The 54,176-nt window shown below is 71.1% G+C and carries 48 protein-coding genes; 29 read left to right on the top strand and 19 right to left on the bottom strand.

Translation table 11 applies throughout. The features are described from left to right. Positions 1-155: 155 nt before the first annotated feature. Positions 156-815 carry a response regulator transcription factor gene (locus NBZ85_RS00605; protein WP_261555675.1) on the bottom strand — a complete coding sequence of 220 codons (660 nt, stop codon included), beginning with the start codon at positions 813-815 and terminating at the stop codon, positions 156-158. Next, entirely contained in the window at positions 803-2,827 is a 2,025-nt protein-coding gene (locus NBZ85_RS00600; protein WP_261555674.1) for a sensor histidine kinase, read from the bottom strand. The genes NBZ85_RS00605 and NBZ85_RS00600 overlap by 13 nt, the downstream gene beginning before the upstream one ends. Positions 2,828-3,062: 235 nt before the next feature. Here NBZ85_RS00600 and NBZ85_RS00595 point away from each other — a divergent pair, with 235 nt between their 5' ends. The 6 genes from NBZ85_RS00595 to NBZ85_RS00570 all read left to right on the top strand — a co-directional run bounded on the left by NBZ85_RS00595 (position 3,063) and on the right by NBZ85_RS00570 (position 5,817). Then, positions 3,063-3,389, top strand: coding sequence for a hypothetical protein (locus NBZ85_RS00595; protein WP_261555672.1), 327 nt, complete (start codon positions 3,063-3,065; stop codon positions 3,387-3,389). Between the two features lie 238 nt (positions 3,390-3,627). Further along, positions 3,628-3,912 (top strand): hypothetical protein, encoded by a 285-nt coding sequence (locus NBZ85_RS00590; RefSeq protein WP_261555671.1) that lies wholly within the window; start codon positions 3,628-3,630, stop codon positions 3,910-3,912. Positions 3,913-3,960: 48 nt separating this feature from the next. Next, complete coding sequence (locus tag NBZ85_RS00585; protein WP_261555670.1) at positions 3,961-4,449, top strand: hypothetical protein; 489 nt, start codon at positions 3,961-3,963, stop codon at positions 4,447-4,449. 35 nt (positions 4,450-4,484) lie between these two features. Then, a complete protein-coding gene (locus NBZ85_RS00580) occupies positions 4,485-5,120 on the top strand; it encodes a RipA family octameric membrane protein (protein ID WP_261555669.1) in 636 nt (211 codons plus the stop codon). 52 nt (positions 5,121-5,172) lie between these two features. Continuing rightward, entirely contained in the window at positions 5,173-5,280 is a 108-nt protein-coding gene (locus tag NBZ85_RS00575; protein WP_261561350.1) for a WD40 repeat domain-containing protein, read from the top strand. Between the two features lie 309 nt (positions 5,281-5,589). Then, on the top strand, positions 5,590-5,817 hold the full coding sequence (locus NBZ85_RS00570) for a hypothetical protein (protein WP_261555667.1): 228 nt from the start codon (positions 5,590-5,592) through the stop codon (positions 5,815-5,817). A gap of 52 nt (positions 5,818-5,869) precedes the next feature. On the opposite strand, the gene NBZ85_RS32475 is transcribed toward NBZ85_RS00570, so the two are convergent. After that, positions 5,870-6,583 carry a response regulator transcription factor gene (locus NBZ85_RS32475; RefSeq protein ID WP_261561349.1) on the bottom strand — a complete coding sequence of 238 codons (714 nt, stop codon included), beginning with the start codon at positions 6,581-6,583 and terminating at the stop codon, positions 5,870-5,872. Positions 6,584-6,767: 184 nt separating this feature from the next. Here NBZ85_RS32475 and NBZ85_RS00560 point away from each other — a divergent pair, with 184 nt between their 5' ends. The 4 genes from NBZ85_RS00560 to NBZ85_RS00545 all read left to right on the top strand — a co-directional run bounded on the left by NBZ85_RS00560 (position 6,768) and on the right by NBZ85_RS00545 (position 11,656). Beyond that, positions 6,768-7,910 carry a sugar ABC transporter substrate-binding protein gene (locus tag NBZ85_RS00560; protein WP_261555665.1) on the top strand — a complete coding sequence of 381 codons (1,143 nt, stop codon included), beginning with the start codon at positions 6,768-6,770 and terminating at the stop codon, positions 7,908-7,910. Positions 7,911-8,048: 138 nt separating this feature from the next. Further along, positions 8,049-9,245 carry an acyl-CoA dehydrogenase family protein gene (locus NBZ85_RS00555; RefSeq protein WP_261555664.1) on the top strand — a complete coding sequence of 399 codons (1,197 nt, stop codon included), beginning with the start codon at positions 8,049-8,051 and terminating at the stop codon, positions 9,243-9,245. A gap of 56 nt (positions 9,246-9,301) precedes the next feature. Continuing rightward, a complete protein-coding gene (locus NBZ85_RS00550) occupies positions 9,302-10,432 on the top strand; it encodes an LLM class flavin-dependent oxidoreductase (RefSeq protein ID WP_261555663.1) in 1,131 nt (376 codons plus the stop codon). A 309-nt stretch (positions 10,433-10,741) separates the two neighbouring features. After that, positions 10,742-11,656 (top strand): LLM class flavin-dependent oxidoreductase, encoded by a 915-nt coding sequence (locus tag NBZ85_RS00545; RefSeq protein ID WP_261555662.1) that lies wholly within the window; start codon positions 10,742-10,744, stop codon positions 11,654-11,656. Between the two features lie 73 nt (positions 11,657-11,729). Here the strand turns inward: NBZ85_RS00545 and NBZ85_RS00540 are convergent, their stop codons facing one another. After that, positions 11,730-11,909, bottom strand: a complete 180-nt coding sequence (locus NBZ85_RS00540; protein WP_261555661.1) for an aldo/keto reductase — start codon at positions 11,907-11,909, stop codon at positions 11,730-11,732. Between the two features lie 456 nt (positions 11,910-12,365). On the opposite strand from NBZ85_RS00540, the gene NBZ85_RS00535 reads away from it, so the two are divergent. The 3 genes from NBZ85_RS00535 (at position 12,366) to NBZ85_RS00525 (ending at position 15,290) form a co-directional block, all read left to right on the top strand. Next, positions 12,366-12,848 carry a MarR family winged helix-turn-helix transcriptional regulator gene (locus NBZ85_RS00535; RefSeq protein ID WP_261555660.1) on the top strand — a complete coding sequence of 161 codons (483 nt, stop codon included), beginning with the start codon at positions 12,366-12,368 and terminating at the stop codon, positions 12,846-12,848. Between the two features lie 266 nt (positions 12,849-13,114). Beyond that, entirely contained in the window at positions 13,115-14,206 is a 1,092-nt protein-coding gene (locus NBZ85_RS00530) for an NAD(P)/FAD-dependent oxidoreductase (protein WP_261555659.1), read from the top strand. Positions 14,207-14,282: 76 nt separating this feature from the next. Then, positions 14,283-15,290: an amidohydrolase family protein gene (locus tag NBZ85_RS00525; RefSeq protein ID WP_261555658.1), complete on the top strand. Its 1,008-nt coding sequence runs from the start codon at positions 14,283-14,285 to the stop codon at positions 15,288-15,290. A 154-nt stretch (positions 15,291-15,444) separates the two neighbouring features. On the opposite strand, the gene NBZ85_RS00520 is transcribed toward NBZ85_RS00525, so the two are convergent. From NBZ85_RS00520 to NBZ85_RS00505, 4 genes are all read right to left on the bottom strand, one after another. After that, a complete protein-coding gene (locus NBZ85_RS00520) occupies positions 15,445-16,170 on the bottom strand; it encodes a class II aldolase/adducin family protein (RefSeq protein WP_261561348.1) in 726 nt (241 codons plus the stop codon). A 125-nt stretch (positions 16,171-16,295) separates the two neighbouring features. After that, positions 16,296-17,387 (bottom strand): ABC transporter permease, encoded by a 1,092-nt coding sequence (locus NBZ85_RS00515; protein WP_261561347.1) that lies wholly within the window; start codon positions 17,385-17,387, stop codon positions 16,296-16,298. Beyond that, entirely contained in the window at positions 17,384-18,916 is a 1,533-nt protein-coding gene (locus tag NBZ85_RS00510; protein WP_261555655.1) for a sugar ABC transporter ATP-binding protein, read from the bottom strand. Before NBZ85_RS00510 ends, NBZ85_RS00515 begins: the two co-directional genes overlap by 4 nt. A gap of 1 nt (position 18,917) precedes the next feature. Further along, the gene (locus tag NBZ85_RS00505; protein WP_261555654.1) at positions 18,918-19,043 is read right to left on the bottom strand and encodes a hypothetical protein; all 126 of its coding nucleotides are present in this window, start codon (positions 19,041-19,043) and stop codon (positions 18,918-18,920) included. Between the two features lie 831 nt (positions 19,044-19,874). Between NBZ85_RS00505 and NBZ85_RS00500 the strand changes: the two genes are divergently transcribed. Then, positions 19,875-20,501: a malonic semialdehyde reductase gene (locus NBZ85_RS00500; RefSeq protein WP_261555653.1), complete on the top strand. Its 627-nt coding sequence runs from the start codon at positions 19,875-19,877 to the stop codon at positions 20,499-20,501. Positions 20,502-20,673: 172 nt separating this feature from the next. Here the strand turns inward: NBZ85_RS00500 and NBZ85_RS00495 are convergent, their stop codons facing one another. Next, complete coding sequence (locus NBZ85_RS00495; protein WP_261555652.1) at positions 20,674-21,516, bottom strand: metal-dependent hydrolase; 843 nt, start codon at positions 21,514-21,516, stop codon at positions 20,674-20,676. Positions 21,517-21,743: 227 nt separating this feature from the next. Here NBZ85_RS00495 and NBZ85_RS00490 point away from each other — a divergent pair, with 227 nt between their 5' ends. Further along, on the top strand, positions 21,744-22,301 hold the full coding sequence (locus NBZ85_RS00490; RefSeq protein WP_261555651.1) for a hypothetical protein: 558 nt from the start codon (positions 21,744-21,746) through the stop codon (positions 22,299-22,301). Positions 22,302-22,326: 25 nt separating this feature from the next. On the opposite strand, the gene NBZ85_RS00485 is transcribed toward NBZ85_RS00490, so the two are convergent. Then, a complete protein-coding gene (locus NBZ85_RS00485) occupies positions 22,327-23,094 on the bottom strand; it encodes an MmyB family transcriptional regulator (RefSeq protein WP_261561352.1) in 768 nt (255 codons plus the stop codon). A gap of 88 nt (positions 23,095-23,182) precedes the next feature. Between NBZ85_RS00485 and NBZ85_RS00480 the strand changes: the two genes are divergently transcribed. After that, positions 23,183-24,247 (top strand): LLM class flavin-dependent oxidoreductase, encoded by a 1,065-nt coding sequence (locus tag NBZ85_RS00480; RefSeq protein ID WP_261560620.1) that lies wholly within the window; start codon positions 23,183-23,185, stop codon positions 24,245-24,247. Here NBZ85_RS00480 and NBZ85_RS00475 read toward each other — a convergent pair. Next, positions 24,152-24,907 (bottom strand): IclR family transcriptional regulator, encoded by a 756-nt coding sequence (locus NBZ85_RS00475; protein WP_261561346.1) that lies wholly within the window; start codon positions 24,905-24,907, stop codon positions 24,152-24,154. The two genes, NBZ85_RS00480 and NBZ85_RS00475, sit on opposite strands and share 96 nt — an antisense overlap. Positions 24,908-25,154: 247 nt before the next feature. On the opposite strand from NBZ85_RS00475, the gene NBZ85_RS00470 reads away from it, so the two are divergent. The 4 genes from NBZ85_RS00470 to NBZ85_RS00455 all read left to right on the top strand — a co-directional run bounded on the left by NBZ85_RS00470 (position 25,155) and on the right by NBZ85_RS00455 (position 30,857). Then, on the top strand, positions 25,155-26,531 hold the full coding sequence (locus NBZ85_RS00470; RefSeq protein WP_261561345.1) for an FAD-binding oxidoreductase: 1,377 nt from the start codon (positions 25,155-25,157) through the stop codon (positions 26,529-26,531). Positions 26,532-26,610: 79 nt separating this feature from the next. Continuing rightward, on the top strand, positions 26,611-28,788 hold the full coding sequence (locus NBZ85_RS00465) for a malate synthase G (RefSeq protein WP_261554778.1): 2,178 nt from the start codon (positions 26,611-26,613) through the stop codon (positions 28,786-28,788). 67 nt (positions 28,789-28,855) lie between these two features. Next, entirely contained in the window at positions 28,856-30,004 is a 1,149-nt protein-coding gene (locus NBZ85_RS00460; protein WP_261554779.1) for a thiolase family protein, read from the top strand. 64 nt (positions 30,005-30,068) lie between these two features. Next, a complete protein-coding gene (locus NBZ85_RS00455) occupies positions 30,069-30,857 on the top strand; it encodes an enoyl-CoA hydratase/isomerase family protein (RefSeq protein WP_261554780.1) in 789 nt (262 codons plus the stop codon). A gap of 411 nt (positions 30,858-31,268) precedes the next feature. Here the strand turns inward: NBZ85_RS00455 and NBZ85_RS00450 are convergent, their stop codons facing one another. Then, the gene (locus tag NBZ85_RS00450; protein ID WP_261554781.1) at positions 31,269-31,838 is read right to left on the bottom strand and encodes a TetR/AcrR family transcriptional regulator; all 570 of its coding nucleotides are present in this window, start codon (positions 31,836-31,838) and stop codon (positions 31,269-31,271) included. Positions 31,839-31,982: 144 nt separating this feature from the next. On the opposite strand from NBZ85_RS00450, the gene NBZ85_RS00445 reads away from it, so the two are divergent. From NBZ85_RS00445 to NBZ85_RS00425, 5 genes are all read left to right on the top strand, one after another. Beyond that, a complete protein-coding gene (locus NBZ85_RS00445; RefSeq protein ID WP_261554782.1) occupies positions 31,983-33,209 on the top strand; it encodes a cytochrome P450 in 1,227 nt (408 codons plus the stop codon). A gap of 183 nt (positions 33,210-33,392) precedes the next feature. Next, on the top strand, positions 33,393-33,836 hold the full coding sequence (locus NBZ85_RS00440) for a nuclear transport factor 2 family protein (protein ID WP_261554783.1): 444 nt from the start codon (positions 33,393-33,395) through the stop codon (positions 33,834-33,836). Beyond that, entirely contained in the window at positions 33,833-34,906 is a 1,074-nt protein-coding gene (locus NBZ85_RS00435; protein WP_261554784.1) for a ResA-like WAxxUGC motif-containing protein, read from the top strand. The genes NBZ85_RS00440 and NBZ85_RS00435 overlap by 4 nt, the downstream gene beginning before the upstream one ends. Next, entirely contained in the window at positions 34,903-36,246 is a 1,344-nt protein-coding gene (locus tag NBZ85_RS00430; protein WP_261554785.1) for a phosphotransferase family protein, read from the top strand. Before NBZ85_RS00435 ends, NBZ85_RS00430 begins: the two co-directional genes overlap by 4 nt. Before the next feature lie 23 nt (positions 36,247-36,269). Next, entirely contained in the window at positions 36,270-37,409 is a 1,140-nt protein-coding gene (locus tag NBZ85_RS00425; RefSeq protein ID WP_261561344.1) for a ResA-like WAxxUGC motif-containing protein, read from the top strand. Positions 37,410-37,640: 231 nt separating this feature from the next. Here the strand turns inward: NBZ85_RS00425 and NBZ85_RS00420 are convergent, their stop codons facing one another. The 3 genes from NBZ85_RS00420 to NBZ85_RS00410 form a co-directional block, all read right to left on the bottom strand. Then, entirely contained in the window at positions 37,641-40,211 is a 2,571-nt protein-coding gene (locus tag NBZ85_RS00420; protein ID WP_261561343.1) for an MFS transporter, read from the bottom strand. A 34-nt stretch (positions 40,212-40,245) separates the two neighbouring features. Then, positions 40,246-41,835 carry a N,N-dimethylformamidase beta subunit family domain-containing protein gene (locus NBZ85_RS00415; RefSeq protein WP_261554788.1) on the bottom strand — a complete coding sequence of 530 codons (1,590 nt, stop codon included), beginning with the start codon at positions 41,833-41,835 and terminating at the stop codon, positions 40,246-40,248. Between the two features lie 92 nt (positions 41,836-41,927). Further along, on the bottom strand, positions 41,928-44,252 hold the full coding sequence (locus NBZ85_RS00410) for a serine/threonine-protein kinase (protein WP_261561342.1): 2,325 nt from the start codon (positions 44,250-44,252) through the stop codon (positions 41,928-41,930). 492 nt (positions 44,253-44,744) lie between these two features. Between NBZ85_RS00410 and NBZ85_RS00405 the strand changes: the two genes are divergently transcribed. Then, positions 44,745-45,176 carry an NUDIX hydrolase gene (locus tag NBZ85_RS00405; protein ID WP_261554790.1) on the top strand — a complete coding sequence of 144 codons (432 nt, stop codon included), beginning with the start codon at positions 44,745-44,747 and terminating at the stop codon, positions 45,174-45,176. A gap of 272 nt (positions 45,177-45,448) precedes the next feature. On the opposite strand, the gene NBZ85_RS00400 is transcribed toward NBZ85_RS00405, so the two are convergent. Both NBZ85_RS00400 and NBZ85_RS00395 read right to left on the bottom strand, forming a co-directional pair. Next, positions 45,449-46,102, bottom strand: a complete 654-nt coding sequence (locus NBZ85_RS00400) for a response regulator (RefSeq protein WP_261554791.1) — start codon at positions 46,100-46,102, stop codon at positions 45,449-45,451. Beyond that, positions 46,099-48,192 carry a sensor histidine kinase gene (locus NBZ85_RS00395; RefSeq protein ID WP_261561341.1) on the bottom strand — a complete coding sequence of 698 codons (2,094 nt, stop codon included), beginning with the start codon at positions 48,190-48,192 and terminating at the stop codon, positions 46,099-46,101. The genes NBZ85_RS00400 and NBZ85_RS00395 overlap by 4 nt, the downstream gene beginning before the upstream one ends. 152 nt (positions 48,193-48,344) lie before the next feature. On the opposite strand from NBZ85_RS00395, the gene NBZ85_RS00390 reads away from it, so the two are divergent. From NBZ85_RS00390 to NBZ85_RS00380, 3 genes are all read left to right on the top strand, one after another. After that, entirely contained in the window at positions 48,345-48,920 is a 576-nt protein-coding gene (locus NBZ85_RS00390) for a hypothetical protein (protein WP_261554793.1), read from the top strand. A gap of 455 nt (positions 48,921-49,375) precedes the next feature. Then, entirely contained in the window at positions 49,376-50,719 is a 1,344-nt protein-coding gene (locus NBZ85_RS00385) for an ATP-binding protein (protein WP_261554794.1), read from the top strand. A gap of 161 nt (positions 50,720-50,880) precedes the next feature. Next, the gene (locus NBZ85_RS00380; protein WP_261554795.1) at positions 50,881-51,435 is read left to right on the top strand and encodes a flavoprotein; all 555 of its coding nucleotides are present in this window, start codon (positions 50,881-50,883) and stop codon (positions 51,433-51,435) included. Between the two features lie 74 nt (positions 51,436-51,509). On the opposite strand, the gene NBZ85_RS00375 is transcribed toward NBZ85_RS00380, so the two are convergent. Both NBZ85_RS00375 and NBZ85_RS00370 read right to left on the bottom strand, forming a co-directional pair. Beyond that, a complete protein-coding gene (locus NBZ85_RS00375) occupies positions 51,510-52,607 on the bottom strand; it encodes an ABC transporter permease (protein ID WP_261554796.1) in 1,098 nt (365 codons plus the stop codon). Between the two features lie 189 nt (positions 52,608-52,796). Continuing rightward, on the bottom strand, positions 52,797-54,176 hold a 1,380-nt coding region (locus tag NBZ85_RS00370), incomplete at its 5' end, for a sensor histidine kinase (RefSeq protein ID WP_438803055.1).

Here is a 54,176-nt window from a genome sequence, read left to right as displayed (position 1 = left end):
CGATCGACATCGGCGCCGGGATCGTGGTCACCGCGGTCTACATCGGCATCACGTCGATGCTGCTACGCCGGCTGGACCCGAAGACGGGCAGAAAACGAAGGCCGGCCCCCACCCAGTAGCCAGGCGCGGCTCGAGACGTAGGTGGCGATCCGGGACTATCCGCTGGGGGCGGCGTCGCGGCTGGCGAGGTAGGCGACGACGGCGAGGACACGGCGGTGGGTGTTTCCGGTGTCGGTGATCCGTAGCTTCTGGAAGATGGCGCGCATGTGGGTCTCGACGGTGCGTTCCGCGAGCACGAGCCGTTTGGCGACGTTGGCGTTCGACCAGCCCTGGGCGACCAGCTCAAGCACCGCCCGCTCTCGTTCGCTCAGCATGTGGACAGGGTCGTCGCGCCGGGTCGGGGTGAGCAGCGCGGCGACGATCGCGGGGTCGAGGGCCGATCCGCCGGCGGCGATCCGTTCGATCGCGTCGAGGAAGTCCGCGACCCGCAGTACCCGGTCCTTGAGGAGGTAGCCGAAGCCTTCGGCGGTGACGAGCCCGACGGAGTGCCGGGTCTCGATGTGCTGGGACAGCAGCAGTATCGGCAGTCCGGGGTAGGCGGCCCGTAGGCGGACCGCGGCGCGCGCGCCGTCGTCGGTCAGCGTCGGTGGCATCCGCACGTCGATGATCGCGAAGTCTGGCCGGTGCTGGTTGATCGCGTCGATGAGCGCGTCGGCGTTGTCGACCGCGGCTACGACGTCGTGCCCGGCCTCGACGAGAAGGCGGCACATGCCCTCACGGAACAGCGCGGAATCCTCGGCGATCACGATTCGCATGCGAGCTCCGGTTCGTGGTGGGCGTCAGGGGTCACAGCGGTCGGGGGCGGGTTCCGCGCCGGTATCTCCGCGCTGATCGTGGTGCCTTCCCCGACCGGGCTGTGTATCCGCAGGGTGCCACCGGCGGCGGACACCCGGTCCCGTAGCGAGGTCAGCCCGAACCCGGAGCAGGCTCCCCCGGTGCCGTCATCGGACACCTCGACCCGGACAGAACCGTCCTCGTGTGCCAGTTCGACGCGGATGTGACCGGCTCCGGCGTGTTTCAGGGCGTTGGCCAGCGCCTCGGCGGCGACGTAGTACGCGGTGGTGGCGGCGAGTTCCGGCGGCTCGACGTCAGCGACCACCAGGTCCACCGGGACCGGGCTGGCCGCGACGAGCGCGCGCAGAGCGGGCCCGAGGCCGTCGGTGAGCCGGGCCGGGCGGATTCCGTGCGCGAGTCGACGTAGGTCGGCGACGGTACCTTCGAGCGCCTCGACCGCGGCGTCGAGTTCGTGGTGGGAACGATGCGACGGCGGGAGCTGGCGCTGGATCGAGCGCAGGCGCATCCCTACGGCCACGATCTGCTGCTGGGCTCCATCGTGCAGGTCCCGTTCCAGCCGGCGGCGTTCCTCGGTGGAAGCCAGCATCAGGCGCGAGCGGCTGGCTCGTACCTCCTCCAGCGCCCCGCGTAGTTCCAGCCGGAGCCGGGTCACCTCGATCGGTAGGCGGGCCTGGGCCACGGCTTCCCGGGCGCGTCGCATCCGGCGGGCCGACGGAGCGCCGAAGACGATCATCCCAGTGTCGGATGCTCCGCTGCGCAGCACGAGGGTGGCTTCCCGATCACCATGCCGCGCCAGCGAGAGCGGGTCGACCGGGCCACCATCGAGATCGACGTAGCTGCCGGCCAGGCCGCCCGGCAGGTGGAACAGCAGCCGCAGGCCGGGATCGCGCAGGACCGTGCGCAGCACCGCTTCGGTCCGTTCCGGTTCAGCCTCGCCGTCGCGCACCTGGCCGACGAACTCGCCGACCTGAGCCCGCACGACGGTGCGGTCCCGGTCGATCAGACGACCGACCGTGTCGGTGAGCCGGCGGTGCAGCGGCAGGAGGCACAGCGCGGTCACGAACGCCGCCACTGTCGTCCTGAGCGCAGACGTGGTGACGGTCGCCGTCACGGCGTACCCGACGCCATACACGGCGAGCGCGAAGATCGCCGCCGAGGTCAGAACGGTGAGGAGCCAGCTGACCGATGCGCTCAGCAGCCGGTCGATGTCGAACAGATCGTAGCGCAACACCGCCACGGCCACCGTGGTCGGTACCACGGCCAGCAGCGCGATCATGAACGAGCCGAACGCGGAGCCGTCGGAGCCGCCCAACGCCTCGGCCGCCCAGCCGATCGCGAGCAGCACCGGCACGGTGCCCGCGCCCAGCAGCAACCAGCGCATCTGCAGTCTCGTGAGCTCGTCACCCCGGCGGTAGCGCGACCACGGGACGGCGACGACCGCCGCGAGCGCGCCGAGAAAACAGGCGAAGGCAACCACGAGCTCCACCGTTCGCGCCCCGGCCGGCAGATGCAGCACGAGATCATTGACCAGCACGGTTCCGTCGACGGCGCGGGCATGGGGGTCAAGCGATACCGCGGCGTTCAGGACGACCGCCGCGCAGAGCGCCGTCAACGCGACCGCCCGGGAGTGGCCAGCGAGCCGGCCGCCCGGGAAGAACAGACACAGCGCGCCGAAACCGGCGGCGTTCCATACCCAGACCCCGAGCTGGGCGACGAACATCAACCGGGCGGCGGGCCACGGATGCCCAGTCCGTAATGTCGCTCCCCAGTCCTCCACGGCCGAAACCGCGGCCGGAGCCGTGCCCACCCAGGCCAGCGCGATCCCCACCGGGTTCTCCGGTCGCCGCCGGCTCACCAACCAGCCCAACGCGATCGACGGGGCGAACAGGACGAGGCTCGCCGCCCAGCCGACGGGCGATCCGACCCTGGCCGGACCGAACGCCAGCATCGCGCGCAGCACACCGGTCAGCACGAAAACCGCCGGAGCAACGAAGACAGGCCAACGTGCACGGGCACCCACTGTCGGCTGGCTCACCTGACCATGATGCTCGAGCCGGATTTCGGACCGGTATCCGTGCCAGCACGCAGCCGCTGGCACGCAGCCGAATCCAGCGCTGGCCTGGATACCGGCCGCCCGCGACCTACTGCATCCTGAACGTGGTCGATCGCGCATGGGACGCGGCCGCCGTTACCGGAAGGAACCCTCCGTGGAACTCATCACCATGGTGCTGGCGGCCTTTCCGATCGGATTTTTCATCCGATCGCGACTCGCCTCCTACCTCACCTACATCGCCGTACATTCCTTCGTCTTCTCGTTCCAGAGTATGGAGCTGACCCGGGAATGGACCGGCGGAGACGACTCTGCCTTCCCCAAGAACCCACACACGGTGGCGTGGTCCTACGGTGCCGCGAACCTACTCATCTATGCCGTCGGCCTCGGCCTCGTCACCCTCGGATTCTGGTTGCGCAACCGGCGCCGGACCGACCGCCCAGCCACCACGCCTTCGGCCCGCACAGTGAACCTCGACGCCTGACAAGATCCACTGGGACGCCCCCGGAACACGACCCGTTGATCGAGCCCGCCGGCTCCCGGTCACCGACGGGCTGACCAGGCTGCACACCCGGCGCTTCCTGGAGACGCAGCTCCCCCACGAGGCGGCGCGGGCGCTGCGCGGCAACGGCGGCGTCGGCCTGTGCGTGGCCTTCAAGCGCCGCGACTGGCTCTGAGCCGACCCGTAGGGTCGGAATGCGACAACCCGCAGGTGGGCGGGGATGAGCGAGGAGGCTCGTCACCGATTCGAAGCGGTCTACAACGAGACGTACCACCAGCTCCTGGGCTATGCGCTGCGCCGAACCGCCACCCCGGCCGACGCGACGGAGCTGCTGCCGAACACGCTGATACTGGTGGCGGGCGCGGCACTCCGGCAAGCTGACCCCACGAGCCCCGGGGTACATCGGAAACGCCCTGGGCAGCGTCGCAGCCAGCTCACCTGTTATAAGGACTCGGGCACGGTTCGCCGTCCCGGGCCGGTTCCTCCACGCGGGAGCCGCCGATGAGACCCGTTGGCCCACGAGTGTCATCACACCGAGCTGGAAGGGAGAGCCGTGACGAGTCTCGCCGTGACCGGGCACATGGATCTGACGGAGGACAGTGCCTCCCTCATCCGTGAGGCCCTTGTCGAACTACTCAGGCCGTACGCGGATACTGACCTGATCGGCGTCTCCTGTATCGCCCAGGGCGCGGACTCTCTTTTTGCTGAGCGCATCCTCGCTGCCGGGGGCAGGCTGGTTGTCGTGGTCCCCTCCCAGGACTACCGGCAGACGACGGTCCCGGACGACCATGCTGAGACTTTCGACCGGCTGCTTGCAACCGCCGACGAGGTGTGCGTGATGCCTTCCCCGACCGCTGACCGCCAAGCCTATGAGGCCGCCAATACGATGCTCCTGCGCCGCGCCGAACGTCTCGTTGCTATCTGGGACGGCCAACCTCCCAGCGGGAAAGGTGGCGGCACCGCCGACCTGGTACTGCAGGCCCAGCGAGAGGGAATTCCCGTAGACATCATCTGGCCGGCGGGGGCGGCCCGCCGGAACTAGTCGGACGAAACACTTCGGCGGCCGTAGTCCCGGCAGTGACAAGCAGCGTCACCTTCGGCGCGACAGTCGCCGTCGTCCGGGGAAAGGCCGATGATCGAGAGGACGCCATGGCCATCCAACATCTGCGCGGCTGGTTCCGGACCGACACGCCCGACATCAATAACGTGCGCCCGACCCTGTGGAACCCCGCCGTCGGCGGCACCGGTGCCGTCTCGTCGGAGGCAGCCCAGAACATGCTCCTCGAGCAATACAAGATCTACGTCGAGATGGCCGACCGGATCAGCGCCCGCCGTGCCCTGTCCAACGCCTTCTTCCTTACCCTGAACACCGGCCTGCTGACCGGGATCGGCGTGGTCTGGCGCCAGGTGGAGCCAAAATCCCTACTGATCTTCGTTCTGTTAATCGCCGGGGTCATCCAGGCAAGCACGTGGTTCTGGATGATCAGGTCCTATCGACAGCTCAACACGGCCAAGTACGTTGTCATCGGAGTGATGGAGGAGCGACTGCCCGCGTCGCCATATTGGCTGGCTGAGTGGCAGGCCCTGGGCGAGGGGAAGAACAGGGCCCTGTATTGGCCGTTGACCCAGGTAGAGCAGGTGCTCCCGGCAATCTTCGTGGTGCTGTACGTGGTGGGCTGCGCACTGGCCATCGCAGGTGTCCCAGCCTCCTGAATGCTGAACCAGCGGCGGCTACGATCCCGCGCGTCCGGCCCGGCTCGCCACGTTGACCGGCCGCACCGAGGCGGTGCACGGGGTGGCGATCGCCCCCGACGGCAGAACCGTGGCCACCGCCGGATACGGCCGGGCGACGCGGCTGTGGAAACTCGGCTGACCGAACGGGAGCCCGGCCCGGCGGAGGTCCGGTGGCCGCGCCGCCGCGATGTGTGCGACCTCCACCTTCGCGTCAGGAACGTACAAGACGTCCGCCGTCGGCCCAGGGAGAATCGTGGGCATGGATCCGAAGCCGGTCGATCTGACCGCGGCACCGGCTTCTTCGGCCAGAGCCTACGCGGTGCGGGTTTTGGACAGGAAAGCGACGCCGGCGCGAGTTTACCGCGCCCCGCAGTCATAATCGGTGGAATGCGGGTCGCGTCGCATCCCGATCGTCGGCTTCGCCAAGGGGCAGCGGAAAGACGACGTGATGCACGAACACCTCAAGGAGTTCACCGGGGTGGAGGAGAGGGTGCTCATCGGCCGGGCGCAGGAGAAGACCCCGCTGTTCCTGACCCGCGTCCACAACCGGCTCTTACGCACCGGCATGGCCGAACTCACCGACACCCGCCCCGATCCACCGCTGCTGCGTAAAGCCTCCAACGACTACAAAACCGCGATCGATCAGCTCATTCAACACGCCGGGCTCGCGGCATGACCACCAATCTCAACCTTGACTCGATCATGATGGCTTCACCCGTCCAAGCCCTCTAGGAGCTCGATGCGGCCTCGCCGAAACGCGTGCCCTGGCCGACGAGCAGGGCACGCGCGGGAGCGCGCTCGGCCATGACCCGGGCGAGCTCGGTTCGGTTCCGGACGCCCAGCTTGCGGTAAATGCTGGCAGCATGCTTCTTGATGCTCGCGCGGCTGAGATACATCTGCGCAGCGATCTCCAGGTTCGTGGCTCCCATCGTGAGGAAGGCCATGACCTGAAGCTCGCGGTCGGTGAGCCCGAGCTCCTTGCCGTGGCGGTGACCGTTGACGGTCATCCGCTCGTCGAACGCCGCAGCACGGACGATCTTCGCCACCTCGGCAGCGCCCATGTCCGGGTTGAGGGCACCGACGGCGCCGAGTCGGCGGACGGCGATCTCGGTGGACAGCCCGCAGTGCGAGCTGAGCACGACCCGGATGCCCGGGGCGACCTGGCGTAGCGCGTCGACGTGCGGCGCGACGAACGTGGACAGCTCGAGCACGACGACCGCCGGCCGGCTCGCCCGCACGTGCGCCAAGGCCTGCTGGAGGTCGCTGGCGGTGAGGCACCGCTCGACCCACGGCTCCCGCGAGAGCACGAGTGCCAGGCCGAGCCGTGGAGCGGTCTCCTCGCAGAAGATAAGTAGCCTGATCTGCTCCGGAGCATCCGAGCCCGCTTCTGAAACATCAGGCGGGAGCACGACAGTCGCCGCGGACGCGGACGCGGAGGTCACGACCTCGGTAGCCACCTGGCTATAGTAGCCAGAGATCTGGGGACGATGCCGGGTTCCGTGCCGTTGAGTAGTGCACATGCTGCCGTCGAATTCGAGCTGGCCAGGCCCGCGCCGCTCCGGTGCTCCGTACTCCATCCAGCCCGACTCGGCTGTGTCGCTCAGCGCCAATTGCATCGTGAGTCGGGTGCTGAGAGTCCGACACATCTCCATGACGCTGGTCGCGCTCACGGCCGCGGCGGTGACATTCACCGCTTGCTCCGACGCCAGCAGTGGCGGCACGCCGAAGGCGGCGAACAGCAGCGCGCAGTCAGGCGCCGCGCTCGCCAGGACGGAGAAGTTCGTCGCCCCGTACGTCAAGGCGCCCGTGTGGCGTGGCCCAGCCACCTCGCCCCCGGTCGCGCAGGCCAAGCACATCGTCTACGTCAACCAGTTGCCCACCCAGCCGCTGTTTCGGGCCATCGGAACGGCGGCGAAGGAGGCCGGGCAGACGCTCGGCTGGAACGTCACCGAGCTCGATGCCACGACGCTGAACGACCTCCCCGAGGTGTTCAACCGAGCGATCGCACAGAAGCCGGACGGCATCGTCTTCTCCAGCCTCAGCGCCAACGAGTTTCCGACGATCACCGCCGCCCTCGTCAAGTCGAAGATCCCGACCGTGGTCATCGGCGTGCTCCCCAACAAGGTCAACAGCAGTTACACCCACATCGTCGACCTGCACTACCCGCTGCAGGGCCAGCTGATCGGCGCGGCCGCCGTACTGGACCGCAGGGCTGGTGCGAAGCTCGGAGTGCTGGGCTTCGCCCCCGGCTTCGACCCGTCGGGTGAGGCACTGATCGCGGGCATCAAGAGTTTCCTGACCACCAGCGGCGGAGGTTCGGTGGTCGCGACCAAGACCATCGACGTCGCCACCATCACCGATCCCGCGGCGGTGGGGCAGTCATCGGTCGCGTTCGTGCAGTCCAACCCGGCGCTCAACGCGTTCTACGCCGGTTATGACGGCACGTCCAGCACGGTCGTACCGGCGCTGCGACAGGCGGGGCTGCTCAACCGGGTGGGCGTGTTGGCCTACCAGGGCGATGCCCAACAGCTCGGCTGGGTCCGCGACGGCGGCGGTCAGGTCGCCGACGTCGCGTGGTCGAAGGCCTGGGCGGCATGGGCCGCTTTCGATGATTTCAACCGGATCTTCAACAACGCGGCCCCGCCGGCCGACGACGGTGTGCCGGTACGCCTGTTCACGAAGAAATATCCGCTGACGGCCGGGAACACGACGTGGTCGGGAGACTTTGCCTTCAGGGACAAGTATAAGGCGCTGTGGAATGTGAGCTGAGATGGCGAGTAGAAACATCCTTCCGGTCAATGCCATCATCCGGAGCTCCGGCCCGGCCAGGGGCTCCTGTCGATGTCTCGTGCACGTTCCCGAAACGGACCGTGACATGACCAGCTCGACTGACGGATGGGAAAAAAGATGAGCATCACCACGATCGCCGGCCTGGACCACGCTGAGATCGACCGTGTCATCGCATCGCTGCGCGCCAGCGCGGTGGAGCGTGAGCAGGAACGCATCCTGCCCGCCGACGAGCTGCGCGCCCTGATCGCGGCCGGACTCGGCACGATCCGGGTACCCAAGGAGTTCGGCGGGGCGGGGGCGTCCATCCCGGAACTCGCCGCGGTGCTTATCGAGCTTGCCGCCGCCGATTCGAACATCACCATGATTCTGCGCGGCCATTTCGGCTTCATCGAGGATCTCCGCCTTCGGCCCCGCAGCGCGGCGGTCGAGGAGCTGCTCACCGCGGCCGGCCGGAGGGAGTTCTTCGGCCCGGCGGGGTCGGAGCTCGGCGGGGCGAACCTGTTCACGCTGAACACCCACCTGGAGGAGGAGGACGGCCGCCTCTTCCTCCAGGGCGAGAAGTTCTACACGACGGGCAGCCTGTTTGCCGACTGGGTGTGGGTGCTGGTGCCGCATGAGGGCGGGTTCTCGGGGGTCTACGTGCCCCGCGACACCCCGGGCATCAAAATCATCGATGACTGGGCCGGCTTCGGCCAGCGCCTCACCGCCAGTGGGACGGCGACTTTCGAGCACGTCGAAGTCCGACCCGAGCTCATCTTTCCGTTCTCCGACCAGGCGTTGGCGGAGTACATTCCGGCGTTCACGCAGTTCGTGCACTCGTCGACCCAGGCCGGCATCGCGCAGCGTCTGGCCGAGGACATCGCCGACATCGTCACCGCTCGGTCGCGGGCCTACCCGCTCGCCCCGGACGACGCCCGACCGCAGGAGGATCCACAGGTACTTCAGGTGGTCGGCGAAATCGCGAGCGGCGCATACAGCGCCAGGGCAAACGTGCTCGCCAACGCGGACGCCCTGGACGCCTTCGCAGACCCCGCGCGACGGGCGCAGACACCCGACGCGCTCGATGCGGCGATCGTCGCCTCGTCGGCGACCCAGGTCGTCAACACCCGACTGCTCGGCGAGCTCAGCTGGCATTTCTTCGACGCCGCCAGCGCCAGCACGACGCTCAGCGCGCTGGCGCTGGACCGCCACTGGCGCAACGCCCGCACCATCTCCTCCCACAATCCCGCCATCTACAAGGCGCGAGTCATCGGGCACTACCGGGTGCACGGCTCGTTCCCGGGGAAGGTGGCGTTCGGCAGTGATGAGGGGTGACGCCCCCCCACCAAGGACACAGCCGGACACCCCGGACACCAGGAGCACGCCCCGCCATGACCGCATCCGTTGCCAGCGCGTCCGCTTCGACCACGCGAAACCCCTTCAAGCTCGGCTTCATGACGCACGTCAACGGGCCGGGCAAGGACGCCCGGACCGTCTACCGTGAACTGCTCGACCTCTTCCAGGCGGCCGACGAGCTGGGCTACGACGGGGGCTGGGTGGCGCAGCACCACCTGCGCCGCGACTACGGTCGGCTGCCGTCGCCGTGGGTCTTCCTGGCCGCCGCCGCGCAGCATGCGCCACACCTGCGTCTGGGCACCGCGGTCACGACCCTGACTCTCGAGAACCCGCTGCGGCTGGCCGAGGATGTGTCGGTCCTGGATGCGATCTCCGGTGGCCGGGCCGAGCTCGGGGTCGGCAGCGCCGGGGGCAGCTACGACTCGTTCCGCGCGTTCGGACGCGTGCCCGCGGGCCGCCGCGAGGTCTATGATGATCATCTGGTCAAACTGCGTGCGGCCCTCACCGGCCAGCCGCTGATCGACACGCCGGACGCACCCACGCTGCAGCCGCCGGCGCCCGGACTGGCCGACCGGCTGTGGCAGGCCGTCAGCGACGACGGGCGGGCCGCCGAGGCCGGTCGGCTCGGCGACGGACTGCTGATCGGCACGCACCTGCTCGCTCCGGAGACAGAGAAGCCGCTCATCGAGGCGCATCTGGCCGGCTGGCGGCAGACCCACGACTCTGACGGGCCCGAGCACCCGCGGGCCGCCATCGTGCGCTGGGTCTTTCCCGCCGAGGACCGGGCGGCGGCACGCGACGACCTGGGGCCGGCACTCGTGGTCCAGCGCGAGATGCACCGCGACGTCTATGCCGAGCTCGGGGCCACCACGCTGCTGGAGCTGACCGCCGAGCAGTTGCTCGACCACCTCCATGTCCACTGCGGTTCGGTCGAGGAGGTCCGCGGCTCGCTGCTGGCTGACCCGGTGCTGTCCAGCTACGCCGACTGGTTCGTGCCGATCATCAGTCACGAACTGTCCGACGTCGACGCCGACATCCGCCGGCTCGAACTGGTCGCGAGCGAGATCGCGCCGGCGCTCGGCTGGAGCCCGGCACGGGAGACCCGCCGCGTGACCGAGTCACCCATCGTCAGCGTCGGAGCCGTCGGCGCCGGTCTCCATCCCTGAGCCGTCGATGATGACGTGGCTGTAGCCCGTCACATTCTGTGACCGCTACCGGGATCGTCGAACCGGCTCGCTGCCGCGCTGGGGGCCGGGCTTGCAGTTCGTTGAACGCACAGTTATAGTTCGTGCCACGAACTCGACATCGCCGGCGTCTTACCGAACGGTGCGGCCCCACCGCCAGCAGCACCATCCCGCAACAGAAAAACCACGTGAACTCGTCGCGCCAAATACCATCTCTCCACCTTTCGCCCTTCGCCCTTCGCCCTTCGCCTGGCAAGCTCACCCGCGAGCCCCTGAAAGAAAGGCACGGCATTGTCTGCACAAAAGGTCGTCTTCGGCTTCGGTGCGCACACCGGCATCGACGATGGGCCGGAACTGCTGCGCACCGCTCAGCAGGCCGACCGTGACGGGCTCGACATCTTCTCGCTGTCGGACCATCCGTATGCCGGCGGGCGTCTGGACGCCTACGCCTCCATCGGCTTCATCCTCGGTGGCACGCGGCAGATCGCGGGCTTCGCCAACGTGACCAACCTGCCGACCCGGCCCGCTCCGGTCCTGTCGCGGACGGTGACGTCGCTGTCGGTTCTCTCCGGCGGCCGCGTCGTGCTCGGCCTGGGAGCGGGCGGCCAGTGGGATCGGATCTCCGACCTGGGAGTGCCGCGGCTGTCCGCCGGCGATGCCGTGGCCGCCTTCGAGGAAGCGATCATCCTGATCAAGAAGCTGTCCGGCGGCGGCCCGCCGGTCACCCACCAGGGCCGGTTCTACCAGGTGAACCAGATTGAACCGGCATCGGTGCCCGCGCCGCCCGTGTGGACGGGATCGGTCGGCCCCAAGTCGCTGGCCGCCACCGGCCGCGTGGCCGACGGCTGGCTCCCCGGCCACGCGGCCGACTGGCTCAGCGAGCGATACCGGCAGTCACGGCCGATCATCGACGCGGCGGCGGCCGCCGTGAACCGCGATCCGCGCGAGATCCGCACCGTCTACAACCTGACCGGGCGCATCACCGACCGGCCGCTGGCCGCCATCCGTGACGATGCCGGCCGCTGGATCGGCGGTTCCGTGGACCAGTGGATCGAGGAACTGACCGGGGCCGTGCTGCAGCACGACGCCTCCGGCTTCATCCTCTTCTCCTCCAGCGGCGGCGCGCAGGACATCGTCAGCGTCGGCCGCTGGGCCAGCGAGATCGTCCCGGCCGTACGTGAAGCGATCGCCAAGGAGACCGCCTGAGGGCCGGCCCGGCAAACGGACGCACGGGGGTCGACGCCGGCCCGCTGCCGGCCGGCGTCACGCCACCCCGTCGTCAGAATCCGGTCGGCTGGCGCAGCATGTAGGGCTCGGTGAGAATGCGGATCTCGTCGTCGGTGAGACGCACGCCCAGCACCGCGGTGGTGTCGGCCACGTGGCGGTGGTTGGTAATGCCCACTATCGGGGCGGCGACCACGGGATTCGCCAGCACCCACGCGAGCGCGACCTGTGCCATAGGGATGGCATAGTCAATGAGTTCCTCTGTTCGTGCGTGGCCGCGGTCAGCTGCGGCGACCACATACTGGGCCGAGATGCCCCCGCGAGCCCAGCACTCGACTATTCGGGTCGGGACAGAACGCGACGGTCACAAAGTTCGTCATGCGAACTATAACGTGGTGTACTCCCGGCCGCAAGCCCGGCCCCTCGGAACGCGGCAGCACGGTCTCGGCGCCCCGCAGGTGCACGGGGCTCGCCCATCGGCCAGATCCGGAAGCATCGACCCGACCCTCGGGGTCGGCGGCCCCCGGGGCGGACCGGCAGGGCGGCCCACGGGCGCCGACGACCGTCGTCACCGCGCTCCACCGACGCCGTCCCCGCGCAAGCGATGCTCACGCTCTCCGGGTGATATTCCAAGCACAACCGCGGATATTTCCGCCGACGAACTGTATTGCCCAAGTGTTATTATCAGGGAATGGGCGAGCGGAGCGACGGCCAGATCGGCGTGGTGGCCGCCCTGGTGCGGTCCTCGTTCCTGGTGAACGCCGTGTACGCCGAGGCGGGTCGTGAGCACGGACTCACTCCCCAGCAAGGGCAACTGCTTTGCGTATTGATGGCGCAACCGTACGGCATGGGTGAACTGAGCGCGATGCTCGGGCTGGCCAAATCGAGCCTCACCGGCCTGGTGGACCGCACCGAGCGCAACGGCCTGGTCCGGCGCGTGCCGGACCGCTCTGACTCACGGGCGGTCCAGGTCGCGCTCACCCCACGGGGCAGCCGGGTCGCAGAGGCCTTCTACGCCGAGACCTGCCAGCGGCTCGAGAAGCTGCCGGCGGGGCTGGGCGCGGCCGATCGTGACACGCTCGCCACCCTGCTCGGCCGCGTCGTGCTGGACAACAAGGTGCCCGTGGTCTTCCTGGAGCCGGATCAGAGCGTCCCCCCCGCCGCCTTCAGCTAGAAGGGGGCGCTACGGGGCGCCGCCACCCGCCGCCCGGGCGGGTCTCCCGCGCCGCGCCCCGCGTGGCGGTTCCGCCGGTCCGACCGCACGAACCAAGCGAAATGTGTCGAGCCACGACACGACGCCGGGCTCGACCGCGCCCCGACATAGCAGTTCGCGACACGAACTGATATCGTTCGTGTTACGAGCCTCGGCGGGTTCGGATTGCACGTGCCGATCAAGTTCGTAGCGCGAACTTGGCTGTTTTTCTACGGGAGTGTGAGTCTATGAGTCGTACGGTCGCAGTCATCGGTGGCGGATACGGGGGTGCCTCGGTTGCGAAGGCGCTGGACGCCGAGGCGGACGTCGTCCTCATCGATCCTCGTGAGGCATTCGTCAACTCGGCGGCGTCACTGCGTGGCCTGGTGAAGCCCGATTGGGCACCCAACCTGTTTTTCCCGTTCGCGACATGGCTCACCCGGGGCACGGCTATCCGCGACCGCGCGGCCTCGGTCGACCCCGGCGGCGTCACCCTGGCCTCGGGCCGCCGCGTCGAGGCGGACTACGTGGTACTGGCCACCGGTTCCGACTACCCGTACCCGGCGAAGCCCGACGCCGACGCCACCAGCACGGCGTTGGACGATCTTCGCCGGACACACAAGGAGGTGGCCGCCTCCACCCGGATCCTGATCGTCGGTGCCGGCCCGGTCGGCCTGGAGCTGGCGGGCGAGATCAAGGAGGTCTGGCCCGAGAAGCAGATAACCATCGTCGACCCGGTCGCCGAGCTGCTGACCGGTTTTCAGCCCGAGGTACGGGAGGACCTTTACCGGCAGCTCGACGAGCTCGGCATTCAGCTGCGCCTCAACACGAGCCTGACGGCGCCCCCGTCGACCAAGCCCGGCACGGCGGAGCCCTTCACCGTCACCACCACCGGCGGCGACGAGATCGCCGCCGACATCTGGTTCCAGGCCTACGGCGTCAAGATCGCCAACGACTATCTCACCGACGGCCGGCTCACGACGCTCACGCCGCAGGGGCAGGTCCCCGTCACCGAGACGCTCAACGTGCGTGGCCACCGGAACGTCTACGCCGTCGGCGACATCACGGATATCGCCGAGGCCAAGATGGCCGGGTACGCCATGCAGCACGCCGAGGTCGTGGCGCAGAACATCCTCGCCCAGCTGCGTGGCGAGCAGCCCACCGCCACGTATCAGCCGTTGCCGTTCCCGATGATCCTGCTCCCGCTCGGCCCGCGCGGCGGTGTGGGTCAGCTGCCCTCGCCCGACGGCCCGGTCCTCGCCCCGGCCGCGACGGTCGCCGAGTACAAGGGCGCCGACATCTTCACCGGCCGCTTCACGGCCCAGTTCAGCCCCTCCTGATCCGGCTTTCCCGGCCCGGCCTGCCGCCTCATCTTCGTCGGGATTTTCCGCATAGCCAATAGCAATTGTTTCATCGGTGAAGGAGGAACTCGATGACCACCATCCTTACCGGCCTCACGGCGGGCGCGAGACGATGACCTCGCTGGACGAGGCCACGGTTGTCGACATCCACGCGCACTGGCAACCGGTCGGCTGGCAGGGCGGGGTCAGCGCGAGCACGCTGGGTCTCGGCGAGCCCGATCCCCGCGAGGACCTCGCCAGCCTCGCCGCCGAGAGCGAGGGCGCCGGGGTCGATCTGCGTGCGCTCAGCGCACCGGCAGAATCGTTGTTCGGTCCCAGCGGGGACATCGACCCGGCGCGGGTGAACGCGGTGAACGAGGACCTCGCCGGGCAGCTGCGCTTGCATGATCGGTTCCTCGGGCTGGCCACCGTCGACGCCTACTCCGGCGAGGGCGGCGCCGAACAGGCGCGGTACGCGATCGAGGAGCTGGGGCTGCACGGCCTGGTGCTGGACTCCTCCCGCCACTCGAAGTTCCTCGGCTCGCCCGAGGCGTTCCCGACCCTGGAGCTCGCCGCACGGCTGGGGGTGCCCGTGTTCGTGCACCCCGTGCAGCCCCAGCAGGCCGAGGTGCTGCGGGAGGTCGCGGGTCGTCCCGGCAGCTCGGCCGGGCGCGGTCTGCAGAACGCGGTGGCCTTCCTCTCGGCGCTGCACGCGGACCTGCCCACCCGGTTGCCGCACCTGCAGCTGGTCTTCACCGCTCTCGGGCACGGCGGGTTGCTGTATGCCGCCGACGAACTCGCCGAGCACCGTAGCCGGCTCGGTGACGGCAGCGCCGGGGCGAACATCTACTTCGACACGATGCAGTTCAGCGCCCCGCTGCTGCGCTACTTCGGCGAGGTGCTCGGCGCCGAGCGAATCATCGTCGGAAGCGACTGGCCGATTCACCGCGACGCGGCGCGGCCCCACATCGACAACACGTTGGCCGCGGCCGGCTTCGACGCGCCTGCGCGGGAACTGATCCGGATCGGCAACGTCCGGCGATTGTTCCAGCTCCGCGGCGCCTCGCTCGGCCTGACCACGTAACCCACGGACCCGGGGTCGCCCGACCGCCGGTCGGGCGACGCACGGCCGGGCCGGTGGCATCAGGATCGCTGCGGTCCGCCTCGACGGCGAGCGTGCTGCGAGGAGCTCGTACGAGCACTCCGGCGGCCGACGCGCCTGGAGATCGCAGCTTTCCTCACACGGTGCCAGCCGAGATCGGGAACGGCCTCGAGCCGCCGAGGGCGGACGCGCCGATGATGATGGTGGCGGCCTCCTCAACGGTGATCAGGAACTCGGCGGTCGGAATCGGGCCCGCGCCCCACACCAGCACGCCGTGATTGGCGAGCAGGATCGCCTTCGTGTCCGGATGCTCGGCGAGTTTCGCGGCGACCTCGTCGGAGACCTTGCTGCCCCTGGTCCGGTCCCCGTACTTGGTGACCGGGATGTCCCCGCGCTGCCCCAGGAACACCAACGGCTCGTAATGCAGCGGCAGCGGCCTGTTCGCCACCGCGAAACCCGTGGCCGCCGGCGAGTGCGCGTGCAGCACCGTGTCGACCTCGGGACGGGCGCGGTAGACCTCGAGGTGGAACCCCAGAGCATGGACCACGTCCGGGCCGAGGGTTCCCCGGATGATCCGCCCCTCGACATCGACGACTCCGAACTCGTCGACGCCGATGTCGGCCTTGAGCCCGTATGACGACACCAGAATTCCGTCGCCGCTGGGCAGCCGGGCGCTGCCGTTCGAGTTCACGCTGAAGGGCAGCACCTGCGCCCGGTGCAGTTTCTGTACGGCCAGGATGAAATCGGCTCGGATCGCCTCATCGGCCGCGGCGAGGTCAAGCGGCCCGAGCGGCTCGGCGGGCCTGTTCAACTCGGTGGGCTCGTTCCACTCAGTGGGCTTGGACTCTGTGCTGGTCGCCATCGGTGACCCTTCGTCTGGTTGGTCCTGTCGGAAAATGCGGGTGACGCGGGCGATGAACCACCCGCCCGCGTGGCCGGGAGCAGCGATGTCCTTTCCGCTCCGCGGGCATGGAGAGCTCCTCCCGGCTACTTGAGGTTCCCGAGGCCGGCGGGAACGCCGCCGCTACCCGCCCGCGAGATGAGCAGCGCAGCGAGCAGCGCACTGCCGTTGAACACGTTCGGCACCCAGGCCGGCGCGCCCACCATCGTCAGTCCTGTGAGGCCGACGCGGAGCATCACGACGGCCAGCAGGGTCCCCCACACGTTCAGCTGGCCCCGTCGCGAGACCAGGGCGCCCAGGAATACGGCCGCGACCCCGTTGAGCAGGAAGTCCGTGCCGATCGACGGGTTGGCCGACTGGAGCTCGGCGGTCTGCGCCACGCCGGCCAGCGCGGCCAGGGTCGCCCCGAGAACCAGCGAGATCGTGATGTACCGCGACGTGCGCACGCCGATCAACGCCGCCGCCTCACGTCCCGTGCCGGTTGCTCGCAGGCGCCGGCCGAACGGTGTTCGCGAGATGAGATAACCGAGCACGACCGCCAGGGCGAGCGTGTAGAAGATCACGAGTGGGAGGTTGAGAATCCGTTTGCTCACCAGGTGGTTGAAGCTCGCCGGTATCCCCTCGTAGAGGGTCTTGCCATCGCCGATGAGGTAGGCCACGCCCCCGAGAGCGGTGATCATGCCGAGCGTGGTGATGAATGAGTTCAGGCGCGCCACCACTATCAGGACGGCGTTGACCAGACCGATGGCGGCGCCGACGGCGAGCGCTCCGGCGACGGCGGCGACCGTGGGCCAGCCGTGGCCGAAGGCCCACGCCGTGAACATGGCGGCGACGCCCATCACGGCTCCCACGGAGATGTCGACCTCGCCCGCGGTGAAGGACACCGTCATGGCAAGCCCGATGATCGCCGAGACCGACGACGCATACAGGATCGCGCTGAAGTTGTCCCAGGTCGCGAACTGTGCCGGCTTGAGGATCGAGAAGACGATCAGGAAGGAGACCAGCAGAACCAACGGCGACAGGCGGGTGAGCAGGTCGAACGCGATCGCGGCGAACGGCACCGGCGACCTGCGTTCCTCCCGGCGGGCCACGTGTACCGCGCTCGCTGCGTCGGCTTCGGCGGCTTCGGCTTCGGCTTCGGCTGCGTCGGCTGCGTCGGCTTCGGCCACGTCGCTCATGCCGAACGTCCCTCGACGCCGGCGGTCGCGTGCGTGAGCCGGCTGCGCGTCAGTTCCCCGGGCCCGAACACCCGCCGTGTTCGGCCACGGTCGAGGATCAGGGCGCGATCGGCGAGATCGAGCAGTTCGTCGCCGTCCGACGTGCCGAGCACGATCGCCATCCCGTCCGCCTTCAGCCGCCGGATGATGCCCGCCACCTCTCGGCGCGCGCCGACGTCGATGCCCTGGGTGGGTTCGTCGAGGACGAGGACGCGGGGACGCAGCCGCACCGCCCGCGCGATCGCCACCTTCTGCTGGTTGCCCCCGCTGAGCAGACGCACGGGAAACTCCAGTTCGCGCGGACGGATGTCGAACTGTTCGATGAGCGTCCGCGCCTCGGCCTTCTCGCGAGCGCGGTCGATCATCGACCAGCGCGTGAGCGAGCGCAGGTCGCCGAGCGTCAGGTTCTCCCGCACGGTCAGCTCGCCCAGGACGCCGTCGCGACGGCGGTTCTGCGGCACGGTCACGATGCCGTCGGCGACGGCGGCATGCGGCGCCGCGTACGACCGGGGGCGACCGCCGACCTCGAGCGTCCCGCGCCGCGGCCGCTGGGCGCCGCCCAGTATCCGGGTCAGCTCGCTGCGCCCCGAACCCACGAGGCCGCCGACGCCCAGCACCTCGCCGGGGTAGATCTCGATGTCGACCCCCGCCAGGCGCCGCCCATGCAGGCCGCGCCCGATGACGATGGGCTGGTGCAACTCGTCCACGGCCGTCGGCGCGCTCTCGTACTCGGTCAGATCCTTGCCGATCATCATCTCGACCAGATCCCCGGCGGCGAGACCGGCGACGGGCCGCTGCCGGACGAGGCGCCCGTCACGCAGGACGGCGACTCGGTCGGCGATCTGCAGGACCTCCTCGAGGCGGTGGGAGACGAGGATCACCGCCGCCCCCGCGTCCCGGGCGCGACGGATGGCACCGAAGACACGGTCGACCTCGTCGTCGGGCAACGCGGCGGTCGGCTCGTCCAGCACGAGGATGCGCGAGGCGTCACCGTCCGCGTCCTCGAAGGCCCGAGCGATCGCGACCATGGTCTGGTCCGACAGCGACAGGTCGCAGACGTAGTCGTCCGGGGAGGCGCGGACCTCGAAGCGTTCCAGCAGCAGCGCCGCACGGCGACGCTCCTGGCCTGAGCGCAACGGCGTGAGGGCCCTCGACAGGTACCCGGAGTACAGGCCGATGTTGTCCGCCACGGTCGCCTCCCCCATCAGCCCGAGGTCCTGGTGCAGGAAGCGCAGGCCGAGCGCGTGGGCCCGGGCCGGAGACAGGGGCAGCGCCACCTCCGCCTCGCGGACCCGCAACGCGGCCCGGCCGGGATCGGGTGCGAGCACGCCGGCGAGGATCTTGATCAGCGTCGACTTGCCCGATCCGTTCTCCCCCAGCAGCGCCGTCACGGAACCGCCGGGGAACGTGAGCGAGACGTCGTCGAGTGCCCGGGTCGCGCCGAAGCTCCTGGAGACCCCGCTGATCGACAGCATGGTTCCGGCCGCCACGTCAGCGGACCTTCGACAGGTTGGCGCCCGGCGCGACGGCCAGCACACCGAGCTTCGCGTCGGCCTTGCGGTCCAGCACCGCCGCCGCCGCGATCACCTTGCCCTGCAGCGAGTGGTCGATGTCCACGACATGCGTCCACGCGTCGACGTTGGCCTTGTCATGCTGAGATCACCTCTCGGCGGTGGTGGAGTCCTGCGCGGGGTTGACGGAGTGGTCACCGAGCCCCCGATGGGCACGCACGGCCAGGGTCCGCCGGACCATCTCGGCGAGGGCCGTGTTGTTCCTTTCCGCATGCGGGCATACGAAAATCCTCTTCAATATTTACGGCATCGAGGCGGGCGGTCCGCGGAGCAGCAGAAACACCTCGCCCCTGACCTTTGGAAATTTGGCAAACCCTTTTTTCGGGGACTTGGCGGCGGCCGGAACTCCGCACCGGCGCCCACCGAAAACTTGTTTCCGGACACGAAACGCAAGTGTAGGGTCGCATCGCTGGTCAGGCAAGCATCTCCGCACATAGCACGGAATAGGCCTCGGTCAACCTCACACCCGCATAAATAGCCAGATGGCTACCAGGAAGTCGGCGACCGGCGACTTTGCGGCAAGATCGTAATATCGTCTCGGCAATAGCCGGACCGGCTACTTAACGTCATTAACCATTCGGACTGCGCAATCGCACCCAACCTTCGGCGCGGGCGGTTGTGGCTGAGCGATGAGCAGGCCGGGGGTGCGTCGGGCGACGAGCCGCAGTCGGCCTGACTCCCAAGCAGTCGACTACGGAGCGTGGTGACACCACCCGGCCCCCCCGCGGTCCGCAGCCGAAGGCCAGTGCAGGTCAACGGGGCTCAGCGGGCGTCCGCGACTGCGTGTGGCGCCGCTGACAGTCAGCGGGACGCGCGGGATCGGCTGACTAGAGTTGCGGGCGTAGTACGGCGACCACACATACTCAGGAGCTCACGCATGACCTCTACGGTGGAGAGCATCGCCGCGCCGGGGATTCCCGGCCTCGACGAGGCGGGGCGTGCCCTGCTGTTCACGCAGGCACGGACGGCCAACGCCTTCGCCGACACCCCGGTCGGCGACGAGCAGCTCGCCGCGATCTGGGAGCTCACCCGGTGGGCGCCGACCAGCGCCAATCTTCAGCCGCTACGGGTGGCCTTCGTCCGCACTGCGGAGGGTCGGGAGCGGCTGCTGCCACTGATGAACGAGGGCAACCGGGCCAAGACCGCCTCGGCGCCCGCCACCGCCATCCTCGCGGTCGACTCGCGCTTCCACGAGTACGCCCCGACGCTGCTGCCGATCCGGCCACAGATGAAAGACGCGCTCGAGGCCAACGAGCCCATGCGGACCACCATGAGCAGCTTCAACGGACCGCTGCAGGCGGGATACTTCATCCTCGCCATCCGGGCCTGCGGCCTCGTCGCCGGGCCGATGGCCGGCTTCGACGCCGCGGGGATCGACGCCGAGTTCTTCCCGGACGGCCGCTGGAAGTCCGTGCTCGTTGTCAACATCGGCCATCCCGGGGAGAACCCCTGGTTCGAGCGGCTCCCCCGGCTCGACCCCGCCGACGTCATCCGCTGGGCCTGAGCACCGCCCCCGTCCCGGATCCGGCCGCCGGGCCCAACCCCGCCGCCGGCCGGGCCAGGGGCCACTCGTCGCGGTGTTCAGGACCGAGCGCCCGGCGCATGTCGTCGAGGAGCTGCCGCATCTCCCGGACCGACCAAGCATGGCCGGCGGTGCCCGCGCGGCGGCTACGAGATCACGTGCCCTTCGACTGCCCGGCGGCCGTGGGGTAGCGGGCCAGGGCCGCCTGCAGACCCACCGGCGGGGGCGTCGTCGCCGGGTCGTAGAACGGCGAGAACGCGCGCGCGAGCCGGCGCAGGTTCGCCCGGCCGAGTTTCCTCGCCGTGGCCGTCTCCCGTTCCACGGACTGTCGGCGCTCCTCGTCCGTCATCCCGCGCCGGTCCACGCCCAGCAGGTATGCCCGCAACGGCGAGGTGCGCCGGTTCAGGTGCCGGGTGGCGGAGACGATCCCCTTGGCCCGGTATAACCACGCGATCAGCCGGGGCCGGCCGTACAGGCGGTGGTAGACGCGGTTCACGACCGTCCGATGTTCGTACTCCTCGGCCAGATGCCATTTCCACAGCTCGACCGCCGGGGACGGTGCGGCGCCGAGTTCGGTCTCCATCAGACCGTCGACCCACAGCTCGGCGCCGGTCGAACCGATGGTCTCGAAACCCTCGCAGTAGGCGAGCAGCCAGCGCAGCGACCTGGTCCGCAGGAAGTGCTCGTAGTCCCGTTCGAAGACGACCTCGTAGTCCGCCATATCCGGGTAGCCGCCGTCGCGGACCATCGCGTTGAACGCCCGGTGCAGCCGGTAGTGCTGGCCTTCCTGCCGGTTGAACAGGTCGATGTCGCGCAGCAGCTCGGCGTCGATCAGCGGATCCAGCTCCTCGGCCGCACGGCGCATCACCTTGATGAGGAACGGCTCGATGTAGGCCGGGATCATGCCCTGGGCGTTGACGAGATGGACGGCCTCCAGGTTCGAACCCCAGCGAGGCGAGACATCGGTGAAGTCGAATTCCGGCGAACGGACACGCATACCTGCACCAGACCCTTCCGAGCGCGGACGGTACGACGAGCGACCCAGCTCTCGACGGCCGCTCCGCCGACAATGATCCGACACGGGAAGGCCACAGGGACGGAACTCGGCGCGCGGATCGCTACTTTCCCGGTCCAGGAGGGCACGCCGACGGACCTCGCCCCCGCCACGCGGGCGGACCGGCGGACCGGCGGACCGGCGGTGCGTGGGAAGGGTCGCGGTGCGGAGTGCACGATCCGCGGACGTCGGACACCTGCAACTACCTGCCGGAGTCGATCGGTCCCGGTGGCAGGGCCCGCACCAGATACCTCACCGAGGGCCTGGCCAAGCTCGAGAAGGACCCGACCACCGGATTCTTCTACAGCGTGTGCAACGACTTCGCGTGGGCGGTGAACGCGGCGCTTGTCACCACGGCGTTCAAACGACCGGCCCTGAAGGTGTATGCACCGTTGTTGCCCGAGGGGACCAGGGTCGAGCTCTACGGCATCGTGGGGATGCACTCGGACAAGCATCTGTTCACCGTCGTGAATCGTCCGGTCGACAGCTCCCCCGCAAACTTTCGGGCTTGGGGCCGCGGCTGCTTCGTGGTCGACCAGCGGTATGGCCGGCAGGCCATGACACCGGCGGTGAAGTCGTTTGACCCGCAGGACGACCTGCCCGGCACGGGCTTCTACGACCCCGCGTTCATCAGCTGGTGGGACGAGCTCCTCGCCAAGGTGCTGCCGGCGTCGGGCGGCGGCAACAAACTCGCCCTCCAGGCCGAGTTCACCGCCGGCCAGAAGTAGCGCCCTACGCCGGTCCACCGGTCCGCTACCGAGGTGCCGAACGGCGCAGGAGGGCGGCGGTGGGCTGGTCGGCGGGGAGAAAGGCTTCGAGCTTCAGTTCGGCGACGGTGACGTCGACGGCGGTGGCGAACGTGGTGATCGTGGTGATAAGCCGTAGCTCCCCGTTGGCCGAGCGCAGGCGCAGGGGAACCGCGAAGCCGAGATGATCCGGTCCTGGTGGTTCGTCTGGTACGTATTGGCCGAGTTCGGTGTGGAGATCCGCGAGGCGGTCGTCGGGATTGCGCAGGATCTCGGCGTGAATGCCGTCGAGAATGTGCCGGGACCATTCGGCGAGATTCACGATGCGCGGCGCCAGGCCGGCGGGATGCAGCGCGAGGCGGTAGACGTTGGCGCCTGGCCCGAGCAGTTCCGGCGCCGCGCCGTCGGCGAGGAGGGCGAACGCGTCGTTGGCGGCGACCAGGTCGCCGTAGCGGTCGACGACGATCGCAGGGTAGGGCAGGTGCCCGGTCAGGATGTGCGTCAGCGCGGCGCGCACCGGGGCCAGCGGCGGGTCGTCCAGGGAGGTCCGCGGGTAGGCGGGGGCGTAGCCCGCGGCGAGCAGCAGCCTGTTTCGCTCCCGTAGCTGCAGGTCCAGGGATTCCGCCAGTCGAACGACCATGGCCCGGCCAGGTTCCGACCGGCCGTTCTCCAGAAAGCTGACGTGCCGCTGGGTGGTCCCCGCCCGCTCGGCCAGTTCGAGCTGGCTGAGCCGCCGGCGGAGCCGGCGTTCGCGCAGTGCCTGCGGGAAGTCCACGAGCATCGTTGTACCGCCCCGGATCGATCGCCGGCCATTCCTCCAAGGGAATTGCCACCCTTCACCGGCCGCCGGCACGATGCGGCGCATGAACGATGACCTCCGCCTCGGCGTGCTCGTCCCGATCGGAAAAGCCCAGTGGGGCGCGGGAACCGACCCACGTGAGCTCGTCGATTTCGCGGTCCAGGCAGAGAACCTCGGCTACGACTCGTTGTGGGTCAACGACTCGCTGCTCGGCCCGCGCATCGAAGCGCTGACCATGCTCGCCGCCTTGGCACCGGTCACCGACCGCGTCACCCTCGGCACGGCGACGCTCCTACCGGTACTTCGCCGGCCCGTGCAGGCGGCGCAGGCCCTCGCCTCCCTCGACCTGCTGTCCGGCGGGCGACTGACCGTGGCCGTGGGCGCGGCCTTTCCCGGCCGTTTCGGCCGGCCTCTGCACGACCTGTCCCAGGTTCCCTGGGCCGACCGGTTCACCCGGCTCGACGAGACCATCGCCCTGTGGCGCCGGCTGTGGACCGCCGATGGCCCGACCTCCTTCCACGGCGACCTTCTGCACTTCGACGGGATCCCGCCGGCCACGGCGCCCAGCCAGGCCGGTGGCCCACCGATCTGGCTCGGCGGCGCCACCCCCGCCGCGCTCACCCGCACCGGTCGCCGCTACGACGGGTGGCTGCCCTACCCGCCCAACGCGGCGGACTACCGGACCGGTCTGGCCCAGGTACGGCGGGCAGCAGCCGACGCGGGCCGCGCCCCGGACACGATCACGCCTGCCCTGTTCGTGTCGGTGCTGATCGCCGACACCCTGGAGAGCGGACGCGACGCCCTGGCGGACTACAGCCGGGCGAACTACGGACTCGCGCTGCGGGACCTCGAAGCCATCCAGGCCGTGACCACCGGGCCGCCGGCGCAGGTGGCTGCGCACCTGGCGGGCTACATCGCCGCCGGAGCACGCCACCTCGTCTGCCGGATCGGCACCGTCGACCTCGGATCCGCACGGGAGCAGCTCGAACGTCTCGCCGAAATCCTCCCGAGCCTGCGCGGGCCTGCCGGTGGTTCAGGTGAGGGCCGTGGCGAGGGAGGCGCAGGCGCGGATCAGCGCCGGCGCCGCGCGGCCGGTGAGGTCGTCACTCATGCGCACGGCGGGGCCTGACACGGACAGCGCCATCGGCGCCATGCCGGGCACGGACATCGGCATGGCGACGCAGCGCACCCCGACCTCCATCTCGCCCTCGTCGAGGGCGTAGCCGCGGGCGCGGATGGCGGCCAGCTCGTCAAGCAGTGCGTCGAGCTCGACGATGGTCGTGGCGGTGTGAATGGACAGCGTCGAGCGCCTGAGGATCGCGCGGGCCTCGTCGTCGCCGAGCGTGGACAGCAGCGCCTTGCCGACGCCGGTGCAGTACAGGGGGACCCGCCGGCCCACCTCGGTGAAAGTCCGCATCGAGTACACCCCGGGAGCCTGGGCGACGTACTCGGCCCGCTCGCCGGCCAGGACCGCGAGGTTGGCCGACTCGCCGAGCCCGTCGGCGAGTTCGCGCAGGACCGGGGCGGCCCGCTCGCCGAGCAGCGCGTTCGCACCGGCGCCCAGCGGAACCAGCCGGGAACCGAGGCAGTACCGGCGGTCGGGAAGCTGGCGTAGGTAGCCGCGAGCGGTGAGGGTCTGGACCAGCCGGTGGATGGTCGGCAGCGGCAGACCGGTCGCCGCGGCCATCGCGCTGATCGAACAGCCGCCGCCCGCTGCCTCGACGACCTCGAGGATGTCCAGGGCACGCTGGACCGACTGCACCCCCGCCGCACGCTGCTCGACCGGCATTCCCGCGCACCTCCCTCTCCCCTCGGGCCGGGCATCGGCCCTGAGCACGGGGCGCGTCTCGGCCGGCTCCCCCGCCGGCTCCCCCGCGTTCGCCTTGACCGAGGGCGCCGCCGCGCCCTACGTTCGTATCACGATACAGATTTCTTTTTCCGCATGGTGGAAGTTGGCAGAGCGGAAGCCGGCAGAGTAGAAGTCGGCGTCCTGGAAGCGATGTCGTGCGGACCCTCCCCTGGAAAGGCTGGCCGCTGTGACCGTGGAGGACGTCACCATCGCCGAGCTGGTTGACGCGCTGCCCGCCGGGGTGGTCGTCACCGATCCCGACCTGCTGGAGAAGTACCGCCGTGACCGCGCGGCGGACCCGCTCGCGGGGCAGCCCCTCGCGGCGGTGCGCGCCGAGTCGACCGAGCACGTTCAGATCGCCGTCCGGTGGGCGGCGCGCCACCGCGTCGCAGTGGTGCCGCGGGGGGCGGGCACCGGGCTGTCCGGCGGCTCCACCGCCGTCACCGGGGGCATCGTGCTGTCGACGGAGCGGATGCGCTCGATCCGCGTCGACCCGCTCACCCGGATGGCCGTCGTGCAGCCGGGTCTGCTCAACGCCGAGGTCAAGGCGGCGGCCGCGGCCCATGGGCTGTGGTATCCGCCGGACCCGTCGTCGTTCGAGATCTGTTCCATCGGGGGCAACGTCGCGACGAACGCGGGCGGCCTGTGCTGCGTGAAGTACGGCGTCACGACCGACTACGTGCTCGGGCTGGAGGTCGTGCTCGCCGACGGGCGCGCCGTGCGCCTCGGCGGCCCGCGGCTCAAGGACGTCGCCGGGCTGTCGCTGACCAAGCTGTTCGTCGGCAGCGAGGGGACGCTCGGCATCGTCACCGAGGCCACCCTGCGGCTCATCCCGGCCCAGCCGCCGTCGAGTACGCTGGTCGCCACCTTCCCCACCACCGAGGCGGCCACCGCGGCCATCCTGGCGATCACGTCGGCCATCCGGCCCTCGATGCTGGAGTTCATGGACCAGGCGTCGATCAACGCCGTCGAGGACGTCCTGCACATGGGGCTCGACCGCGACGCGGCCGCGCTGCTCGTGGCCCGTTCCGACAGCCAGCACCTCGCCGCCGAGCTCGAAATGAAGATCATGCTCGACGCCTGCGTGGCCAGCGGCGCCACCGAGACGCTGGTCACCGACGACCCGGACGAGGGCGAGGCGTTCGTCGCGGCGCGCCGCGCGGCCATCCCCGCGGTGGAACGGCGCGGCGCGCTGCTGCTCGAGGATGTCGGCGTGCCGCTACCGCGGCTGCCGGAACTGGTCCAGGGCATCGAGACGATCGCGGCCGACCGCGCCCTGACGATCGCCCTGATCGCGCACGCCGGCGACGGCAACACCCATCCACTCATCGTCTTCGACCCGGCCGACGCGGACATGGCCCAGCGGGCCGAGCTCGCCTTCGGCGAGGTGATGGACCTCGCCATCAAGCTCGACGGCACGATCACCGGCGAGCACGGCGTCGGCCGGCTCAAGAAGGTCTGGTTACCCGACCAGCTCGGTCCGGAGGTGATGGAGCTGTCCCTGCGCATCAAGCAGGCGCTCGACCCCCTGGGCATCCTCAACCCCGGGGCGATCTTCCCCTGACGGCGGATTCCCCGGACGGCAGGCCCCGCACGTTTCGACCGCGCCGCTCGGCAACGCGACCACACGACAAGGACTGACGATGACCGAACGGATCCAGCTCGGTGCCCTTCAGGTGGCGGCGAGCCTGCACGAGTTCGTGCAGACCGCCGCCCTGCCCGGCTCGGGAGTTGAGCCCGCGGCCTTCTGGAGCGGCGTCGAGGAGATCGTCACCGCGCTCACGCCCGTCAACCGGGCCCTGCTCGCCGAGCGCGACGAGCTGCAGCGGCAGATCGACGAATGGCACCGTGCCCGCGCCGGCTCCCCGCACGACGCGGACGCCTACCACGACTTCCTCGTCGAGATCGGCTACCTGCGGCCGGAGCCGGAGCCGTTCCAGCTCTCGACCGAGAACGTCGACGACGAGATCGCGCTGACCGCCGGCCCGCAGCTCGTCGTGCCGGTCCTCAACGCCCGGTACGCCCTCAACGCGGCGAATGCCCGCTGGGGCTCGCTGTACGACGCCCTCTACGGCACCGACGCCATCGCCGAGGACGACGGCGCGCACCGCGACGGGCCCTACAACCCGGTCCGCGGCGCGAAGGTCATCGCCTACGCGCGGGCGTTCCTCGACCAGATCGCGCCGCTGCGCGAGGGCGGTCACGGCGACGCGGCGCACTACGCCGTCGCCGACGGCGGCCTGGTCGTCACGCTGGCCGACGGCACGAAGACCGGCCTGGCCGCCCCCTCGGCGCTGCGCGGGTACACCGGCGAGGCGGCGTCGCCCAGCGGGATCCTGCTGGCCCACCACGGCCTGCACGCGGAGATCCTCGTCGATCGCGCGGGAGCCATCGGCGCCGGCGACCCCGCCGGGGTGCAGGACGTCGTCCTCGAGTCCGCACTCACCACGATCGTCGACTTCGAGGACTCCATCACCGCCGTCGACGCCGAGGACAAGGTGGCGGCCTACGCCAACTGGCTGGCGTTGAACCAGGGCACCCTGACCGCGACGGTGGCCAAGGGCGGGTCGTCGTTCGAGCGGGCGCTGGCCGCGGACCGGACGTTCACCGCGCCCGACGGCGGGCAGGTCGTGCTGCCGGGCCGGGCGCTGCTGCTGGTCCGCAACGTCGGGCACCTGATGACCACCGACGCGATCCTCGGCCCCGACGGCGAGGAGGTGTTCGAGGGCATCCTCGACGCGATCATCACGTCCCTGGCGGCGCTGCCGGGCCTGCGCGCGGACGCGGCCAGGCGCAACAGCCGCACCGGCTCGATCTACATCGTCAAGCCGAAGATGCACGGCCCGGCCGAGGCGGCCCTCACCGTCGACCTGTTCGCCCGGGTCGAGGCGCTGCTCGGCCTGCCGGCCGACACCCTCAAGATCGGGATCATGGACGAGGAGCGCCGCACCACGGTGAACCTCGCCGCGTCGATCGAGGCGGCCCGCCGGCGGGTGGTGTTCATCAACACCGGCTTCCTGGACCGGTCCGGCGACGAGATCCACACCTCCTTCGAGGCCGGGCCGATGGTGCGCAAGGCCGACATGAAGACGCAGACCTGGATCACCACCTACGAGAACAACAACGTCGACCAGGGGCTGGCGGCCGGCCTGTCGGGCCGCGCCCAGATCGGCAAGGGTATGTGGGCGATGCCCGACCTGATGGCCGACATGCTGACCCAGAAGATCGGCCAGCTCCAGGCCGGCGCGACGACGGCCTGGGTGCCCTCACCCACCGCGGCGACCCTGCACGCGCTGCACTACCACCAGATCGACGTCTTCGCCCGCCAGCACGAGCTCGCCGACCGGCCCCGCGCGAACCTGCGTGACATCCTGCGGATCCCGCTCGGCGACCCGGCCGCGTGGAGCGCCGAGGACCGCCAGCAGGAGATCGACAACAACGCGCAGTCGATCCTCGGCTACGTCGTGCGCTGGATCGACCAGGGCATCGGCTGCTCGAAGGTGCCCGACATCCACGACGTCGCGCTGATGGAGGACCGCGCCACCCTGCGGATCTCCAGCCAGCTCATGGCGAACTGGCTGCGCCACGGTGTCGTCACCTCGGAGCAGGTGCACGCCAGCCTGCAGCGGATGGCCGCCATCGTCGACAAGCAGAACGCCGACGATCCGGCCTACCGGCCGATGGCCCCGGGCTTCGACGGCGTCGCCTTCCGCTGCGCCACCAGCCTCATCTTCGACGGCGCCCGCCAGCCCAACGGCTACACCGAGCCGATCCTGCACGCCCATCGCCGGGAGGCGAAGGCGCTGGCCGCCGGACTGTGACATAAGTCGATCGGTGACATAAGTCGGTAACGAGAACAACGATGACTCTGGGCAAGGTGGTGTGGTCATGCGTGACGCAGTGATCGTTGAAGCGGTACGGACGCCGGTGGGCAAGCGGAACGGCGCGCTGGCCGGGGTCCATCCCGGCGACCTGTCGGCGCACGTCCTGACGGAGCTCGCCGCCCGCAGCGGGATCGACCCCGGCCTGGTCGACGACGTCGTCTGGGGCGTCGTCTCCCAGGTCGGCGAGCAGGCCCTCGACATGGCCCGCACCGCGGTGATCACCGCCGGCTGGCCGGAGCACGTCCCCGGGACGACCGTCGACCGGCAGTGCGGCTCGTCGCAGCAGGCGGTCCACTTCGCCGCCGCCGGGGTCATCGCCGGGCAGTACGACCTGGTCGTGGCGGGCGGCGTCGAGTCGATGACCCGGGTGCCGATGGGTTCCGCGGTCGGCGACGCCAAGCCGCATCCGGCCAGGTTCATCGAGTACTGCGGCGGGGTGCGCCCCAACCAGGGGGTCGGCGCCGAGATGATCGCCGAGAAGTGGGGTTTCTCGCGGGCCCACTGCGACGAGTTCTCCCTCGCCAGCCATGAGCGGGCGGCAGCGGCCGCGGATGCCGGCCGGTTCGAGGCGCAGATCGCCCCGATCGACCTGCCGGGCGGCGGCGTGTTCGGCGCCGACGAAGGCATCCGCCGCGGCGGCACCCTCGAGTCCCTCGGCAAGCTGAAGACCGTGTTCCGCCCGGACGGCGGCGTCGTCACCGCCGGCAACGCCTCGCAGATCTCCGACGGTTCCGCCGCGCTGCTCCTGACGACGAGCGAGCGGGCGGCCGAGCTCGGTCTCGCCCCGATCGCCCGCGTGCACACCGCGGTCGTCGTCGGCTCCGACCCCGTCATGATGCTCACCGGTCCCATCCCGGCCACCCACAAGGCGCTGGCGCGCAGCGGCCTGTCCCTCGGCGACATCGGCGCGTTCGAGGTCAACGAGGCATTCGCGCCGGTCCCGCTGGCGTGGCTGGCCGAGTTCGGCGCCGACCCCACGACGGTCAACCCCAACGGCGGCGCGATCGCGCTCGGCCACCCCCTGGGCGGCTCGGGCGCGCGGATCATGACCACGCTCGTCCACCACATGCGGGACAACGGCATCCGGTACGGCCTGCAGACCATGTGCGAGGGCGGCGGCCAGGCCAACGCCACCATCCTCGAGCTGCTCTGACCCTGCGGGTGCCGCAACCAGTCCGGCTCGTTCCTTCCCATCCTCACGAAGTGGAACATTCTCAGTGGTAGACGACGCCCACGACCTGCTGCGCTACGAGTCTGTCGGCCCCGTTCGGGTCATCACGCTGAACGACCCCGACAAGCTCAACCCGATGACCGACGCGCTGCACGAGGCGCTCACCGACGTGTGGGTGAAGGTCATGCGTGACCGCGAGGTCCGCGCCGTCGTGCTCACCGGCGCCGGGCGCGCCTTCTCCGCCGGCGGCGACATCCCGGGCTTCCTGGCCTGCGTCGAGGACCTCGACCACCGCCGGTCCAACATGCGCACCGCCCGCCTGCTCGTCGACCACATCCTCGGCTGCCACGTGCCGGTGATCGCCGCGGTGAACGGCCCGGCGGTCGGCCTCGGCTGCAGCATCGCGGTGTCCTGCGACATCGTGCTGATGTCGGAGAAGGCCTACCTGGCCGACACCCATGTCAACGTCGGGCTCGTCGCCGGTGACGGCGGCGTGGTGACCTGGCCGTTCATGATGAGTCTGCTCAAGGCCAAGGAGTACCTGTTCACCGGCGAGCGGATCCCGGCCGCCACCGCCGTCGAGCTGGGCCTGGCCAACCGGGTCGTGGCGCACGAGAAGCTGCTGGACGAGGCGATGGCCCTGGCGGAGAAGCTGGCCGGGCAGCCGGCCCAGGCGCTGCAGGAGACCAAGCGCTCCCTCAACCTGCACCTGCAGCACGCCGCCCTGAAGGTGCTGCCCTACGCTCTGTCGACCGAGAGCGAGTCGTTCTCCTCGCCCGAGGTCGCCGAACGGGCCCGCGCGTTCGCGGCCCGCTCCAGCAACGGCAAGGGCTGATCCACGCGAATCCCGGCGGGCGGGTTCCCTGCAACGGCTGCGGCCAGCGCAGGAGCCCGCCCGTCCGGGTTCGGCGGGATCGACGTACGCCGGGATCGACTCAGCGGTCCATCCGGTGCAGGGCGATCAGAGCCATCAGGCCCCGGGCGTTGTAGCCGTTGCGCGGGTCGAGCTGCCGCTTCGCCCACCGTCCCAGGCCGGTGTCGGCCATCGATTCTCCCCGCACGTCCACGGACCCGCATGGGGGATCTCTACCCGGATCGTCGCCGTCAGGACCACGCGGCGACCGGCCTCGGTCGACGCCAGTCCTGGCCACCTGGCGGTCAGCAGATGCTGGAGGTTAATCCCGGTTCGCCCGGCCCGCGACCGTCATCAACCTCCAGCAACCGCCGGCAACCGCCGGCCGCGCCGTTATGACGGGGGGCCGAGGGCGGCGTCGACGATGCGGTCGGCGAAGTCGCGGTCGACGGGGGCGCGTTGCATCGTCACGCGGAAGATCAGCGGCCCGAGGATCTGGGCGAGCAGTTCGTCGTTGTTGCGCTCCGCAACCGTCTCGCCGTCGGCGACCGCCCGGTCGATCGCACCGCGCAGCAGCGACGAGATGCGCCGCAGGAGATCGTCGCGGAGGTCGGCCACGGCCGAGTTCTGGTCGGCGGTGGCGATGACGGTGGTGAGAAACTGCCGAGCGACCGGCTGCGCGAGATCGGCCGCGGACCGGATCAGCTCGCGGCTGAGCCACTCCCGCAGGGGTCCCTCGCCGGCGCGCAGCAGCGGCTGCTCGGTGATCATCAGCGCCTCGGTGATCAGGTCGACCGGGCGCGGCCAGTGCCGGTAGATCGTTGCCCGGCCCACCTCGGCCCGCTGCGCCACGCGCTGGTGCGTCAGCGCCGCGGGGCCCTCCTCCTCGAACAGCGACCGCACGGCCTCGCGCACCGCGGCACGAGTACGGGCGATCCGGGCGTCCTCGGCCGTCGTCTCCACGAGTCAAAATTCTATGAGACACCTTGACTCGCAAATTTATGAGACATCTTGACTCACAAAAGAGTTATGAGGCATTCTGCCTCACATGCCCGGGATGAGTCGTGGGTCACACGGCGCGCCGGTGGACGAGTCGAGGAGACGGCGATGACCGACGAGCAAAGCGGCGGGAAGCTCACGATCCACGATCTTCCGATCGCACGGGATCGGGACGCGGCCTGGCGCCAGATGCGCGAGTACGGCCGCACGGTGCAGCTCGACGGTGGCGTCGCGGCAACCGACGTCGAGACCGTCGAGACCGTGTTACGCCAGCCCACGGTCTTCTCGTCGAAGAAGGCGTTCGACGTCCTCGGTAGCCCGCTGCCGCTCGTGCCCATCGCGTTCGACCCGCCCGACCAGACCCGTTACCGGCGCATTCTCCAGCCGTTCTTCAGCCCGCGGGCCATCCGACCGCTGGAGGACGAGCTGCGCCGGCAGATCGTCGAGATCATCGAGCCGTTGGTGCAGCGCGGGTCCTGCGAGTACGTCGCAGAGGTGGCGGGAATCTTCCCGGTCCAGGTGTTCCTCACCCTGTTCGGGTTGCCGCTGGAGATGCGCGACCAGTTCATCGAATGGAAGGACGCCATCCTCGGGCTCAGCGACCCCTCCGGCAACACCGCCCTGGACGAGGCCGCGACCGAGGCCGCCATGACCACGGCGGTGGGGCTGTTCAGCTACCTGGCCGACCTGGTCCCAGCGCGCCGCGGGGTCCCGGGCGACGACGTCCTTAGCCAGCTTCTCTGCCTGGAGGGCGACGAGGCCCTGACCGACGAGGAGGCCATCGGCCTGTGCTTCCTGTTCGTCCTGGCGGGTCTGGACACCGTGGTCGACGCGCTCGGGTTCGGCATGGACCGGTTGATCCGCAACCCGGACCGACGCCGCGAGATCGTCGACGATCCCGCGCTCATCCCGGCCGCGATCGAGGAGCTCCTGCGTCTCGACCCGCCGGCACCGTTCGTGCCGCGGGTGACCACCGAGCAGACGGTGCTGGACGGGCGGACGCTGCCCGCGGGCACCCGGGTCACCACCAACCTCGCCGCCGCCAACCGGGACGAGGTCCGCCATCCCGACCCCTACGCGGTGAACTTCCACCGCGGCGACAGCCCGCACCTGAGCTTCGGCGCCGGGGTGCACCGCTGCCTGGGCTCGCATCTGGCGCGGCTGGAGATGCGCCTGGTGCTCGAGGAGTGGCACCGGCTGATCCCCGACTACGATCTCGCCCCTGGCGCGTCGCCGCAGGTGAAGTGGCCGCGCGGCACGCTCGGGCTGGACGCCCTGCCGCTGGTCTTCCCCCCGTCGGCGGCGTCCGCCGGATCGGCGGAGCAAGCGTCCTGAGATAGCTCGACGAGTTCATTTATCAACCTGATCCTTGCGGTTCGTCGGGGGCAGTGGTTAAGGTTCGCCCGGGCCCGCCCGGCGGATCCCGCTGCCTCCGGACACCTCGCCGGCCACCTCGCGCGAGGGCCCTGCAGGAGCCGACCCAGCGGGCCGACCCGACCCCGAGGAGGGCTCCCCGCCATGGGCACACGGCAGGAAGCACCCGTCCGCGAACTGTTGCGCCTGTTCGACGAGGGCGACTTCATCGGCAACATGGACCGGTTGTTGGCCCAGTTCACCGAGGACGCGACGTACCAGATGAGCGTGCCCGGCCGGGAGGCGCTGCGCGGCCGGGAGCTCATCGCCACCGAGCTCGCCCGGCAGGCCGGCGACTACTCCGACTGCGTCTGCGAGATCCTCACCGTGGTCAGCGACGACCGGCACGTCGTCACCGAACGGATTGACCACGTGACGATGCTGCATGACGGCACGCGGGTGTCGAACCCCCTGCTCGCCATCTTCGAGGTCAACGACGACGGCCGCATCGTCGCGTGGCGCGAGTACTGGGACGCCCTGTCACTGTCGCACCGGATGGGCGTCGACCCCGGGACCATGCTCGGCCTGATGGGTCTGGAGACGGCGTGATCCTCGACGATCTCACCGTGGGCCCCGCCGGCTTCCAGGCCGGCACCGGCTGGGCGATCAAGCCGCAGGGCGCCTGCAAGGGCGACGTGTGCGTGCCGTTACCGACCTCCGTGCGCCGTCCCGACGGTCGGCTCGACGTGGCCGGGCTCGCCGAACGCCTCGGCATGGGCCTGGTCGCGGACGAGGCGCACGGCGTGTGGGCGCTGGGCCCGGAGTCCGCGGCCACCGGCCGGGCGCTGACCACCGCCGAGGCGCCGCCGCTCGAACTGCCCCGGCTGGACGGGACGCTGTTTCGGCTGGACAGCCTTCGCGGGCAGAAGGTCGTGCTCGTGGCCTGGGCCTCCTGGTGCGGCTGCCGGGAGGACCTGCGGCTGTGGAGCGCGCTGCGCGAACAGCTGCACCCGCGGGGCCTCGAGGTCGTCACGGTCGCGCTGGACACCGGCGGGCCGGACGCCGCCCGGCCGTGGATCGAGAAGGCCGGGCCGAACCATCCCGCGCTCATCGACGCCCGGCACGAACTCGGCGCGAAGTTCGGCGTCGTCAACGTGCCGAACGGGCTGTGGATCGACGAGGACGGCGTCATCGTCCGTCCGGCGGAGCCGGCGTGGATCGAGGATCCGCACGCCAGCTCCGAGACCGCCGCGCAGTCGCTCGACGAGCTGCCCGCCGACCACCGCGACGTCCGCGCCGAGATCAGGAAGATGACCATCGACCCGGCGGTGTACCCGGCGATGATCCGGGACTGGGTGGCGAACGGCCGCGCCAGCCAGTACGCCCTCGAACCGCACGAGGTGCTCGAACGCGCCCGCCCGCGCGACGCCGACGTCAGTCGGGCCGCCGCCCGCTTCGAACTCGGCGAGTACGTCCACCGCGCCGGCGACCACACCGCCGCCGTCGCCCACTGGCGCGAGGCGCACCGCCTGCAACCCGACAACTGGACGTACAAGCGCCAGGCCTGGAACCTCGCCGACCCCGAATCGGTGCGCACGATCGACGCGTACGGCAGCGGCTGGCTCGACGACGTCCGGGCCCTCGGCGCCGAGAACTACTACCCCGAGATCCAGCCATGACCAGGACAGCGGAGGAGGATCGCCTCGTCGCCCGGGTGGAGGAGCTGATCGGGGGCAGGGTCACCGCGATCGAGCGCCAGCCGCGCTGGCGCAAGGCCTGGTACCTCACCGTCGACCGGGACGGAACCCAGATCCCGCTGTACGTCCGCGGGGACAAGCAGATCGACGCCGAACCCTACCCGGGGCTGGACCGCGAGGCCGCGATCCTGCGGATCCTGGAGCACAACGGCGTCCCGGTCCCCCACGTCCACGGCATGAGCAGCGATCCCATCGGCATCATCATGGACCGGGTGCCCGGGACCCGCGACGTCACCGAGGCGGCAGACGACTCCCAGCGCCGCGGCATCGCCGAGCAGTACATGGAGATCCTCGCCCGGATGCACAGCATCGACGTGGCCGAGTTCGCCGCCGCCGGCATCGAGGTTCCGACCACGCCCGAGGGCGCGCAGCTCGCGTTCGTCGACGCCAACGAGCGGCTGTACCGGCGGACGAAGAAGGCCGCCGAACCGCTCGTCGAGTGGGCGCTGCGCTGGGCGCGGCGTCGGCTGCCCACCGCCGGCAACCGGGCCCGGTTCATCCACGGCGACACCGGCCAGTTCCTGTTCGTCGACGGCCGGATCACCTGCGTCTACGACTTCGAGGCGTCGCATGTGGGCGACCCACTGTCCGACCTCGCCGGGCTGCGCACCCGGGCCGGCACCGAGCCGCTCGGCGCCGGCATCGAGCACATGATCCGCCACTACCAGCGGGTGGCCGGCACGACCGTCGACCCCTCGGCGCTGTCGTTCTACACGGCCACCTACATGCTCACCGCGGTGATGGCGCTCAGCGGGCCGCTGACCGAGCTGCGCACCGCCGACCTGCAGGCCGAGTACCTGACCTGGGATCTGATGGTGCGCCGGGCGATGCTGTGGGCGATCGCCGAGGTCGAGGGCGTCAAGATCGAGCCCGCGGCGCCGGTGACCCTCCCGTCGGGCTATCCCGCCCGGATCACCAAGGTGCTCGAGGGCACCGTGCGGCGGATGGTGCCGGCAACGCCGGTCGACGAGGCCAACCAGAGCGCGGCGCTCGCCCTGGCCCAGTGGGCGGCCGCGATGGTCGCCGTGGGGACGGCGAACGTCGAGCGCGACCTCGACCGGGCCGCCGGCCTGCTCGGCCACCGCCCCACCGACCAGGCCACGGCCGACGCCGAGCTGGAACGGTTCGTGCTGGCCGCCGGCCCCGAGCACGACCTCGCCCTGCTGGAGTACTTCGCCGCCCAGACCGAGGCACGGGTCGCCGAGGCCGTCCCGATGCGGCAGCGGCTCGAGCAGTACGCGCTCGCGAAGGTGATCCTCTAACCCCCTGGCCCGAGGAGCAACGCGTGTTAGTCAGCACGGATACCGTCGACCCTGCGGTCTTCACCGCGGGAACCGGCTGGTCGATCAAATCGCAGGGCGCCTGCAAGGGTGAGCACTGCGTGCCACTGCCGGCCGAGGCCTGGGACGGCGCCGGTGACGTCGTCGTCGGGGTGGTCGCCGGCCGGCTCGGGATGCCGCTCGTCGTCGACGCGGAGCACGGGCTGACCGCGGTCGGCCCCGAGGCCGCCGTCACCGGGCGGATGCTGTCCACTGCCGAGGCGCCGGAGCTGACACTGCCGACGTTCGACGGCGAGACGTTCCAGCTCTCGCGGCTGCGCGGGACGAAGGTGCTGCTCGTCGCCTGGGCCTCCTGGTGCGGCTGCGCCCACGACCTGCCGCTGTGGGCCGAGCTGCGGGAGCGGCTGCGCGGGAGCAACCTGGAGATCGTCACGGTGGCGATGGACGTCGCGGGCCCCGAGGCCGGCCGGCAGTTCGTGGAGCGGGCGGCGCCGCGCCACCCGGCGGCGATCGACGCCGAACACAGCCTCGGCCGGCTGTTCGGCGTCGTCAACGTGCCCAGCGGGGTGTGGATCGACGAGGCAGGGATGATCGTGCGCCCCGCCGAGCCGGCCTTCCCCGGCCGGGTCGTCATCTTCGACGAGCTACGCAAAGCCGACCTGGAACGCGAGGCCACCGCGAGCGCCGGCACGCTGGACCGGATGCGCGAGGTGCTGCGCAGCGACGACGGGCTGTCCGACTCGACCGTCTCGCTGGTCGAGATGACCCGGATCATCGCCGACAACGCCGAACCGGAGCTGTACCTGCGGATGCTGCTCGACTGGGCGGAGAAGGGTTCGGGCAGCGAGTACGTCCTGGCGCCGGACGAGGTCGTCGAACGCTCCGCTCCCCGCCCGCCCGACGTCGCGACGGCCGCCGCCCACTTCGAGCTCGGTCAGCATCTCGAACGCGCCGGCGACCATCTCGCCGCCGTGGCGCACTGGCGGCGGGCGCACGAGCTGCAGCCGCTGAACTGGACCTACAAGCGCCAGGCGTGGCGCTTCGAATACGGCCCCGACGGCCAGCCGGACCTGTACGACAGCTCCATGGAACACGATCTACGCACCGTCGGCCCGGCGAACTACTATCCCAAGCTGCGGCCCTGACCAACACCGACAGGGCGGGGCGCATAAATATGGTAGGCCGCCTTTGCGTAGGCAGCGCCGACCATGAATCCACCGGCTGCATAGCCGTCGGTGCCGGACTCGAGCCAACCGCTCACCCAGCCACCGACGATCCCCGTCACGATGGGCGCGGAAGCGACGAGTACGAGCAGCAGCGCAAACCGCCACCATGGCCGTTTCATCCTGCAATCGTTCCATGACGGACGGTCCGTGTCAGCCCGAAGCGGGCGGGGCGACGGTGACCACGGACTGGGCGGACGGCACGAGCAGCCGTGGGCGGCCCGTGCCGTCGGCCGGGACCGTCCAGGTGTCGGCGAGGGGCCTGCCGGGGCCGGTGTTCGCCACGGCATAGCTGACGTGGTCGTTGTCGGTCCAGGCGGCCTGGTCGTCCACGTTGCGGGTCTCGGCGAGGGGGCGGTCCGCGCCGGTGGCGAGGTCGAGGACGTGCAGGCGCCAGGTGGCGGGGGCGAAGCCGTGGCTGCGCCGCGACTTGTAGGCGATGCGGTCGCCGGCCGGGGACAGCGACGGGCACTCGACCCCGTCCCGCAGGATCTCCGCCCGCCGGTCGCGCACGTGCCCGCGGATCAGGTAGTAGTGGTCGCCGGTGTGCAGGGTGGCGTAGAAGGTGTCGGAGTCCGCCGCGAACGTGACGCCCCAGAAGTTCTCGTCGATGGCGTGCAGCCGGCGCCCGCCCCGCGTCACGGCGAAGTCCTCCAGGTCGGCGACGATCCGGCCGGAGACGAGGTCGATGAGCAGCGTCCGGGTCGAGAAAGTGTCGATGTTGTAGGCGTCGCCGGCGACGAAGGTGGTCGCCGCGCCGATCCGCCCGTCCGGCGCCACCCGCGTCCGGCTGGCGAGGCCCGCGATCGGCAGCCGGAACAGCACGCGCAGCCGGTCGTCGAACACGGCCGCGCCGGCGCGGGCGGACGCCCTGTCGTCGGTGAGGCACAGGCCGCGCCCCGCCCGCTGGTCCACCCGGTCGCAGGTCAGCGACGTCGGCGCCCGCGGCCCGGTCGGATCGCGCACGTCGGCCGCTTCGACCCGGCCGAAGCCAGCGCCCTCGGCGGCGTCGAGCACCAGCAGGTGCGGGCGGACCAGCAGCGCCGGCAGCGACGCGGTCATCGGCACCGGGTGGGTGGCGCCGGGCGACGCCGCCCCCGCGGCCCGGTGCGCGCCCGACGCCCGGGCGGCGGGCGCCTCGCGTCGCCCGTCCCGCACGCTCACCGCGATCACACTGGTCAGGCACACCGCGACGACCACGACGAACGCCGCCACCCGTGGGCCCGCCGGCCATCGCAATCCTCGCGCCAGGCTGTCATCGCGGCCGCGCGCGCCGGCGGACGCTGCGGGAACCACGGCCGCGGGAATCTCGGCCGCCGGGAGTCGGGAGACGGGAACGGCATCGGCGGGGCGGGCCGACGAGTGGTGGCCGGGTCGGAAGGGCCGCAGCAGCACCGCCGCGAACGTCCCGCTCACCAGCGTCAGCGCGAGCGCGTCGACGAGGGCGGTGCCCGGCCCGGAACGGGTCCAGACCGCGCCGAAACCGAACGTCGCGAGCCCCCGCGCGGCGGCCAGTACGAGTCCGACCAGGGCGAGCCCCGTGGTTCGCGCTGCCGCGGGAACCGTCTGGCTCGTCAAGGCGGCGATCACCCCGTCCGTGGCGGCGAAGTAGATCCCCAGCAACGCGGGCAGGGCGAGCACGCTCACCCCGTGCCCGGGCCGGGCGAGCAGCACGGCGAAACAGCAGGCGAGCGCCACCTGGCCGCCGAGCAGGACCCGCCCGGCGCCGACGCGGTCCGCCAGCCGACCCATCGGCACCGCGAACAGCAGATAACACAGCGACTCGACGACGAACAGGGACGGGAAGAGCCGGGCGTCCATCCCGGCCTGGTGACGCAGGGCCAGGAACAGCAGCGAGTCGCTCACCGCGGGCAGGCTCAGCAGCGCCGTCGCCGCGAGCAGCCGGCGTAGCGCCCGGTCCGCCCACAGCGCGGCGAGGGGAGTCCACAGCCGGCGCGGCGCTCCGCCGGCCGACGCAGCCATAACCTCGGGCAGCGCGCCCACAACCTCGGGCGGCGCGCCCACGGGCGGCAGCGCGTCGTCCATGGGCCGGCGGTTCTCGACGAACAGCACCAGGACGGCGAGGCCGACGACGGCGAGGAGAAACGCCGCGGTGAACACCGTCGAGTAGGAGCCGGGGGCGACGCCGAGCAGGGCCACGGCCAGCAGCGGGCCGAGCAAGGCGCCGCCGGTGTCGAACGCCCGGTGCAACCCGAACGCCTCAGTGAGCCGCCCCGGCGGCGCGGACAGCGAGATGAGCGCATCGCGGGGGCCGGTCCGGATTCCCTTGCCGAGCCGGTCGGCACCAAGCCAGGCGAGCACGGGCAGCCAGCCGTGCGCCCCGAGCAGGCCCAGTCGGGAGGCCGCCGACAGCGCGTACCCGGCGCCGGCCGCCTCGCGGTAGCGCCGCCACCGGTCCGCGAGCAGCGCCCCGAGCAGCGCGATGACCGCGGCGACGACCTGGAGGAAACCGTCGGCGGCGCCGAACTGCAACGCGCTGAATCCCAGCCGCGCCGTCAGGTAGAGCGGCAGCACCGAGGCCACCATCTCGGCGGAGACGTCGGTGACCAGACTCGTCAGGCCGAGGTACAGCACGTTGGCGGACATGGCGGGCGTCGCCGCCCCGGCATCGGCATCGGCGACGACCTCGCCGCCGCCGCCGTCCGCGTCGTTCGTCCGGCCGCGCGCGGACTCGGGCAGCGGGCCCCGCCCCGCCAGGTACATCGCCGGCCCCGCTACCGGACCCCACCGCGGCCGGTCAGTTCTTCTCTCCCGGCGCGGTGCCGCCGCGGTCCTCGGCCGGGACGGCGTCGACGGCGGGATGGCGCACCCCGGCGGGACCGGCGGCGAAGGCGGTCAGCAGGTTGGTGGTGATCTGGGTGATGGCCCGTTGGACGTCCGGGCCGCCGGTGCCGGGCCCGCAGACGTCGGCCAGGGGGCAGACCCAGGCGCTGGTTCCGCTGTCGAACACCCCGGCCCCCGAACGCGCCGTGTAGTACGAGACGTCGGAGAAGTCGTGGACGCCGCGGCAGGTGATCGGGGAATGGGCGATGACCTCGATCGGCCGGGGGGTGGGATAGGCGAGGTCGACCCGGTCGTACTCGGAGCCGATCAGACCGGGCAGCCGGGCGCCGGCCGCGAGCCCGGTGCCCGCCAGCAGCCAGGACTGCGGCCGCGTGACGACCAGGTCGCCGTGGACGGGGTTGCACTGGTACATCCCGCCGGTGAGCGAGCTCTCCGGGTTGGCGCCCGGCGGGGAGGGCCAGTTGGCGGTGATCCGCGCGTCGTCGCGGCCGTAGAGGGGATCCTCCTGGGCGACCTTGTAGGCGGTCTCGAGCCGGTCGGGCCCCAGCGGCGACGGGTCGAGGCGGATCCGCCGGTACACCGCGTTGGCGCCGAGAAACGCGAGGTTGGTGCCGTGGTCGCGGGCGGCGGTCAGGGCGGCCCGCATCGCCGGGGAGTAGTACTCGTCGTGCCCCAGCGAGATCACCGCGCGGGCGCCGTCGAGCAGGTGCGGGTCGGCGTGCAGGTCGAGGTCGGTGGCGTAGGAGACCGGCAGGCCGAGGCGTTCGGCGAGCGCGACGAGGGGCTCCTCGTTGCCGGTGAAGTCCGCCGCGCCGTCGCCGTAGTCGTACGGCCGGTCGAACGAGACGACCCGGGCCCGGTCGGCGAAACCGCGCGGGCCGTGGTAGAGGCTGTAACCGCCCCAGGCGTTGTAGGCCTGCCAGGTGGTCACCGCGTTGAGGATCACCACCCGTCCCGCGGCGGACGGCCCCCGGACGGTCAGCGGCACGTAGCGGTGGTTGCCGTCGGAGGCGTCCAGCCGGAACAGGTAGTCGCCGGGCGGCCAGGACCCGGTGGGGAAGGTGGCGGTGGGCGCCCAGGACGCCGCGGAGATCGTGTTGGTGGCCGGGTTGTGGGTGGGATCGGCCTGGCGGCGCCCGGGAATCGGCCCGACCGTCGTGATCAGGCGGCAGGTCCGCCCGCCGTACCACCCGGTGCGGAAGACCGAGACCGTCAGCGACGGTGCCGTCGTCGACGCGAACAGCCGCACCGGCGTGCCCGCGGCGATGCCGACCTGGTCCAGCCAGCCCTGCACCGCGTTCTGCGGACCGAGCTGGCTCAGGCCGCACTCGGCCCCCGGGCGGGCGTTCTCGGCCCGAACGTCGAAACCCCCCGACTGTTCGCTGCCGGGGCCATGTTCGCTGCCGGGGACGGCCGTGGCCGGGACGCGGGCCGCCGCGGGCCGGCGCGGTGGTCGGGAGTCACCGACGCATCCCACGAGGACGAACCCGCAGCCGATCACACAGACATAGGCCACAAGGCGGACGAGCCGGCGCCGACGCACGGCTCATCGTCGCAGCGCCCGCCACGCCCCGCCGCCCGGGGTCAGGGAAACTGGACAAGCATGAATATCCTCTCCGAAACGCGGCCAAGCGGTCAGTAGAGGAGGCGCTGGCCCGGACCGGATCCGCCGGCGGCGAGCGCACCCGCGGACATCCGGTAGAGCGACGCCTGGCTGGCGTCGTTGCAGGTGTAATACAGGTCGCCGCCGCGGTCGGCCAGGACGCCGAACAGCCGCTCGGTGTCACCGACGCAGGCTTCCCGCAGAACGGGACGCGCGGTACCGGTACCGGTACCGGCCGGTCGGTCACCTACCTGCCAGACCGTCCCGTGCCGGGCGTCCGTGAACAGCACGCCCCCGCCACCCGGGGCCGGCGTGAGGCTGGTGATGCCGGCGTCGTCGATGCCACGATCGACGACAGTCCTGATCATTCCTCCGTTCTCGACGACGTGGATGCGGGCGTGCCCGTCCGCGTAGGACAGCACGAACACCCGGCCGGCGGCATCGACCGTGACGCTGTAGGCGTTGGCCAACGGGACCTCCGCCGCCCGGTCGGTGCCGCCGTCGTACCGTCGTTCGTGGGCCGCCCGGCGGCCGTGCGCGGTGGCGGCGCCGTTGCCGGCGACGAGCTGTGCCGCGGTCGTGCGGTAGTTCCCCGATCCGGCCGCGGGGTCGATCTTCCAGACCTGGCCGGCGTAGCCGGTGGTGAAGTACAGGGCCCCGGTCGGGCCCACCGCCACGCTGGTCGGCGTGCCGATCTGCGCGCCGACGTTCTTCGGGCCGTCCGCACCGCCCGCCGGGCAGATCGTCGCCGGCGCCACCGTCGCGCCGCGGTCGGCCGCCCCGGCCAGCACCCGGTCCACCGTCTCCGTCGACGGGCGCCCCGCCACGGTTTCGACCCGCCACGGTTGCCCCACGGGGCGGTAGACCCGGCGGACGACGCAGTTCCACTCGTCGGCGACGAAGACCGACCCGTCACGGGCGGCGGCGACGCCGGCCGGGCGGCGCAGCGCGGCGACCGCGGCCGGTTCGTCCCGGGCCGGTCCCGGCTGGCCGGTGCGGTCGGCGGTGGCCCGCCCGACGACGGTGCTGGCCGCCCCCCGCGCGAACATCGTCAGCGCGTGCTGGCTGGAGTCGGCGAGCAGGATGCCGCCGCTGCCGTCCGCCGCCAGGCTGACCAGGCCGCGCAGCGGCAGCGGCGCGCTCACCGGGTAGGCCGGCGCGGCGCTCGGGCGGGCGGGTGCCGCGGCGGGACCGGCCGACCCCGCCGGCCCGACACGCAGGACCCCCGTGGCGAGCAGCACGGTGACGACGAGGACGACCGCGACCAGGGCCGTCGCCGGCCAGCCGCGAGTCCCGGCCCGATCCCGTGCGGACGCGACTCGCTCCCGCAGCGATAGCAGCACCTCGGAGTACCACGACCCGGACGGGTCACCGCCGCCAGCCAACCCGCGGCCGACCGCCCCGGCTCCGGCCGGGACGCGCCCGTCGACCGGCCGGTAGCGCCGCGTCGGTGGCAACGACCCGCGACCGTGGCGGCGCAGGTCCTCCTCGCCGCGGAAGCTGATGCCGGTGCCCGCCAGCCAGGTCGGGCCGAAGGCCTGCCCGGCGGCGGCGATCAGGTCCGCGGCGAAGGCGAGCGCGCTCGGCTGACGGTCGGCCGGATCCTTCGCCAGCGCCCGCAGGGTGACCCTCGCCAGCTCGGCGGGGATCAGCGGCAGCGGCAGCGGCAGCGGCGCGGCGCGGCGGTGCCGTTCGGCCATGACGTGCGGCCGCGGATCGGTCCCGAACGGGGGCGAGCCCGCCAGCAGCTCGTAGAGCACCGCGCCGAGGCCGTAGACGTCGGCAGCCACGCCGGGGGCGGCGAGATCGAACTGCTCGGGCGCGAGGTACGGCGTCGAGCCGACCACGCTCGTCGGCGTGGCGGTGCCCGTGGACTCCAGCAGCCGCGCGATGCCGAAGTCGGTGAGCTTGGGCGCCCCGTCCGCGGCGAACAGGATGTTCGACGGCTTGATGTCGCGGTGCAGCAGACCCTCGCGGTGCACCCGGTCCAAGGCCACGGCGACCGCCGCGACGGTGGCGCAGGCGGCCGGCGGCGCGAGCCCCGCCTGCGCGCGCCGCGCGAGCGTCCCGCCGGGCAGCAGCTCCATGACGATGAGCGCCATGTCCGCGTCCCGCACGTAGTCGAAGACCCGGACGATGTGCGGATGGTCGAGGCTCGCGACGATCCGCGCCTCGGCGTCGACGCCGTCGGCGGGCAGCTCCGGCGCGGGCGCGGGCACCGCCAGCACCTTGACCGCCACGTCCCGGTCGAGCCGGCGATGCCGGGCGGCGAACACGCGGCCGAACCCGCCCCGGCCGAGCTCGGCCCCGATCTCGTAGTCCGGCAGCACCGCCTGGACGTGCCCCTGCACGATCACGCGCTACTCCGCGTCCGCCGCATTCCCCCGCCGCCCCGGCCCGCCACCAGGCCGGGATCATCCGTGATCCGACTATAACCGAGCACCTGCGACCGATCCTCCACCGAGCGGCCAGGGCGCCGGAGCGCGGTCAGACTGCCGGGACAAGATCAGGGTGTCGGTGCGGGGGCGACGACCGGGACTGTGACGGTGTCTCAGCGACACGTCTTGCGGTTGGGGATGTCATGGAGGTGGACCGGCGAGTCCTCGCGACTCAGGCCGGTGCCGGCACCGGAGGCGTGGCTCGATTCCGCAGGCCTGCCCGCGGTCATTGATGCCGCGCGAGGTCAGTTCGCCTGCAGCAATGGGAAGATTCCGCTCGGCGACAACACGAGGATGTACCCGGTGGGGGGGCAGCCTCATGCGGACGACCGGAGGATAACGGTGCGTGACGGACATCAGACATCCCGGCCAGGTAACCGACGCACGCGGAGACGGGCCGATCATCGTGGGATGACCTACACGAGTCCCGTGGACGTACTGCTGCTCCTGGTCCGCGACGACCAGGTGCTGCTTGCGCTGCGCGCGGGAACCGGATTCGCCGACGGCTGGTGGAACCTGCCCAGTGGGAAACTCGAACAGAACGAGGACGCCGCCAGCGCGCTCGTGCGGGAGGCCCGTGAGGAGACCGGCCTCGTCCTCGACCGGTCCAGGCTCTGCCTCACCGCCACGATCCACTCCCGCAATGACCGCGGCAGCGCGCGTCTCGGCCTGGTCTTCCGGCCGGCGAGCTGGACGGGCGAGCCGGTCAACGCCGAGCCGGAGAAATGCGGTGGAATCGCCTGGTTCCCCCTCGACGCGATCCCCGCGCGGACCTACGGAACATCCCGCACCGGCATCGAGCTGTTCTGCCGCGGCGAGAACTTCGCCGCCGAGGGCTGGTGATGTGCCCGCCCACCTGGCCGAGGAGGGGCCGCGGTGCTTCGGCCGGCGTTGGTCCGGGCGACGTTCACCTCACCGGCCTTCCGCCGGTCACCTCCGCCCGGGAAGGGTGACAGCCATATCGATCTGGACACCCGCCGGCCGGTTGTTGGCGAACACGGTTGGAGTTGTCGGCGTCGATGAATTACGGGAAAGGTTTCTTCATCTGCCCGATTCGGGCCGTTTGGAGCTGATCGCGTTGAATTCGCTGGGCCCATTTCGATGCATTCTGGTGGTCAGGGTTCCCCTAGACCGGCGCGGCGGGCTCGGAGGATGGCGGCGGCGCGGTCGGGTGCGTTGAGCTTGGCGAGGATGTTGGAGACGTGGTTGGCGACGGTCTTGGGGGTGAGTCCGAGGGCGCGGCCGATGCGGCTGTTGGGCCAGCCGTTGGCCACGAGGCCCAGCACATCCCGTTCTCGGTCGGTGAGTTCGGGAAACGGGGCGGCGGCCGGCGCCGGGTCGGAGAATGCGCGCAGGATGCGTTCGGCGATGTCGGATCCGAACACGGCGTCGCCGTGGGCGACGGCGCCGATGGTGCGGATCACGTCGTCCTGCTGGGCGCCTTTGAGTAGGTAGCCGCGGGCGCCGGCGCGCAGAGCGGCGAACACGAATTCGTCCTCGCCGTACATCGTCAGCATGAGGATCGCGACGCCGGGATGCGCGGCGCGGATCCGGCGGGTGGCTTCGATGCCGCCGATGCCGGGCATGTCGACGTCCATCAGGACGACATCCGGGCTGGCCGGGCCGGCCAGCGCGACGGCCTGCTCGCCGGAGGTGGCTTCGCCGACGACCTCGATGCCGTCCACCGAGTCGAGCAGAGCGGCCAGGCCTTCGAGCACGATCCGATGGTCGTCGACGATCAGGACCCGCACGGGGCCGGTGTCGTTCATCCGGCGGCGCCGACGAGGGTGGTGGCCGCGGCGATCTGAGCGGGGAGGGGAGGTTGCTCGGGCACGGCGCTGCCGGCGAGGGAGAGCGGGAGTTCAACGCACACCCGGCCGCCATCGGGGGTGGGCCCGGCGGTCCAGCGACCGCCCAACGCGGTGACCCGTTCGCGCATGGACGTCAGGCCGACGCCGGCCGCCCAGGCGGTCCGGGCCGTGCCGTCGTCGCGGATTTCCACCGTCATGCGTTCCCCCCATTCGATCGACACCACGCAGTGCGACGCGTGGGCGTGCCGGGTGACGTTGGCGACGGCTTCGGTGATGATCCGGTATCCGGCGATCTCCACCGCGGCCGGCAGCTCGGGCATCGTGTCGGGCGCCGAGAGCGTCACCGGAATGCCGGAGTGCCGCAGATGCTCGCGCAACGCGCCCAGCAGCCCGAGGTCGTCGAGGGCGGGGGGTCGCAGCGCGTGGACGAGGCGGCGCAGGTCGTCGAGCGCGGTGGTCAGGTCGCGCCGGACCGCGCCGAGAAGGTCGTCGGCTCGCGGGAGGTCGCGGCCAGCGAGATTGCGGGCGGCGTCGACCTTGGTCGCGGCCGCGGTGAGCACGGGACCGAGACCGTCGTGGAGGTCGCGGCGCAGCCGGCGGCGTTCCTCCTCGGTCGCGCTGACGATCCGTTCGCGCGAGCGGATCAGATCTTCGGTGAGCATGACGTTGCTCGCGGCAGCCGCGAGTTGGCCCGCGATGTGCTCCATCAGTCGGGACTCCCGGGAGTCCAGCTCAGCTTCCCCCACGCGCCGCGCGACCACGAGCGATCCGATGTCGCGACCCTGGTGGACGAGCGGGAATTGGATCGTGCCCGCGCGCCCGGTGCCGTCGCCGTGACTGATACGGCGGGTGACTCCGCTGTCCCCCAGCATCTCGACGGCCGCCCACGGCAGTCGCAGCGCCTCGACGACGGCCTCGAGCAGGCCGGGCAGCAGTTGCTCGACGCTGCCCGCGGCCTCAAGGCGGGACGCCACCTGACTGACCACCGTGTACGGCTCATCGCGATGGCCGTAAAGGAAACGGTTGATCGACCGCTGGATCCGGGACCGGGCCGGGGCGAGGCTGAAGGCGGCGCCGAGCGAGGCCACCACCGTCCACGGCCCGCCGGCCCGGTCTCCGAGCAGCGCGAGCAGCCCCACCCCGGCCGCGTAGACCCCGGCCACGAACGCGGCGAGCAGGGTGTAGACGAGGGCACGGTTGAGGACGACGTCGACCCCGTAGACCTGGTTCGCGAGCACGACCGCGACGACGACGATCAGAAGCAGCATCGTCCCGATCGAGGTGAGAACCTCGCCGGCCGGCAGCGCGACGATGACCGGGGTGAGCACGACTGCGCCGATGTTGACCACGCCCAGCCAGCGCAGCACCTGACGCTCTCGTCCTCGCGCACGCCGCCAGCGCAGGACCATCACGATCGAGCCCAGCAGCAGTCCCGCGGGAAACAGCACCGCTGCGCCCCAGTCGGGGTACGCGTCGATCCCCAGCGGGTTGCGCAGCCCGGCGAACTCGGGCGTCGGATGGGGGATCGTGTGCCGCCCGAGCGGCCCGGTCGTCCAACCGGCCGCGCACAGGGCCACGCTGACGACGGCCGCCCGACCGATCCGGCCCGGCGGGAAACGCCCGCTCGGAAACGCCGCCCACGTCGTCGCCATCACCACCGGTTCCACCGGTTCCCCGACACCCGCGGCGAACAGCGCCAGCCCCGCCCCGGGCAGGTGCCGCCCATCGTGCGAGAACAGGGCCCACTCGATGCCGGCGACCGCGAACCCGTGGCCGAGACCGGCGGCCAGCGCCAGCCAGCCGAAAACGACCTCCGGGCGTCGGGTGGCCAGCAACCAGCCGGCGATGATGAAGCCGGCGGCCGGAACGATCTGGGTCCACGGACTGTCCGGCCGCTGCCCGGTGGTCGTGACGGCCGCGTGCCGGTTGGCGATGGTCAGCGCCACCCCGGCCACCGTGAGCATGACGGCGGCCAGCGCCAGAACGTGAGCGAGGAGTCGGCGGGCGGTTCGGCTGGGTAGCCGGACGCAGCCTCGGCGGGGAAACACCCGCTCAGTGTGCGCGTCACCGTGTCCCGCCGACCCGGGAAATTCTCCCGATCGACCCGGGAATCCGCACCCGTGTGGACGGGACACGCCCAACTCCACGATGTGCCGGCAGGCCGGCGGGTGCCGGAGATCGACACGACGAGGAGGTTCCCATGCGGGAACGTGCGTACCCCAGCCCGGCGCCGCGCTGGCGAGCAGCGGTGGCGACGGTGACGGCGGTCGGGGCGATGGCCCTGTTCGCCGCCTGCTCAGGCTCTACCGACACACCGGCGGCGGCGACCCCAGCGGCGACCCCGGCGGCATCCGCGGTGACGGCCGCCGCCGCGGCGGCCACGCCCTTCCCGACCCGCTACTTCGACGACCAGGTCGACCTCATCTACACGCCGCCGGGTGGATCGCCCACCCACACCATGACCGGGCCGCCGGCGCCCGGGGGCCGCATGGAACTCGTCGAGAACCTCTACGCCGGCGACCACGCCACCCACTCCGGGCAGATCGCCGGCACCAACCACACCACCTGCGAGTTCGCAGCCAACCTCGACACGCGTTGCACCTCGAAGGCGATCTTCGGTGACGCGACGCTCGCATCGTCGAGCACGGGCAGCGAAAGCGACTTCGACTCGACGATCACCGGGGGTACCGGCCGATTCGCGGGCGCGACCGGCAGCATCCACGTCCACACCCTCGGCGACACCAACGACGCCGACATCACCATCAACCTCAGTTAGCCGACAGACGGCCGGGTCACCCCACGCCGACGCCGACGCCGTTGCCGCGCCAGTCCCCCGCCGGACATCCGTTGAGAGGCGCCCGCTTCACCCGTTCGGGGGTGCCGGGAAGGAACGGCCTCCCCCGGATGGGCGTGGCGGGGTCCACGATGCGGGCGCCCGAAGGAGCGTCGCCGGTCCGCCCGTCGAAGGTGCCTGGCGAGCAGCGTCACCACTGCCGCGCGCCGCGCGCCCACCAGCATCCCCGCACCCGGCCGGGCGGCGGCGCGGGCCGTCGGGCGACGAAACGGCGACCCTGCCCGGGGGGGCACCCCCGGGCACACAGACTGCCTTTGTCAACCGGTGCCGGTCCCTAGGTCCCCTCACAAAGCTCCTTCAGTCCCGGTGGGTTCGCCGCACCTGCCAAGGCAGAGTCGTCTCGACGATCCGTCGGTGACCGACCTGAAGGAGCCAGCGTGCCCATCTGGCACATCCGTCCCTACGAGACCGTCGACTATGCGGCCACCGTGCGGCTGCTCGAGGAGGTACGCAGCACGCCGGGCGGACCACCGATCAACCTGACCGACACCGTGCTGGCGCTGCGGCACGAGCCGCCCGACACCGAGTCCCCGGTAGTGGTCGCCGTCGCCGGCGAGCACATTGTGGGGGCCGCGATCGGGCGCAAGGAAGGTGGCGCGGGCCGGGTCCTCACGGTCGCCCTCGCACCGGCCTGGCGCCACCACGGCATCGGGTCCGGCCTGTTGCAGAGCGTGGAGAACCTGCTTCTGCACGCCGGCTGCCGGCGGATCACCACGCTGATCACTCCCGGCCAGTCCGGGGAGGAGGCGTTCCTCAACCGCGGCTTCAGCGCCACCGGGCAGGAGCTCTACGACAAGCAGATCCCGCTGCGCCCGGCGGACGTGTCGACCGTCGAGCGCTGGGGCGGGGCACTGCTGAGCACGTCCGAGTGGTCGAACCTCGCGGGCATGGAGGACGAGCGCAAGCTCATCGAGCAGCGGCTGCTGCTGCCGGTGCGGGAGCGGGAGCTGGCCGAGGCGTACGGCGTGGTCATCCCCACGGCGATGCTGCTGTTCGGGCCGCCGGGAACCGGCAAGACGTCGTTCGCCCGCGCGATCGCCGCCCGGCTGGAGTGGCCGTTCGTGGAGCTGCTGCCGTCGCGGCTGGCGTCGGGGGCGGCCGGGCTCGCCGCCGAGCTGCGTTCGGCGATCGACGACCTGATGGGCGTCGAACGGGTCGTCGTGTTCATCGACGAGGTCGACGAGATCGCCCAGTCCCGGGAGACCCGGCCGGAGAACCAGTCGGTCGTCAACGAGCTGCTCAAGGCGATCCCGCTGTTCCGCGGGGTGCAGGGCCGGCTGCTGATCTGCGCGACGAACGCGGTGTCGGCGCTGGACCCGGCGTTCGTCCGGCCCGGCCGGTTCGACCTGGTGCTCCCGGTCGGGCCACCGGACGCCGGTGGGCGCCGCGTGCTGCTGGCGGGCCTGCTGGAGCGGGTCGCCAACAAGGCGGAGATCGACCTGGACGCGGTGGTGGCCGCGACCGACCTGTTCACCCCGGCGGATCTCTCCGCGGTCGTGCAGCGCTCGGCCGCGGCGGCCTTCCACCGGGCCGCCGACAGCACCTGGCTGCACGGCAAGCCCGGCTCGGACGCGGCCGGCCCGGAAGGCGGCGAGAATCCCGCCACCACGCCGCTGGGCACCGCGGACCTGCTCGACGCCGCCCGGCAGGCCCGCCCGACGATCAGCCTGACCGAGCTCGACCGCTTCCGCCGGGACGCGGAGGCCTTCACCCGCATCTGACCGTCCCCACCGCCTGCCCGCGGCCGGGTGCGGCGGGACCTTCGGACCATCCGCACCCGACGTTCGGCGGCTACGCCAAAAAGCGGCCGAACTGGCGGGAGAATGATGGCTGGAACGAATGCTTCCGGTTTCTCCGCGGCCTCGAGATGGGTTTCTTCGCCATGACTGTCGGAAATCGCGCGCTCTACATCGTCGTCTGCGGCGGCGGCTACCCCGCCGACGACCTCCCCGTCTTCGCCAAGCAGGCGCAGGCCACCGGCTGGGACATCCGGGTCGTCGCCACCCCGTCGTCGCTGAAGTTCATCGACACCGGACTGCTCGCCAGCCTCACCGGCCACGGGGTGCGCAGCGAGTACGCGCTGGTCGAGGACGACAACGAGGAGCGCCCGGTACCCGACGCCATCGTGGTGGCGCCGGCCACCTTCAACACGGTGAACAAGTTCGCGGGCGGAATCTCGGACACCCTCGCGCTGAGCCTGCTCAACGAGACCATCTGCTCGGGGATCCCCATCATCATCGGGCTGCCGCCGAACCCGACCCATGCGAAGCATCCCGCGTTCCTCGCGAACATCGCGACCCTGCGGTCCTGGGGCGTACAGGTGATCTTCGAATACGAGGACGTCGTGCTGGAGGACATTCCCGACATAGAGGCGTGGAAGGCCCTGTTCCCCTGGCAGAAGCTCCTCGACGCGCTCGAGGCCGCGAAGACCCCCTGACGAACGTTCGGCGGCCGCCGACCTGATCCGGGTGACCGTGCGCGAGATCTACCGCACGGTCACCCGGGTATCGGCTAAGCGGCGGCGGGCGCAGGTTGGCCCGCCCGCGTCCGCAACCCGGTGCGGACGGCCGCACCGGCCAGGAGCAGCAGTCCGACGCCCGCCCAGACGACGAGGCAGACGACGCCGGAGGCGATGCCACGGCCGTCGAAGTACTGGACGCCGCGCAGCACCGACAGGCCGCCGCCATGGGGGAAGTACGGGGTCAGCGCGGCATAGAAATCGTTGAGCAACGGCCGGCCCACCGGCCCGCCCGCGCTGGGGTTGCCGAGAACCGTCAGCGTCAACGTGAGCACGATGGAGGCCAGCGTTCCGAACCGCGCCGCGACGCCCGTGCAGGCCAGGCAGATCGCCGTCGTGTAGCCCCAGAGCACGGCGAACAGCGGCACGGGATGGCCGGCGAGCGCGCCGTACACCCCGTCCACGAACACCGTGGCCGCCAGGCTGAGCAGGCCGGTGAAGAACATCAGGAATCCGACCCGCATCCCCATGTGCCGGAGATTGCGAACGGTTCCCAGGACCCGGCCCAGCACTGTGGCCCCAAGCGCGCTCCCGATCGCCAGGAAGACGATGGCATAGAACTCGATCGTTCCGCTGGGATTACTCGACGCGGTCGGGGCCAGGTCCGTGACGGTCAGCTTTGTCCCGCTCGCGGCGGCGAACCGCTCGCCCACCTGGACCAGTGCCGTCTGGACGGAGCGCGCGGCCCCGCTCGCGACCAGCAAGGTGGCCGAGTCCGCCCCGGTGAAGACCAACGCTCCGTACACGGAACGGTGCTCGACCGCCCGCCGCGCCGCGGCCAGATCGTCAACCTGGCGTACGTCCAGTGCGGGCGACGCGTCGAGCTGATCGGCGACCGCCTGCGGTGCCGCCACCGCAAAGCTGATGTCGTGCGGGGAGACCTTCCCGAAGGCACTCGCGTAGCTGCACATCAGAATCATGACGACGGCGATCAGGGCGACGGAGGCGATGAGGCCGTTGCGCAACGGCTCGAGAGAACCCGGGCCCTCCTCCTGCAACGGGCCGCCGGCAATGGTCTCGGCGGCGTCATGAGGCTGCGCCGACGCCGGCGACGGCATCCCCTCGAGTACCTCGCGCTGTCCGTCAACCATGCAATCCCATCCCATCCATTTGTCGAAAATCACAATCGGTGCGACCGTAGGCACCGAACAGTCACGACCCTATTCCGTCATCGGGGCGCTCCGCAGATCCCGGAGAAGTCGGATCGCGGTGGACTCCGATGTCACGGCGCCCGGCTACCGGTTCTTCCGGGCGCGGCAGGTCAGGCGTGTAGCGACAGGTCAGGCGTGTAGCGGCAGGTCCACGGTCACGGCGGTCGGACCGCCGGGTGGGCTGGTGACGGCGAGCCAGCCGTCCACGGTGTGGACCCGTTCCACCAGGCCGACGAGCCCCCCGCCGCCCCCGGGGTCGATGCGCGCCCCGCCGGCACCATTGTCGCCGACGACGACGCGCACCCGCCTGGCCCGCCCGATGATGCTGACGTGCGCCTCGCCGGCGCGGCTGTGCCTGGCGGCGTTGGCCAGCAGCTCGGCGACGCAGAAGTAGGCGATCGTCTCGATCGCCGCCGACGGGCGGTCCGGCAGGTCGATCCGTACCCGCACCGGCAGGGCACTGCCGGCGGTGAGGCTCGCAAGCGCGGCCTCAAGGCCCCGGTCGAGGATCGGCGGGTGGATCCCGCGGGCGAGGTTGCGCAGCTCGACGAGGGCTTCCTTGACGTCGCGGTGGGCCGCGTCGACCAGCGTGCGGGTGGCGTCCAGATCGACGGCGTCGCCGTCGGTAGCGAGGTGCTCGCGGGCGATACCGAGGTTCATCGCCATCGCCACCAGCCGGGCCTGCGCCCCGTCGTGCAGGTCGCGTTCGATGCGGCGCAGCGCCGCGGCCGAGTCGTCCACGGCGGCGGCGCGGGTGCGTTCCAGGTTGCGCAGCCGCTGCGTGGTGAGGGATCGCCGGGTCGGGCCGAGCAGGCCGCGGATCAGCAGCACGTCCAGGTGCACCAGCCCGCGCACCGACCAGCGGGCGACGGGCAGCAGGAACAGCCCGGTCACGGTCACCGCGGCGATGAGGGGGGCGGTGTCGAGGAAGAAGTCCGTGCCGAACGAGGCGCCGCGGTGCCCATGGCCGTCGCCGTCGCGCTGCAAGGGCAGGAACGGCCGCCAGAGCGCATAGCTGGCCGCGCCGAGCGCGGAGCTCCACAGCGTGATCGAGATGATCCCGCTGGCCAGTGACAGCGGGAACTTCAGCAGCAGGTAGGGAAGGGCCCGCCAGCCGACCGTGTCGCCGAGCCCCGCCCGAATCCAGCCGGATGCGCCGGGGCGGCGTGGCCGGAACGGACGGGGCGCGGGAACGCCCGCGCCGAGTAGTCGGACGGCCAGGCGCCGGCTCGCCTCGCCGAGCCGGCGGGCGCCGACGAGCAGGGCAGCCAGCAGCGGCAGACCCACGATGGTGGCGGCGAAGCTGGCGCCGACGGAGATCGCGGCGACGGCGTAGACGAAGCCGAGGATGCCCAGCGGCAGACCGGCCAGGGCGTAGGCGAATTCCCGGTGCACCCGCCGGCGCGGCGGGCGCCCGCCGGGCGGGAGGGTTGTCATGGTCATCGGCGCCTTCGGGAGCAGTGTGTCGCGGGCCGGTCGCCCGGGAACACGGTTTCCGCGGGACACCCG

The sequence above is a fragment of the Frankia tisae genome, assembly GCF_025403405.1.
GTDB lineage: Bacteria > Actinomycetota > Actinomycetes > Frankiales > Frankiaceae > Frankia > Frankia tisai.
This window is presented reverse-complemented; position numbering and strand designations above follow the sequence as displayed.

Bases quoted from the DNA above. Each gene is read 5' to 3' on its own strand.
- NBZ85_RS00605 (WP_261555675.1), bottom strand. From the start codon at position 815: ATGCGAATCGTGATCGCCGAGGATTCCGCGCTGTTCCGTGAGGGCATG.
- NBZ85_RS00590 (WP_261555671.1), top strand. From the start codon at position 3,628: ATGAGCGAGGAGGCTCGTCACCGATTCGAAGCGGTCTACAACGAGACG.
- NBZ85_RS00570 (WP_261555667.1), top strand. From the start codon at position 5,590: ATGCACGAACACCTCAAGGAGTTCACCGGGGTGGAGGAGAGGGTGCTC.
- NBZ85_RS00555 (WP_261555664.1), top strand. From the start codon at position 8,049: ATGAGCATCACCACGATCGCCGGCCTGGACCACGCTGAGATCGACCGT.
- NBZ85_RS00550 (WP_261555663.1), top strand. From the start codon at position 9,302: ATGACCGCATCCGTTGCCAGCGCGTCCGCTTCGACCACGCGAAACCCC.
- NBZ85_RS00540 (WP_261555661.1), bottom strand. From the start codon at position 11,909: ATGGCACAGGTCGCGCTCGCGTGGGTGCTGGCGAATCCCGTGGTCGCC.
- NBZ85_RS00535 (WP_261555660.1), top strand. From the start codon at position 12,366: ATGGGCGAGCGGAGCGACGGCCAGATCGGCGTGGTGGCCGCCCTGGTG.
- NBZ85_RS00530 (WP_261555659.1), top strand. From the start codon at position 13,115: ATGAGTCGTACGGTCGCAGTCATCGGTGGCGGATACGGGGGTGCCTCG.
- NBZ85_RS00520 (WP_261561348.1), bottom strand. From the start codon at position 16,170: ATGGCGACCAGCACAGAGTCCAAGCCCACTGAGTGGAACGAGCCCACC.
- NBZ85_RS00515 (WP_261561347.1), bottom strand. From the start codon at position 17,387: ATGAGCGACGTGGCCGAAGCCGACGCAGCCGACGCAGCCGAAGCCGAA.
- NBZ85_RS00500 (WP_261555653.1), top strand. From the start codon at position 19,875: ATGACCTCTACGGTGGAGAGCATCGCCGCGCCGGGGATTCCCGGCCTC.
- NBZ85_RS00495 (WP_261555652.1), bottom strand. From the start codon at position 21,516: ATGCGTGTCCGTTCGCCGGAATTCGACTTCACCGATGTCTCGCCTCGC.
- NBZ85_RS00480 (WP_261560620.1), top strand. From the start codon at position 23,183: ATGAACGATGACCTCCGCCTCGGCGTGCTCGTCCCGATCGGAAAAGCC.
- NBZ85_RS00475 (WP_261561346.1), bottom strand. From the start codon at position 24,907: ATGCCGGTCGAGCAGCGTGCGGCGGGGGTGCAGTCGGTCCAGCGTGCC.
- NBZ85_RS00465 (WP_261554778.1), top strand. From the start codon at position 26,611: ATGACCGAACGGATCCAGCTCGGTGCCCTTCAGGTGGCGGCGAGCCTG.
- NBZ85_RS00460 (WP_261554779.1), top strand. From the start codon at position 28,856: ATGCGTGACGCAGTGATCGTTGAAGCGGTACGGACGCCGGTGGGCAAG.
- NBZ85_RS00445 (WP_261554782.1), top strand. From the start codon at position 31,983: ATGACCGACGAGCAAAGCGGCGGGAAGCTCACGATCCACGATCTTCCG.
- NBZ85_RS00440 (WP_261554783.1), top strand. From the start codon at position 33,393: ATGGGCACACGGCAGGAAGCACCCGTCCGCGAACTGTTGCGCCTGTTC.
- NBZ85_RS00430 (WP_261554785.1), top strand. From the start codon at position 34,903: ATGACCAGGACAGCGGAGGAGGATCGCCTCGTCGCCCGGGTGGAGGAG.
- NBZ85_RS00420 (WP_261561343.1), bottom strand. From the start codon at position 40,211: ATGTACCTGGCGGGGCGGGGCCCGCTGCCCGAGTCCGCGCGCGGCCGG.
- NBZ85_RS00405 (WP_261554790.1), top strand. From the start codon at position 44,745: ATGACCTACACGAGTCCCGTGGACGTACTGCTGCTCCTGGTCCGCGAC.
- NBZ85_RS00400 (WP_261554791.1), bottom strand. From the start codon at position 46,102: ATGAACGACACCGGCCCCGTGCGGGTCCTGATCGTCGACGACCATCGG.
- NBZ85_RS00390 (WP_261554793.1), top strand. From the start codon at position 48,345: ATGCGGGAACGTGCGTACCCCAGCCCGGCGCCGCGCTGGCGAGCAGCG.
- NBZ85_RS00380 (WP_261554795.1), top strand. From the start codon at position 50,881: ATGACTGTCGGAAATCGCGCGCTCTACATCGTCGTCTGCGGCGGCGGC.
- NBZ85_RS00375 (WP_261554796.1), bottom strand. From the start codon at position 52,607: ATGGTTGACGGACAGCGCGAGGTACTCGAGGGGATGCCGTCGCCGGCG.